Origin of the sequence: Streptomyces sp. NPDC015346 (assembly GCF_043078785.1) — a bacterium.
Taxonomy (GTDB): domain Bacteria; phylum Actinomycetota; class Actinomycetes; order Streptomycetales; family Streptomycetaceae; genus Streptomyces.
The window spans coordinates 1-54,909 of sequence record NZ_JBIBTW010000011.1 but is presented as its reverse complement, the minus strand read 5'-3'; the positions used below and the strand labels follow the sequence as shown (position 1 = coordinate 54,909).

At 73.5% G+C, this 54,909-nt stretch carries 54 protein-coding genes (1 of these 54 only partly in view); 16 read left to right on the top strand and 38 right to left on the bottom strand.

The genetic code is table 11. From position 1 onward, the window contains the following. The 6 genes from ACF06X_RS31360 to ACF06X_RS31335 form a co-directional block, all read right to left on the bottom strand. A protein-coding gene (locus ACF06X_RS31360; RefSeq protein ID WP_392290793.1) for an ABC transporter permease crosses the window boundary here: on the bottom strand, positions 1–526 show its 5' portion. The gene continues 440 nt to the left of window position 1, outside the view; the window shows 526 of its 966 coding nt (coding positions 1–526); its start codon is at positions 524–526; its stop codon lies off the left edge, out of view. A 23-nt stretch (positions 527–549) separates the two neighbouring features. Then, a complete protein-coding gene (locus ACF06X_RS31355; RefSeq protein WP_392290689.1) occupies positions 550–2,157 on the bottom strand; it encodes an ABC transporter substrate-binding protein in 1,608 nt (535 codons plus the stop codon). Positions 2,158–2,253: 96 nt separating this feature from the next. Then, positions 2,254–3,336, bottom strand: a complete 1,083-nt coding sequence (locus ACF06X_RS31350; protein WP_392290688.1) for an acyl-CoA dehydrogenase family protein — start codon at positions 3,334–3,336, stop codon at positions 2,254–2,256. Further along, positions 3,333–4,514 (bottom strand): acyl-CoA dehydrogenase family protein, encoded by a 1,182-nt coding sequence (locus ACF06X_RS31345; protein ID WP_392290687.1) that lies wholly within the window; start codon positions 4,512–4,514, stop codon positions 3,333–3,335. Before ACF06X_RS31345 ends, ACF06X_RS31350 begins: the two co-directional genes overlap by 4 nt. Next, complete coding sequence (locus tag ACF06X_RS31340; RefSeq protein WP_392290686.1) at positions 4,511–5,479, bottom strand: NADPH:quinone oxidoreductase family protein; 969 nt, start codon at positions 5,477–5,479, stop codon at positions 4,511–4,513. The genes ACF06X_RS31345 and ACF06X_RS31340 overlap by 4 nt, the downstream gene beginning before the upstream one ends. 105 nt (positions 5,480–5,584) lie before the next feature. Then, the gene (locus ACF06X_RS31335; RefSeq protein ID WP_392290685.1) at positions 5,585–6,169 is read right to left on the bottom strand and encodes a helix-turn-helix domain-containing protein; all 585 of its coding nucleotides are present in this window, start codon (positions 6,167–6,169) and stop codon (positions 5,585–5,587) included. A 77-nt stretch (positions 6,170–6,246) separates the two neighbouring features. Here ACF06X_RS31335 and ACF06X_RS31330 point away from each other — a divergent pair, with 77 nt between their 5' ends. Together ACF06X_RS31330 and ACF06X_RS31325 are read left to right on the top strand one after the other, a co-directional pair. Next, positions 6,247–7,200: an NAD(P)/FAD-dependent oxidoreductase gene (locus ACF06X_RS31330; RefSeq protein WP_392290684.1), complete on the top strand. Its 954-nt coding sequence runs from the start codon at positions 6,247–6,249 to the stop codon at positions 7,198–7,200. Positions 7,201–7,311: 111 nt separating this feature from the next. After that, complete coding sequence (locus tag ACF06X_RS31325) at positions 7,312–8,091, top strand: VOC family protein (RefSeq protein ID WP_392290683.1); 780 nt, start codon at positions 7,312–7,314, stop codon at positions 8,089–8,091. A 30-nt stretch (positions 8,092–8,121) separates the two neighbouring features. On the opposite strand, the gene ACF06X_RS31320 is transcribed toward ACF06X_RS31325, so the two are convergent. The 4 genes from ACF06X_RS31320 to ACF06X_RS31305 form a co-directional block, all read right to left on the bottom strand. Continuing rightward, a complete protein-coding gene (locus tag ACF06X_RS31320) occupies positions 8,122–8,880 on the bottom strand; it encodes a PIG-L deacetylase family protein (protein ID WP_392290682.1) in 759 nt (252 codons plus the stop codon). Between the two features lie 17 nt (positions 8,881–8,897). Then, a complete protein-coding gene (locus tag ACF06X_RS31315) occupies positions 8,898–9,797 on the bottom strand; it encodes an SIS domain-containing protein (RefSeq protein WP_392290681.1) in 900 nt (299 codons plus the stop codon). 113 nt (positions 9,798–9,910) lie between these two features. Further along, positions 9,911–11,218, bottom strand: coding sequence for an alpha/beta fold hydrolase (locus ACF06X_RS31310; protein ID WP_392290680.1), 1,308 nt, complete (start codon positions 11,216–11,218; stop codon positions 9,911–9,913). A 101-nt stretch (positions 11,219–11,319) separates the two neighbouring features. Then, positions 11,320–12,390 carry a glycoside hydrolase family 5 protein gene (locus ACF06X_RS31305; protein WP_392290679.1) on the bottom strand — a complete coding sequence of 357 codons (1,071 nt, stop codon included), beginning with the start codon at positions 12,388–12,390 and terminating at the stop codon, positions 11,320–11,322. 195 nt (positions 12,391–12,585) lie between these two features. On the opposite strand from ACF06X_RS31305, the gene ACF06X_RS31300 reads away from it, so the two are divergent. Further along, positions 12,586–13,749, top strand: coding sequence for an ABC transporter ATP-binding protein (locus tag ACF06X_RS31300; protein WP_392290678.1), 1,164 nt, complete (start codon positions 12,586–12,588; stop codon positions 13,747–13,749). A gap of 27 nt (positions 13,750–13,776) precedes the next feature. On the opposite strand, the gene ACF06X_RS31295 is transcribed toward ACF06X_RS31300, so the two are convergent. From ACF06X_RS31295 to ACF06X_RS31220, 16 genes are all read right to left on the bottom strand, one after another. Next, the gene (locus ACF06X_RS31295) at positions 13,777–14,745 is read right to left on the bottom strand and encodes an ABC transporter substrate-binding protein (protein ID WP_392290677.1); all 969 of its coding nucleotides are present in this window, start codon (positions 14,743–14,745) and stop codon (positions 13,777–13,779) included. After that, positions 14,742–15,416 carry an ABC transporter permease gene (locus ACF06X_RS31290; protein ID WP_392290676.1) on the bottom strand — a complete coding sequence of 225 codons (675 nt, stop codon included), beginning with the start codon at positions 15,414–15,416 and terminating at the stop codon, positions 14,742–14,744. The genes ACF06X_RS31295 and ACF06X_RS31290 overlap by 4 nt, the downstream gene beginning before the upstream one ends. After that, positions 15,413–16,111: an ABC transporter permease gene (locus ACF06X_RS31285; protein ID WP_392290675.1), complete on the bottom strand. Its 699-nt coding sequence runs from the start codon at positions 16,109–16,111 to the stop codon at positions 15,413–15,415. Before ACF06X_RS31285 ends, ACF06X_RS31290 begins: the two co-directional genes overlap by 4 nt. A gap of 78 nt (positions 16,112–16,189) precedes the next feature. Next, positions 16,190–17,440 carry a cytochrome P450 gene (locus tag ACF06X_RS31280; protein WP_392290674.1) on the bottom strand — a complete coding sequence of 417 codons (1,251 nt, stop codon included), beginning with the start codon at positions 17,438–17,440 and terminating at the stop codon, positions 16,190–16,192. Between the two features lie 109 nt (positions 17,441–17,549). Continuing rightward, on the bottom strand, positions 17,550–18,206 hold the full coding sequence (locus ACF06X_RS31275) for a UdgX family uracil-DNA binding protein (protein WP_392290673.1): 657 nt from the start codon (positions 18,204–18,206) through the stop codon (positions 17,550–17,552). A 64-nt stretch (positions 18,207–18,270) separates the two neighbouring features. Then, on the bottom strand, positions 18,271–18,501 hold the full coding sequence (locus ACF06X_RS31270; RefSeq protein WP_392290672.1) for a DUF6381 family protein: 231 nt from the start codon (positions 18,499–18,501) through the stop codon (positions 18,271–18,273). Positions 18,502–18,583: 82 nt separating this feature from the next. After that, positions 18,584–18,982: a VOC family protein gene (locus ACF06X_RS31265; RefSeq protein ID WP_392290671.1), complete on the bottom strand. Its 399-nt coding sequence runs from the start codon at positions 18,980–18,982 to the stop codon at positions 18,584–18,586. Between the two features lie 111 nt (positions 18,983–19,093). After that, positions 19,094–19,924, bottom strand: coding sequence for an ammonia-dependent NAD(+) synthetase (nadE, locus tag ACF06X_RS31260; RefSeq protein WP_392290670.1), 831 nt, complete (start codon positions 19,922–19,924; stop codon positions 19,094–19,096). Between the two features lie 152 nt (positions 19,925–20,076). After that, entirely contained in the window at positions 20,077–20,442 is a 366-nt protein-coding gene (locus tag ACF06X_RS31255) for an STAS domain-containing protein (RefSeq protein ID WP_392290669.1), read from the bottom strand. Between the two features lie 201 nt (positions 20,443–20,643). Then, positions 20,644–22,746 (bottom strand): ATP-binding protein, encoded by a 2,103-nt coding sequence (locus tag ACF06X_RS31250; protein ID WP_392290668.1) that lies wholly within the window; start codon positions 22,744–22,746, stop codon positions 20,644–20,646. Between the two features lie 121 nt (positions 22,747–22,867). Further along, the gene (locus ACF06X_RS31245) at positions 22,868–24,241 is read right to left on the bottom strand and encodes a cryptochrome/photolyase family protein (RefSeq protein ID WP_392290667.1); all 1,374 of its coding nucleotides are present in this window, start codon (positions 24,239–24,241) and stop codon (positions 22,868–22,870) included. Further along, on the bottom strand, positions 24,238–25,881 hold the full coding sequence (locus ACF06X_RS31240) for an SDR family oxidoreductase (RefSeq protein ID WP_392290666.1): 1,644 nt from the start codon (positions 25,879–25,881) through the stop codon (positions 24,238–24,240). The genes ACF06X_RS31245 and ACF06X_RS31240 overlap by 4 nt, the downstream gene beginning before the upstream one ends. Positions 25,882–25,942: 61 nt before the next feature. Beyond that, the gene (locus ACF06X_RS31235) at positions 25,943–26,857 is read right to left on the bottom strand and encodes an amino acid ABC transporter permease (RefSeq protein ID WP_392290665.1); all 915 of its coding nucleotides are present in this window, start codon (positions 26,855–26,857) and stop codon (positions 25,943–25,945) included. Continuing rightward, a complete protein-coding gene (locus ACF06X_RS31230) occupies positions 26,854–27,519 on the bottom strand; it encodes an amino acid ABC transporter permease (protein WP_392290664.1) in 666 nt (221 codons plus the stop codon). Before ACF06X_RS31230 ends, ACF06X_RS31235 begins: the two co-directional genes overlap by 4 nt. A 10-nt stretch (positions 27,520–27,529) precedes the next feature. Continuing rightward, positions 27,530–28,375, bottom strand: coding sequence for a glutamate ABC transporter substrate-binding protein (locus ACF06X_RS31225; protein WP_392290663.1), 846 nt, complete (start codon positions 28,373–28,375; stop codon positions 27,530–27,532). A 41-nt stretch (positions 28,376–28,416) separates the two neighbouring features. Further along, positions 28,417–29,244 carry an amino acid ABC transporter ATP-binding protein gene (locus ACF06X_RS31220; protein WP_392290662.1) on the bottom strand — a complete coding sequence of 276 codons (828 nt, stop codon included), beginning with the start codon at positions 29,242–29,244 and terminating at the stop codon, positions 28,417–28,419. 185 nt (positions 29,245–29,429) lie between these two features. Here ACF06X_RS31220 and ACF06X_RS31215 point away from each other — a divergent pair, with 185 nt between their 5' ends. The 5 genes from ACF06X_RS31215 to ACF06X_RS31195 are packed head-to-tail and all read left to right on the top strand — an operon-like array spanning position 29,430 to position 35,523. Further along, positions 29,430–30,941 (top strand): ABC transporter substrate-binding protein, encoded by a 1,512-nt coding sequence (locus ACF06X_RS31215; RefSeq protein WP_392290661.1) that lies wholly within the window; start codon positions 29,430–29,432, stop codon positions 30,939–30,941. After that, entirely contained in the window at positions 30,938–32,662 is a 1,725-nt protein-coding gene (locus ACF06X_RS31210) for an ABC transporter permease subunit (RefSeq protein WP_392290660.1), read from the top strand. Before ACF06X_RS31215 ends, ACF06X_RS31210 begins: the two co-directional genes overlap by 4 nt. Beyond that, complete coding sequence (locus tag ACF06X_RS31205; protein WP_392290659.1) at positions 32,649–33,590, top strand: ABC transporter ATP-binding protein; 942 nt, start codon at positions 32,649–32,651, stop codon at positions 33,588–33,590. Before ACF06X_RS31210 ends, ACF06X_RS31205 begins: the two co-directional genes overlap by 14 nt. Then, the gene (locus tag ACF06X_RS31200; protein WP_392290658.1) at positions 33,587–34,261 is read left to right on the top strand and encodes an ATP-binding cassette domain-containing protein; all 675 of its coding nucleotides are present in this window, start codon (positions 33,587–33,589) and stop codon (positions 34,259–34,261) included. The genes ACF06X_RS31205 and ACF06X_RS31200 overlap by 4 nt, the downstream gene beginning before the upstream one ends. Continuing rightward, positions 34,258–35,523: an MFS transporter gene (locus ACF06X_RS31195; protein WP_392290657.1), complete on the top strand. Its 1,266-nt coding sequence runs from the start codon at positions 34,258–34,260 to the stop codon at positions 35,521–35,523. Before ACF06X_RS31200 ends, ACF06X_RS31195 begins: the two co-directional genes overlap by 4 nt. Before the next feature lie 46 nt (positions 35,524–35,569). On the opposite strand, the gene pcaD is transcribed toward ACF06X_RS31195, so the two are convergent. The 6 genes from pcaD to ACF06X_RS31165 are packed head-to-tail and all read right to left on the bottom strand — an operon-like array spanning position 35,570 to position 40,970. Next, entirely contained in the window at positions 35,570–36,730 is a 1,161-nt protein-coding gene (gene pcaD, locus ACF06X_RS31190) for a 3-oxoadipate enol-lactonase (RefSeq protein WP_392290656.1), read from the bottom strand. Next, entirely contained in the window at positions 36,727–38,094 is a 1,368-nt protein-coding gene (gene pcaB, locus ACF06X_RS31185) for a 3-carboxy-cis,cis-muconate cycloisomerase (protein ID WP_392290655.1), read from the bottom strand. Before pcaB ends, pcaD begins: the two co-directional genes overlap by 4 nt. Beyond that, positions 38,091–38,699, bottom strand: a complete 609-nt coding sequence (gene pcaG / locus ACF06X_RS31180) for a protocatechuate 3,4-dioxygenase subunit alpha (protein WP_392290792.1) — start codon at positions 38,697–38,699, stop codon at positions 38,091–38,093. Before pcaG ends, pcaB begins: the two co-directional genes overlap by 4 nt. Positions 38,700–38,741: 42 nt before the next feature. Continuing rightward, positions 38,742–39,512, bottom strand: a complete 771-nt coding sequence (pcaH, locus tag ACF06X_RS31175) for a protocatechuate 3,4-dioxygenase subunit beta (protein ID WP_392290654.1) — start codon at positions 39,510–39,512, stop codon at positions 38,742–38,744. Between the two features lie 40 nt (positions 39,513–39,552). After that, complete coding sequence (locus ACF06X_RS31170) at positions 39,553–40,194, bottom strand: CoA transferase subunit B (protein ID WP_392290653.1); 642 nt, start codon at positions 40,192–40,194, stop codon at positions 39,553–39,555. Beyond that, positions 40,191–40,970 carry a CoA transferase subunit A gene (locus ACF06X_RS31165; protein WP_392290652.1) on the bottom strand — a complete coding sequence of 260 codons (780 nt, stop codon included), beginning with the start codon at positions 40,968–40,970 and terminating at the stop codon, positions 40,191–40,193. The genes ACF06X_RS31170 and ACF06X_RS31165 overlap by 4 nt, the downstream gene beginning before the upstream one ends. Before the next feature lie 196 nt (positions 40,971–41,166). Between ACF06X_RS31165 and ACF06X_RS31160 the strand changes: the two genes are divergently transcribed. Beyond that, positions 41,167–41,631 (top strand): MarR family winged helix-turn-helix transcriptional regulator, encoded by a 465-nt coding sequence (locus ACF06X_RS31160; protein WP_392290651.1) that lies wholly within the window; start codon positions 41,167–41,169, stop codon positions 41,629–41,631. Between the two features lie 106 nt (positions 41,632–41,737). On the opposite strand, the gene ACF06X_RS31155 is transcribed toward ACF06X_RS31160, so the two are convergent. Beyond that, the gene (locus ACF06X_RS31155) at positions 41,738–43,423 is read right to left on the bottom strand and encodes an IclR family transcriptional regulator C-terminal domain-containing protein (RefSeq protein ID WP_392290650.1); all 1,686 of its coding nucleotides are present in this window, start codon (positions 43,421–43,423) and stop codon (positions 41,738–41,740) included. A 162-nt stretch (positions 43,424–43,585) separates the two neighbouring features. On the opposite strand from ACF06X_RS31155, the gene ACF06X_RS31150 reads away from it, so the two are divergent. Beyond that, positions 43,586–44,779, top strand: a complete 1,194-nt coding sequence (locus ACF06X_RS31150) for a 4-hydroxybenzoate 3-monooxygenase (RefSeq protein WP_392290649.1) — start codon at positions 43,586–43,588, stop codon at positions 44,777–44,779. Between the two features lie 7 nt (positions 44,780–44,786). On the opposite strand, the gene ACF06X_RS31145 is transcribed toward ACF06X_RS31150, so the two are convergent. Then, complete coding sequence (locus ACF06X_RS31145) at positions 44,787–45,542, bottom strand: IclR family transcriptional regulator (protein ID WP_392290648.1); 756 nt, start codon at positions 45,540–45,542, stop codon at positions 44,787–44,789. 140 nt (positions 45,543–45,682) lie between these two features. On the opposite strand from ACF06X_RS31145, the gene ACF06X_RS31140 reads away from it, so the two are divergent. Continuing rightward, a complete protein-coding gene (locus ACF06X_RS31140; protein WP_392290647.1) occupies positions 45,683–46,114 on the top strand; it encodes a protein-tyrosine phosphatase family protein in 432 nt (143 codons plus the stop codon). A gap of 18 nt (positions 46,115–46,132) precedes the next feature. Here the strand turns inward: ACF06X_RS31140 and opcA are convergent, their stop codons facing one another. Beyond that, a complete protein-coding gene (gene opcA, locus ACF06X_RS31135) occupies positions 46,133–47,188 on the bottom strand; it encodes a glucose-6-phosphate dehydrogenase assembly protein OpcA (RefSeq protein WP_392290646.1) in 1,056 nt (351 codons plus the stop codon). A 258-nt stretch (positions 47,189–47,446) separates the two neighbouring features. Here opcA and ACF06X_RS31130 point away from each other — a divergent pair, with 258 nt between their 5' ends. The 3 genes from ACF06X_RS31130 to ACF06X_RS31120 all read left to right on the top strand — a co-directional run bounded on the left by ACF06X_RS31130 (position 47,447) and on the right by ACF06X_RS31120 (position 50,490). Further along, positions 47,447–48,238, top strand: a complete 792-nt coding sequence (locus ACF06X_RS31130; RefSeq protein WP_392290645.1) for a hypothetical protein — start codon at positions 47,447–47,449, stop codon at positions 48,236–48,238. Between the two features lie 266 nt (positions 48,239–48,504). Further along, positions 48,505–48,999 (top strand): DUF6098 family protein, encoded by a 495-nt coding sequence (locus ACF06X_RS31125; RefSeq protein ID WP_392290644.1) that lies wholly within the window; start codon positions 48,505–48,507, stop codon positions 48,997–48,999. 78 nt (positions 49,000–49,077) lie between these two features. Continuing rightward, positions 49,078–50,490: a UDP-glucose dehydrogenase family protein gene (locus ACF06X_RS31120; protein ID WP_392290643.1), complete on the top strand. Its 1,413-nt coding sequence runs from the start codon at positions 49,078–49,080 to the stop codon at positions 50,488–50,490. A 37-nt stretch (positions 50,491–50,527) separates the two neighbouring features. Here ACF06X_RS31120 and ACF06X_RS31115 read toward each other — a convergent pair whose 3' ends face one another. The 3 genes from ACF06X_RS31115 to ACF06X_RS31105 all read right to left on the bottom strand — a co-directional run bounded on the left by ACF06X_RS31115 (position 50,528) and on the right by ACF06X_RS31105 (position 53,292). Next, positions 50,528–50,728 (bottom strand): DUF5988 family protein, encoded by a 201-nt coding sequence (locus ACF06X_RS31115; protein ID WP_392290642.1) that lies wholly within the window; start codon positions 50,726–50,728, stop codon positions 50,528–50,530. 73 nt (positions 50,729–50,801) lie between these two features. Next, the gene (locus tag ACF06X_RS31110) at positions 50,802–51,086 is read right to left on the bottom strand and encodes an isoamylase early set domain-containing protein (protein WP_392290641.1); all 285 of its coding nucleotides are present in this window, start codon (positions 51,084–51,086) and stop codon (positions 50,802–50,804) included. Between the two features lie 133 nt (positions 51,087–51,219). After that, positions 51,220–53,292 (bottom strand): prolyl oligopeptidase family protein, encoded by a 2,073-nt coding sequence (locus ACF06X_RS31105; RefSeq protein ID WP_392290640.1) that lies wholly within the window; start codon positions 53,290–53,292, stop codon positions 51,220–51,222. A 139-nt stretch (positions 53,293–53,431) separates the two neighbouring features. Here ACF06X_RS31105 and ACF06X_RS31100 point away from each other — a divergent pair, with 139 nt between their 5' ends. Both ACF06X_RS31100 and ACF06X_RS31095 read left to right on the top strand, forming a co-directional pair. Continuing rightward, on the top strand, positions 53,432–53,803 hold the full coding sequence (locus tag ACF06X_RS31100; protein WP_392290639.1) for an STAS domain-containing protein: 372 nt from the start codon (positions 53,432–53,434) through the stop codon (positions 53,801–53,803). Further along, positions 53,803–54,909: Hsp70 family protein (locus tag ACF06X_RS31095; protein ID WP_392290638.1), on the top strand; the 1,107-nt coding region annotated here is incomplete at its 3' end. The genes ACF06X_RS31100 and ACF06X_RS31095, both read left to right, overlap by 1 nt.

Sequence of the window (54,909 nt, the reverse complement as noted above, 5' to 3'; positions counted from 1 at the left end):
CGCTGGCCGTGTCGGTGAGTCCGCCGGCCGGCAGGGCGCCGAGCTTCAGGGCGAAGAACCAGATGGCGAGCAGGCCGAGCCAGAAGGCCGGGGCGGCTTCCAGGGTGTACGCGACGGAGCTGACGGTCCGGTCGAGCGGGCCGCCGCGGCGGCGGCCGGCGAGGACGCCGAGCGCGGTGCCGAGCAGGATGGCGACGAGGAAGGCAGTGGTGGCGAGAAGCGCGGACCACCCGATGCGTTCGGTGATGACGTCGGCGACGGGCTGGCGCATGACGCTGGAGTCGCCGAGGTCGCCGTGGAGGGCCGCGGTGAGCCACTCCCACCAGCGGGTGACGAGCGGCCGGTCCACGCCGAGGTTGGCGCGGAGCTGGTCGAGGTTCTCCTGCGAGGCGGTGAGTCCGGCGGTGCCGGCGTAGGCCTTGACGGGGTCGAAGGGGGAGGCGGCGGCGACGGCGAAGACCGCGAAGGTGACGGCGAGGAGGACGGGGACGGCGGCCAGGGCCCGCCGTCCCGTCATCCGGGCCATGGCCCCCCAGGGGAGGCGGCGGCTCACTTCTTCGCGTCCTTGGGGGTCCAGCGCTCGACGTTCCACCAGGGTCCTGCGGCGAGGCCGTGGTCGTGCGGTTCGGTCTGGGTGGACAGGCCGTCCCAGCGGTCGTTCACGACGTACAGGTGGTCGATGTGGGTGAGGAAGGTGTAGCCGGGGTTCTTCACCAGCTCGCGCTGCACGGTGTCGTACGCGGCCCGCCGCTTGACGGGGTCGTTCGTGCGGCGGCCGTCCTCCAGGGCCTTGTCGACGGTCTTGTTGTCGTACCAGGCCATGTTGTTGAAGCCGTCGCCGCCGAGGCTCGACTTCAGGAGGAGGTACTGGTCGAAGTCGGGGTCGCCGGGCGAGCCGCCGCCGGCGAGGACGGCGTCGGTCTTCATCCGCGGCTCGATGACCTCCCAGGTGCCGCCCTGGGTCTTGACGGCGACGCCGGCCTTCTTGGCGTCGGAGGCGTACGCGAGGGCGTGGTCCTGGCGCAGCTTGTCGCCGGAGAGGTACCAGAGCGGGAACTCGGCCCGTACGCCGTTCTTCACGCGGACGCCGTCGGGGCCGGGCTTCCAGCCGGCCTCGTCGAGGATCTTCCGCGCGCCGGCGAGGTCGTGGCGGCGCTCGGTGCCCTTGGCGAACCACGGGCTGTCGGTGGGCACGGGTCCGTAGGCGGGCTTGCCGGCGCCTTCGAGGATCTGGTCGACCATGGTCCGCCGGTCGACGGCGATGTCGAGGGCGCGGCGGACGGCGGTGTCCCCGGTGACCCGGTGGTGGGTGGGGAGGGTGACGGTCCGGTAGTCGTACGTCGTGGCCGCGTACGTCTTCTTCGCCGGGTCGTTCTTGAATCCGGCGGCCAGGTTGGGCGGCAGGATGGCGCCGTCGAGGTCGCCCGAGCGCAGGCGGGTGGCGCGGACGTCGTCGTCCTTGATGATCGCCATGGTGAACTTCTTCACCTTGGGCGCGCCGCCCCAGTAGGTGGGATTGGCCTTGAAGCTGAGCTTCTCGCCCTTGGACCAGTCGGTGAGGATGTACGGTCCGGTGCCGACGGGGCGGGTGGTGAACGCGCCGGTGTTGACGTCCTGCTTCGCCGCGATGTGCTCGGGGGCGATGGCGAGGACGGTTCGCTCGGCGAAGGGCGCGTAGGGGTACTTGAGGGTGAAGACGACCGTGTCCTCGCCGACGGCCCTGACGTCCTTCAGGGCGTCGAGCTCGGTCCGGGACGGGTTGTTGGTCTTCGGGTCGAGCACCGTCTTGTACGTGAAGACGACGTCCTTGGCGGAGAAGGGCTTGCCGTCGCTGAACGTCACGCCCTTGCGCAGCTTGTAGGTGTAGGTCATGCCGTCGGCGCTGACCTGGGGAAGGGCCGTGGCGAGGGCGGGCCGGAGCTTCATCGAGCCGTCGAAGGCGAGCAGCCCGTCGAAGATCTTGGAGTTGCCGTCCTTGCCGTAGCCGAGGAGGGGGCTGAGGCTGTCGGGCTCGTAGGCGATGCCGACGACCGCGGAATCCCCGCGCCCGTCGGAGCCCGCGGCGGACCCGCCCGGGTTCGAGCAGGCCGCCGCGGTCAGGGCCAGCGCTCCGGCCAGGGTCGCGGCGGCCACGCCGCGTATGGATCGGGCGGTCATCGTGCCCACACCCCTCTTGAAGATCAACCGTTGTTGCGAACAGCTCGCAATTAAACAGTATGTAAAGGGGTGCGGCCACATGGGCCCCTTACTTCGTTACGGCGCCGGTGCCGGGAGGCCGACCAGGGCGGCGATCGCGTCCTGGTGCCGTCCCGCCGATCCCAGGGCGATCTGATCGGACTTCGCCCGCTTGAGCGCGAGGTGGGCCGGGTGCTCCCACGTCATGCCGATGCCGCCGTGCAGCTGGACGCACTCCTCGGCCGCGTGGACGGCGACCTTCGAGCAGTACGCCTGGGTGACGGCCACGGTCAGCGCCGCCTCGGGGCTGCCGGTGGCCAGCGCGTCGGCCGCCGCGCGCGCCGCCGCCCGGGCGTTCACGATCTCCAGCCAGAGCTGCGCCATCCGGTGCTTGAGCGCCTGGAAGGAGCCGACCGGCCGGTTGAACTGATAGCGCTCGCGGGTGTGGCGGACGGTCTCCTCCAGGCACCACTCGGCGAGCCCGAGCTGCTCGGAGGCGAGCAGTCCCGCGCCGGAGAGCAGGCCCCGCCGGATCGCCGCCGCGGCCGTCTCCGCGTCGGCGAGCGGGGTGCCGGGCGCGCCGTCCGTGGTGACGGCGGCGAGCGGCCGGGTCAGGTCGAGCGGAGTCTGCGGTACGACGACGGCGTCGGCCGCCGGGACCGCGTACAGCCCGTCCGCGCGCGGCACCAGGAAGACGTCGGCGGCGACGGCGTCGGCGACACCCGTCACCGGACCCGCGGTCGGGACCGGCTCGGTGTCCGGGGCCGTCGACAGCGGCAGGGCGAGGACCGCCACCGTACGGCCGCTCGCGAGGCCCGCGAGCAGCTCGGCCACGGGCCCGCTCTCCGTGTCCAGCGCGAGCAGGGTCTCGGTCGCCACCACGGCGCTGGTCAGGTACGGGACGGGGGTCACCGCGCGGCCCAGCTCCTCCAGGACCACGGCCGCCTCTCGGTGGCTCGCGCCCTGGCCGCCGAGCTTCTCGGGGACGAGCAGTCCGGCCGCGCCCATGTCGGCGGCGAGGGACTTCCAGAGGCCGGGGACGTACGGGGCGCCGGTCTCGATCCGGCCGAGCAGGGTCTGGGCGTCGGCCCGGTCGGCGAGCAGGGCGCGGACCGCCGCCCGCAGGTCGTCCTCGGTCTCGGAGTAGAGCAGATCCGTCATCGCGCGAGGTCCTTCCAGGCGACGTCCTTGTCGTTGCGGGGCTCGGGGGGCAGGCCGAGGACGCGTTCGGCGACGATGTTGAGCAGCACCTCGGTCGTACCGCCCTCGATGGAGTTGCCCTTCGAGCGCAGATAGCGGTAGCCGGCGTCGCGGCCGGTGAAGTCGACGAGCTCGGGGCGGCGCATGGTCCAGTCGCCGTACAACAGCCCTTCCTCGCCGAGGAGTTCGACCTCCAGGCCGCTGATGGCCTGGTTGAGCCGGGCGAAGCCCAGCTTCATCGCGCTGCCCTCGGGACCCGGCTGTCCGGCGACGAGCTGCTGGCGCAGCCGTTCGCCGGTGAGGCGGGCGACCTCGGAGTCGACCCAGAGGTCGAGCAGGCGCCGGTGCAGGTCGTGGGTGCGCAGCTCGGGGCGCTCGCGCCAGGTCTTCGCGACCGGGCCGATCATGCCGCCCTCGCGGGGGATGCGGGCGCCGCCGATGGAGACGCGCTCGTTCATCAGGGTCGTCTGGGCCACCCGCCAGCCGTCGCCGACCTCGCCGAGGCGGTGGGCGTCGGGGATGCGGACGTCGGTCAGGAAGACCTCGTTGAACTCGGCCTCGCCGGTGATCTGGCGCAGCGGTCGCACCTCGACACCCGGGTCGGTCATGTCGCAGACGAAGTAGGTGATGCCCCGGTGCTTGGGGAGGTCCGGGTCGGTGCGGGCGATGAGGATGGCCCAGCGGGCGACATGTGCGCTGGAGGTCCACACCTTCTGGCCGTTGACCACCCAGGTGTCGCCGTCGCGCACGGCGCGGGTGGCGAGCGCGGCGAGGTCGGAGCCGGCGCCGGGCTCGCTGAAGAGCTGGCACCACACCTCCTCACCGACCCAGAGCGGCTTGAGGAACCGCTGCTTGACGTCCTCGGAGCCGTACGCGAGGAGGGTCGGGGCGGCCATGCCGAGGCCGATCCCGATCCGGCGCGGGTCGTTGTCGGGGGCGCCGGCGGCGGTCAGTTCGGCGTCGACGACGGCCTGGAGGGAGCGCGGGGCGGCGAGCCCGCCGAGCCCGACGGGGTAGTGGATCCAGGCGAGTCCGGCGTCGAAGCGGGCCCGGAGGAAGTCCTCGCGGGCAGTGCCGGCGGGCGGGTGCTCGGCGAGCAACCGCTGCGTACGGGAGCGCAGTTCGGCGGCGTCCGTCATGCGTGGGCTCCTTCCGGGAGGACCACGAGGCGGCCGGTGGTGACGCCTTCGGCGACCCGCTGCACGGCGTCCGCCGCGTCGGCGAAGGGCACCCGCTCGGTGACCAGGGGCTTGATCAGCCCCTTGGCCGCGTAGTCGGTGAGGGTCTCGTGGCAGCGCAGGATCGCGGCCGGGTCCTTGAGGTTGTAGAGACCCCAGTGGAGCCCGAGGATCGAGTAGTTCTTGACGAGGGCGTGGTTGAGGGCGGGCGAGGGGATCTCGCCGCTGGCGAAGCCGACGACGACGATCCGGCCCTCGAAGGCGACGAGCTTGGCGGACTGGGCGTAGGCCGCGCCGCCGACCGGGTCGTAGATCACGTCGGCGCCCCGGCCGCCGGTGGCCTCCTTGACCGCGGCGACGACGTCCTCGGAGTTCCGGTCGACGACCACGTCGCAGCCCAGTTCGCGGGCGACCCCGACCTTGTCGGGTCCGCCGACGACGCCGACGACCGTGGCGCCGGCCGCCTTGCCGAGCTGGACGGCGGCGCTGCCGACGCCGCCCGCGGCGGCGTGGACGAGGAGGGTCTCGCCCTCCTTGAGGGCGGCCCTGCGGTGCAGGCCGAACCAGCCGGTCTGGTAGCCGATGTGGAGGGCGGCGGCCTCGGCGTCGTCCAGGGCGTCGGGGGCGGGGAGCAGGGCGGCCGCGTCCGCCACCGCGTAGTCGGCGAGACCGCCGTGCGGAAGGACGGGGGTGGCGATGACGCGGCGCCCGTCCTCGGTCTCGCCGCAGATCTCGACCCCGGGGGTGAAGGGCAGCGGGGGCCGCACCTGGTACTGGCCCCGGCAGAGCAGCGCGTCGGGGAAGTTGATGTTCGCGGCGCGGACCTTGAGCAGGATCTGCCCCTCACCGGGGACGGGCAGGTCCACCTCGTCGCGCTGCATCACCTCGCCCGGCTCACCGTTGTCGTGCACTCGCCATGCCTGCATCGGGTCCTCCACCAGCCGTCGTCCGTACTGCGCGGTCGGTACTGCGCGGTTCGGTCGCATACTAAGCGGTCGCTTGCCCTCGCGGAACCGTATCCCGAGGACTTCTCAGGACTTCTTCGGCCGCGCCCGTACATGCATCCGCTCCCCCTGCGGCCCGAACAGGCTCAGGAACTCCACCGGCCCGTCGGGCGTCGGCCCGAACCAGTGCGGCACCCGCGTGTCGAACTCCGCCGCCTCCCCCGCCCCGAGCACGACGTCGTGCTCGCCGAGGACGAGCCGCAGCTTCCCCGAGAGCACATAGAGCCACTCGTACCCCTCGTGGACGCGCGGGTCGGGGGCTTCGTGCGGCTTCTCCTGCACCACCTTGTACGCCTGCAGCCCGCCGGGCTGGCGGGTCAGCGGGTACATCGTGCGGCCGTGCCGCACGATCGGCTTCGCCCGCACCCGGGGATCGCCCACCTGCGGCGCGCCGACGAGTTCGTCGAGCGGCACCTGGTGGGCCCGGGCGATCGGGAGCAGCAGCTCCAGGCTGGGCCTGCGCTGCCCGGACTCCAGGCGGGAGAGCGTGGACACGGAGATGCCGGTGGAGGCGGAGAGATCGCCCAGGGTCGCCCCGCGCTCGCGCCGGATGCGGCGCAGTCGCGGGCCGACGTCGTTCAGCACCTCGTCGATGCGTTCGTCCTCAGTCATGGCTCCATGGTCGGGGATGGCTTGCCGAAACAGCAAGAATGTTTGTCGATCCGTCGAGGTCGCGCGAAGGTCGAGGCATGGACGCATTCGAGAGCACAAGCGAGCGGGAGCGGTACGAGGTCGTGGTCGTCGGCGGCGGCGCGGCGGGACTCAGCGCGGCCCTGATCCTCGGCCGGTCCCGGCGCCGGACCCTGGTGGTCGACGCCGGCGAGCCGCGCAACGCCCCGGCCGCCCACATGCAGGGGTTCCTCTCCCGGGACGGGATGAGCCCGGCCGAGTTCCTGAAGACGGGACGGCGCGAGATCGCGGCGTACGGAGTGGAGTGGCGGGCCGGCCGGGTGACGGAGGCGGTCCCCGACGGGGCGGACGGCTTCGTCGTCACGGTCGAAGGCGAGCACACCGTACGGGCCCGGCGGCTGATCGTCACCACCGGCCTGGTGGACGAACTCCCCGCGATCGACGGCGTCGCCGAGCGGTGGGGACGGGACGTGCTGCACTGTCCGTACTGCCATGGCTGGGAGGTCCGCGACCAGGCGTTCGGGGTGGTCGCGCACCCGGTGATGGGCGCGCACCAGGCCCTGATGGTCTCCCAGTGGTCCGACGACGTGATCCTCTTCGCGCACACGGCCGCGCCGCTGACCGAGGAGGACCGCGGCCGGGTGGCGGCGGCCGGCATCACCGTGGTGACGGGCGAGGTGGCGGGCCTGGTCGTCGAGGAGGACCGGATGACCGGCGTACGGATGGCGGACGGGCGGATCGTCGAACGCTCCGTGCTCTTCGTCGGCACCCGCATGACGCCCCGGGACGAGCTCCTGACGGGGCTGGGCGCCGCGACGCACGACACTCCCCTCGGCGCCTTCGTGACGGTGGACGCGACGGGCCGGACCAGCGTGCCCGGGGTGTGGGCGGCCGGGAACGCGATCGGCCCGGCGGAGCAGGTGATCAACGCGGCGAGCGGGGGGTACCGGGCGGGCGTGGCGGTCAACGCCGAGCTGATCCTCACGGACCTGGACGCTCGTCCACGCGGATGAACCCCGCCGCGTAGGGCTGCGGGGGCCGGGTGGAGCGGCGAGGATCGGCGATGGTGGCCGGAGGCCTCCGGAAGCGGAGAGACCGCCAAGCGCACAGACAGGACAGACCACATGCTCGGTACGGACTTCACCAAGGGCTCCCCCAGCTGGCTCGACCTGGGCAGTCCCGACACGACGGCCGCCGCCGCGTTCTACCGCGGCGTCTTCGGCTGGGATTTCGCGTCGGCGGGGCCGGACGCCGGGGGCTACGGCTTCTTCCAGCAGGACGGCCGGACGGTCGCCGCGCTGGGGCCGCTGACCGAGGAGGGGGCCGACTCGGCCTGGACGGTCTACTTCCAGACGCCCGACGTCGACGCGACGGCGAAGGCGGCCGAGGAGAGCGGCGGCACCGTCCGCACCCAGCCCTTCGACGTCATGGACGCCGGGCGGATGGCCCAGCTGACCGACCCGGGCGGCGCCGACTTCGCCGTGTGGCAGCCGGCCTCGGTCAAGGGCCTGGAGAAGGCCTCCGAGAACAACACCCTGTGCTGGGTCGAGCTCCATGTCGCCGACCCCGCGGAGGCGCTGGAGTTCTACGGGAAGCTGTTCGGCTGGCGCTCGCAGGAGATGGAGGCGCCCGGGATGACGTACCGCGTCCTGTCCACCGCCGAGGGCGACCAGCAGGACGCCTCCTTCGGCGGCGTCGCCGAGCTCCAGGAGGGCGGCGAGAAGGCGCGCTGGATCCCGTACTTCGGTGTCGAGGACGCGGACGAGATCGTCGCCCGCACCCAGGGGAACGGCGGGTCGGTCCTCATGCCGGCGGCGGACGTCCCGGACGTGGGCAGGATCGCGTGGCTCGCCGACCCCTTCGGAGCCCCGTTCGCCGTGCTGAAGCCCGCGCCGCAGATGTAGCCGTGAGCCCGGTGGTGCTCCCGGTGGTGGTCAGCGGGGGAACACCTCGAAGGCCACCGCCGGGCGGCCTCCGTAACGGGCCGCGAAGCGCTCGTTGTTGCCGGCGAGGAAGGTGCGGACGTACGTCTCCGGGTCCTCGTCCGTGAGGGCCTCGATGTAGGCGCGGTGGGCGAGGAGGGAGTGGACGGAGCGTTCGAGGCCGGGGGTGGCGTCGACGGCGTGCGTCGGGGTGGTCGACCCTGCGACCGCGACCCAGCGCACTCCGTCCCACGGCTCCAGGCCGCGTTCGATCAGTTCGGGGAAGATCCAGCGGTTGCCCGCGTCGCCCGCCGCGTCCAGGGTGGCCCGGCCGACCGCGACATGGTCCGGCGTGTTCCAGGCCCCGCCGACCGCCGGGCCCCAGGTGTCCCGGTGGTTGAGGGTGATGACCAGTTCGGGGCGGTGGCGTCGGATGGCCGCCGCGATGTCGCGGCGCAGCCCGAGCCCGTACTCGATCACACCGTCGCGGTGGTCCAGGAACTCCACCGTCGACACCCCCACGACCTCCGCGCTCGCCCGCTGCTCCCGCTCCCGCAGCGGCCCGCAGGTGGCGGGGTCGAGGGAGTCGATCCCGGCCTCGCCGCGCGTGGCGAGGACGTACGTGACCTCCTTGCCGGCGTCCGTCCAGCCGGCGATGGCCGCGGCGCAGCCGTACTCGAGGTCGTCGGGGTGGGCGACCACCGCGAGGGCGCGCTGCCAGTCGCCGGGCATGTCTTCGAGCTGCGGGGCCTGTTCGTTCGACTCGATCATGGGCGCAGGATACGGGCTCAGGCCGGGATCGCTCCGGAAAGGATCACCGAGCGGGACGCATGGCGGGGGCGGTCCGGGTCGAGGCCGCGCCGCGCCGCGAGCGTGACGGCGAGGCGCTGGGCGCGGACCAGGGCGGCCACCGGGTCGATGGCGTCGGCGGCGAACAGCGCGCCGGTGGCCTCCACTTCGTCCCGGAGGCCGGTCGGCTCGGGGCCCAGGCAGCACACGAGACTGGAGCGGTCGCTGATGACGATCGGTCCGTGCCGGTACTCCATCGCCGCGTACGACTCCGTCCACGCCCGCGCCACACCGCGGAGCTTGTGCGCGGCCTCGTCGGCGAGCCCGACCGTCCAGCCGGTGCCGAGGAAGGTGAACTGGGCGCGCTGCTCCCAGGCCGCCGGCAGCGGTTCGTACAGGGCCAGTTCGGCGTCGGCGATCGAAGCGGTCAGGTCCACCCCGAGGCCCGCGCGCAGCAGTTGGAGGGCGGTGGTGGCGAACCGGGTCTGGACGACGGAGCGTTCGCCGGCGTAGCCGAGGCCGATCACCCGGTCCGCGTGGTGCGCGGCGCGGCTCTGAGGGGCGCTGGTCAGGACGAGGGTGGGGAGGCGGCCGGCGGCCCGGGCGAGCAGCGTCGCCACCTCGGTCGTCGCACCGGAGCGGGTGAGGGCGACGATCCGGTCGTAGCCGCGGCCGAGCGGGGTCTCGTCGGAGGCGGGGAAGGCGTCGGTCTCGCCCGCGCCGAGGGATTCGCGCAGGGCGGCGTAGGCCCGGGCCATGAAGTACGAGGTGCCGCAGCCGACGACCGCGATCCGCTCACCGCGCCGGGGCAGCAGGGCTGCGTGGTCGGCGGCCGTGTCGGCGGCGCGGCGCCAGCAGTCGGGCTGGGTGGCGATCTCGGCACTGACGTGGGTGGTCATGTCCGGTCCTCTTCTCATGGGTGGCCGGACCGAGTTCTATCCGCTCCCGCGCGGGCGCGCCATGAGCAATCAGTAGGCACCGCTTGGACTTTTGCGCCCCCGCCGCGCGAAGGTCAGAGCTCACCCCGGGCGAGGGCGAGCAGCCGGTCCAGGACGCGCGGGCCGCCCGCCCGTACGCCGTCGTGCTCGAACTCGTCGGTCACCCAGGTGCGCAGGCCCCTGATCGCGCGGGCCGTCTGAAGGGAGTGGGCGGTGTCCACGTACAGGTCGTCGTGGTAGACGGCGGCGGCCACCGGCACCTCGTTGGCGGCCAGCCGCGCCGGGTCGTAGAGCGGGGTCCAGTCGGTCCGCTCGGCGAGGAGGTGGGCGGTCTCGCGCAGCGGGCGCAGGGCCGGGTCGGTCTCGAAGTGCCAGGGGTGCACGGTCTCGCCGGTGAAGAGGAGCGGTCCGTCGCCGGCCAGGGTCTTCTCGGCGTCGAACGCGGGGAATTCGGCGCGGACGCGTTCGGCGGCCCAGGCGGTGGGGCCGTGGCCCTGGGCGTAGATCGCCTCGTGGAGCACGGCGTACAGCGGGTGTCCGGCGTACGAGAGGACGGCCTGGACGTTCTCCAGGAAGGCGTCCGAGAGCGCGGGGCCACCGGGCGTCGGGACGAAGGCGTCCTCCAGGAGGAGGTGGAGCTGGTGGGTGCCGTCGCCGCCGCCGAGGAGGATGCCGAGGGACTGGAAGGCCTGGGGCGTGAGCCGGCCGCCGTTCGGCAGGGTGACCTCGTGGTCGAGCAGGTGGGCGGCGATCCGGCGGGCGCGGTCGACGTCCTGCGGGTAGCGGGCGTAGTGGGCCTCGGACTTGCGCCGGATACGGGGATAGGCGGCCCGGTAGACGTCGTCGGCGTCCGCGTGCAGGGACGGCAGGCCGCCGGTGATGAGGACGGTCTTCAGCCCCTCGGGCGCGGTCGAGAGGTAGTGGGTGGCGCAGAAGCCTCCGAAGCTCTGGCCGAGGACGGTCCAGCGGGCGCCGCCGGTGAGGCGCTTACGGATGAGCTCGCAGTCCTTGACGATCGAGTCGGCCCGGAAGTGGGCGAGGTAGTCGGCCTGCTGGGCGGGGGCGCCGCGCAGCGGGAGCGTCTGGCGAGTGGCGGGCGTGGAGTTGCCGGTGCCGCGCTGGTCGAGGAGGAGGACGCGGAACTCGCGTACGGCCCGGCCGAGCCAGGCCTGCGGGCCGATGAAGCGGCGGGCCCCGAAGCCGGGCCCGCCCTCCAGGTACACCAGCCACGGCAGGTCCGTCGCGTCGGTCCCGGCCTTGTCGCTCGCGACGACCTCACGGCCGTAGACCTCGATCTGCTCGCCCTCGGGGTGGGCGTGGTCGAGCGGGACGGTGAAGCGGCGGTCGGTGAGGACGAGGCCGGGCTGGCGGTAGCTGGTCAATGCTGCTCCTGTTCGATGCGCCCCCGCCCGCCCAGTGCATCACAGGGCGCCCGGCGGGGGCGCGTCGAGGTGGCGCCGGGACGGACCGCCCGGGGGGGACGTCAGGAGGTCGGGAAGTTGTCGGCCGTCCTGATCCGGTCGCGGATCCACACGCCGGCGGGCTTGAGCGCGCCCGTACCGGCCCACGGTCCGTTGTTCGCGCAGGTGCCGGTCTTGAAGACGGCGCCGCTGCGGTGGTCGTCGGAGAAGTTCCAGTTGACCCAGCTGATCTTCTTGGCGGCCATGAGGTCGATGAACCGCTGGCTCATGGCGAAGTCGTTGGCGCCCTCTCCGGCGTAGTTCTGGGTGCCGAACTCGGTGACGAAGACAGGCAGCTTGTCGGCGGCGCGGGAGAGCGTCTTCAGGTACGCGTCGCGGTGCGAGTACGCGTAGAAGTGGAAGGTGTACATGATGTTGGAGGCGTTCACCGGGTTGGCGACGACCTCGGACTCGTCGGCCCCCTCGGAGACGCCGAGCGAGGACCACGCGCGCGTGCCGACGAGGATGGGGGTCTCGGCGTCCTTGGCGCGGACGACCGGGATGAGCTGCTCGGCGTAGCTCTTGATGCGGGACCAGGCGACGCCGCTGGGCTCGTTGGCGATCTCGTAGAGCAGGTTGGTCTTGGCGCCGTGGCGCTGGGCGATCTCGGAGAAGAAGGTCTTGGCGCGGGCCAGGTTGTGGTGGGGGTCGCCCGGGTCGAGCATGTGCCAGTCGACGATCACGTACATGCCTCGTGCGGTGGCCCGCTCGATGAGCGAGTGGGCCAGGTCGGTGTACTTGCGCGGGTCGGTCTCGTACCCCTCCTCCTGGACGTAGGTGGAGACGCGCAGGACGTCGGCCTTCCAGTCCTTGGCGAGTGCGTCGAGCGAGCCGCCGGTGAGGCACTGGCTGTACCACTGGGTGCCGTGGCTGGACATGCCGCGCAGTTGGATCGGCTTGCCGTGCCGGTTGCAGAGCTTGGTGCCGCAGACCTTCAGCTGTCCGTTGACCGCGGCCGGGGTGGTGTCGGCGGCGACGGCGGTCGGTGGCGCGGCGGCGAGGCCGAGGAGCAGGGCGGCCACGGCGGCGCCTGCGGCGGCCAGTGAACGCGGACGGGGACGGGGACGGGGACGTACCGATCGTGCCGATGTCATGGGGGTCTCCCGGAACGATGGATTGAAAGGAAACTTTCCTAACGGATGGATAGCAGGACGGGGGACGGACTCGCAAGGGTCATGACAAGAGACAGTGTTCAGCGGGCTGTCGGCGGCCCGGGCCCGGAGACCTCGGCGCCCTCGGACGGTCGCGGCCCCCGTGCGGCGCGCCCGGCCGCCTCCTAGCGTGGATCCATGATCCGGTTCGAGCAGGTCGGCAAGGTGTACGCGGACGGCACCACCGCCGTCGACGGCCTCTCCTTCGAGGTCGCCGAGGGCGAACTGGTCACCCTGGTCGGCCCGTCCGGCTGCGGCAAGACGACCACGATGATGATGGTCAACCGGCTGATCGAGCCGACGTCCGGCCGGATCCTGGTCGCCGGCGAGGACATCGCGACGGTCGACCCGGTACGCCTGCGCCGGAAGATCGGCTACGTGATCCAGCAGGTCGGCCTCTTCCCGCACCGCACGGTCCTCGACAACACCGCGACCGTCCCCTCGCTGATCGGCTGGAAGAAGTCCCGGGCCCGCGCCCGCGCCGCCGAACTCCTCGACCTCGTCGGCCTCGACCCGAAGACCTACGGCGCCCGCTACCCCGCACAGCTCTCCGGCGGCCAGCGCCAGCGCGTCGGCGTGGCCCGCGCCCTCGCCGCCGACCCGCCCGTCCTGCTGATGGACGAACCCTTCGGCGCCGTCGACCCCGTGGTGCGCGAGCGGCTGCAGAACGAGTTCCTGAACCTGCAGGCCACCGTCCGCAAGACGGTCCTCCTCGTCACCCACGACATCGAGGAGGCGGTCCGGATGGGCGACCGCATCGCCGTCTACGGACAGGGGCGCATCGAGCAGTTCGACACGCCCGCGGCCGTCCTCGGCGCCCCCGCCACCCCCTATGTCGCCCGGTTCGTCGGCGCCGACCGGGGCCTCAAGCGGCTCTCGGTCACCGCGATCGAGGCCGACGACCTCGAACAGCCGCCGGTCGCCCGGCTCCAGGAACCCGCGGCGGCCGCCGCGGCCCGGCTGCGCGCGGACGGGGCCCGCTGGGCGGTGGTCCTCGGCGGCGACGGCGACCTGCACGGCTGGGTCGCGGCCGACGCGCTGGCCCTGGCCGGCGCGGCGGGGACCGTCGGGGACCTGGCCCGCCGCATGGAGGCGTGGGTGCCGGTCGGCGCGCCGCTGAAGCAGGCGTTCAGCGAGATGCTCCAGCACGACGCCGGCTGGGTCGCCGTCCTCGACGGCGCCCGCTTCCTCGGCGTCCTCACCCCCGCCAAGCTGCACGAGGCGCTGCGGCGCTCGGTGGACGCCGACGCGCGAGGTGTGGCGCGGGGCGAGGTCGCGTTCGACTCGATCGCGGACGCCTGAGCGGGGTCGTGCGGCGGACGAGCCGGTCTACGACGGCGAGCCCCGCAGCAGTCCCTTCTCCCGGAGGTAGTTCTTCGCGACGTCCTGCGGGAGGCGGCGCCAGCTGTCGACCTGCTCGTTCATCCGCGCGAGATCGGCCGTGGTCAGGACCGTGTTGAGGCGGCCGAGGGCGCCGGTGACGCCTGGTCCGCCCGCCCGGGCGCGGTTCACGACCGGCACGATGTGATCGGCGTTCTGCAGCCGCTTGTCGTCGGCGAGCAGGACCAGACCGAAGTCGTCGAGCGTGGCGTCGGTGGTCGTCGTCAGGACCATCTGGTCCTGACCGCTCCGCACGGCCTGTTTGGCCTGGGTGGTGCCGACGCCCTTCGGGTCGACGCCCGTGATGACGATGCCGTACGTCTTCGTCAGCCCGGGCGCGCAGTACGGCCGCTGGACGCATTCGTCGCCGGCCGCCAGCCGCACGGGCAGCTTCGCCGCGCCCAGGTCGCTCAGCGTCCTGAGCCGGTGCTCGGCGGCGTACGCGGCGCTCACCGCGAAGGCGTTCTGGTCGACGGCCCTCCCGGCGTCGAGGACGGTCAGGCCACGCGGCGCCGCGAGCCGGCGGAGCGCGGCCATGGTGGCCGCCAGGTCGGGTGAGCCGACGGTCGGCGCGTCGGGCCCGTTGACCTTGGCGTTGAGCCAGTCCGCGAACGTGGCCGCGTACTCCGGTACGACGTCGATGCGGCCGCTCTCCAGGGCCGGTTCGTAGAGCTCCCGGTTGGTGACGGAGAGGATCTCGGTGCGGTAGCCGGCCTGTTCGAGCAGGAGCGCGTACATCTGCGCCAGCAGATCGCTCTCCGTGAACCCGGCGGAGCCGATGGTCAGATGGCGGCTGTCGCCGGGCGGGCCGGTGACCTCGCCCCGCCTCTCCAGGGAGGGACCGGTGGAGCAGCCCACGAGGATGGCGAGGGCGGTGAGCGCCGGCACCGCCGCGACCCCCGGGCGCCGTCCGCTCATCCCCCGCTCCCCCGCGCCCAGGCCGGTCCGAGCCGCTGTGCCCCCTCGAAGAGGGCCTCCACGACGAGGGCGAAGAGGGCGACCAGCACGGCGCCGGCGACGACCTGGGGTGTGGAGGCGAGGTTGAAGCCGGCGGTGATGATCCGGCCGAGGCCGCCGCCGCCCGCGAGGGCCGCGACGGTGGCGGTGGCCACGAGCTGCACGGCGGCGACGCGGACGCCGGTGAGGAGCAGCGGCAGGGCGAGCGGCAGCTCGACCCGGAAGAGCGTCTGCCGGCCGGTCATGCCCATCCCGCGCGCGGCCCGCACCACGTCCGCGTCGACGCCGCGCATCCCGACGTACGCGTTGGTCAGCAGCGGCGGTACGGCGAACAGCACCAGGGCGATGACCGTCGGCCACGGTCCGTACGGACCGAGCGGGCTGAGCAGCAGCAGGACGAGGACGGCGAAGGTGGGCACGGCGCGACCGATGTTGGAGAGGTTGACGGCCAGGGCGCCGCCCTTGCCGAGGTGGCCGAGGACCAGGGCGACGGGGAGCGCGATCGCGCAGCTCAGCAGGAGACAGACGACGGTCAGGAAGAGATGCTCGCCGAGCCGGTTCCAGATCCCGTCCTCGCCGGACCAGTGGGCGGCGCTGGTGAGCCACTGCCAGGTGGCGGTCAGGGTGTTCACCGGGCCCGCCCGCGGCTCGGTGCCGTCGCCGCCGTCCAAGGGGTGAGCAGCCGCTGGAGGGCGAGGAGGAGCAGGTCGGCGACGACGGCGATGATCACGCAGAGGACGGACGCGGTGAGCACCTGTGCCTTGAAGTAGGTGTTCATGCCGGAGTAGATGAGGTTGCCGAGGCCGCCGTGTCCCACGATCGCCCCGATGGTGACGAGCGAGACGGCGGAGACGGTGGCGATGCGCAGGCCCGCCATCGCGGCGGGCAGCGCCAGGGGGAGTTCGACGGCGAGCAGCAGCCGGACGGGCCCGTACCCCATGCCGCGCGCGGCCTGGCGGGTGTCCTCGGGCACGGCGCGGAGCCCGGCCAGGATGTTCCGTACGAGCAGGGTGAGGGAGTAGAGCACGAGCCCGGCGACGACGAGCGAGGCGGACAGCCCGTAGAGGGGCAGGAGCAGGGAGAACATCGCGAGGGACGGGATCGTGTAGAGGACGGTGGTGATCCCGAGGACGGGCCCGGCGGCCAGGCGCCAGCGGCGGGCGGCGACGGCCAGGGGCACGGCGATCAGCAGCCCGAGGGCGACGGAGACCAGGGTCAGCCGCAGATGCTGCAGGACGGCGTCCCCGAGGATCTCGGCCCGCGAGGACAGGTAGGCGCCGCAGATCCACTCGTTGCGCGCGAGGCAGTCGTCGGGAGGCGCGGTCACCCCACCATTCCAGACGGGCGGCCCCTCCGGCGCACGCGGGAGGGGCCGTTCGAGCGCGGTCGGGCCACCGGGGGCGTGTCAGACGGGGTGGGGGACGAGGCGGAAGCCGCTGCGGGGACGGGTGGGGACGCGGTGGAGCGGAATCCTCAGGTCCTGTTCGGGCACGGTGTAGTCCATCCGGGACAGCTCGGTGGAGAGGGCGGCGAGGACGGTGACGGTGATGTCCTCCCCGGGGCAGCGGTGGCCGCTCTTGGCGTCGCCACCGCCCTGCGGGATCAACTCGTCGGGCCGCGGCGCCCGGCGCATGAACCGCTCGGGATCGAAGCGGTAGGGGTCGTGCCACAGCTCGGGGTCGTGGTTCTGGCCGTACACGTCGAGCAGGACCAGGGTCCCGGCGGAGATGTCCTCGCCGTCCCGGCGCAGGTCGGTGGCGGCGAGGCCGCCGACGAACGGCGCGAAGGGGTAGAAGCGACGGACCTCGTGGGCGAAGGGTTCGGCGTACGTCTCGGTGTACGGCTCCGCGTACGAGCCGTCGTCCTCGCGCAGCAGGTGACGCTGCCCGGGCCACCGGTCCATGGCGTGGGCGGCGAAGGCGACGAACCAGGCGATGGCGACGGTGGGGCGCACGATGTTGAGGAGTTCGACGGCCGCGGTCCGGGCGTCCAGTTCCTCGCCGTCGGCGTCGCGATGGCGCACGACCGCGTCGAACGGGGTCGCCGGGGCGCGCGCCGCCCCGCCGCGCGCCTCCTCGACCAGCCGGGCGAGAAGCCGCTCCTGGCGGGTCCGGGCGCGCCTCGCCCGCAGCTGGCGCGGGCCCGCGGTGGCGAAGCCGTCGACCATGGCGACGCAGTCCTCGGCCATGCGCTCGGTCTGCTCCGGGGTGAGCGGCAGGCCGGCCCACGCGCAGACAGCCCGGGCCAGCACGTGCGCGGCCTCGTCGAACAGCACCACCTCACGGCCGTGCGGCGGGGCGAAGGTGCGCCGCCACTCGGCCCGGACCCGGTCCACGAGTTCGGCGACCCCGGCGGGGTCGGTGAGTTCGCCGACGAACAGCGCCTTGCGTACGCGGTGTTCCTCGGCGTCCAGGGTGTGTACGGCGCCGCGGCCGAAGAGGGTGTCCAGGACGGGCCCGGGAAGGGCGTCGTGGCGCCGGACGTGGTTCTCGTCGTAGAAGAACGGGACGGCGTCCGGGCCGTGCAGGGCGACCGTCGGGTGGCCCAGGAGCCGGGTCCGCACCAGGCCTCCGTCGCTGCGGCGGCGCAGGTCGGGGAGCCAGGCATATCCCTTGATGAGCAGGGCGGCGGTACTGTCGAGTGTCATGGGGGCCATGTCCGCCCCGTGCCCGGACCTCGCCCGAACACTCCCGGGCGCCGGGGATTTCACCCGGGTGCCGCCGCGGTCCGCCCGCCCGGTCCCGCCGTGGTCCGCCCGCCCGGTCTCACCGGGCGGCGGCCGCGACGCGCAGGTCGGCGACGAGACCGGCGTAGGCGCTCTCGCGGTCGTCGGCGCGCAGGACGGCGGAGGGGTGGAGGGTCGCCACGACGTGGGGGCCGCCGTCCGCGCCGGGCAGCGTGAGCACCGCGCCGCGGTCGGCGCCGACGCGGAAGGTGCGGCCGAGGACGGCCTTGCCCGCGGTCGCGCCGAGCACCACCACCACACTCGGGTCGACGAGCCGTAGCTCGGCCTCCAGCCACGGCCGGCAGGCGGTCATCTCGCGCAGGCTGGGCGCCTTGTGGATGCGGCGCTTGCCCGGTCCCGACTGGGTGAACTTGAAGTGCTTGACGGCATTGGTGAGGTAGACGTCCTCCTCGTCGATGCCCGCCTCGCGCAGCGCCTTCGACAGCAGCCGGCCCGCGGGCCCGACGAAGGCCTGACCCTTGCGGTCCTCCTGGTCGCCGGGCTGCTCGCCGACGAGCATGAAGGGGGCGGCGGGGTCGCCCCGGCCGAACACCGTCGTCGTGGCCTCGGCGAAGAGGGGGCAGCCCTGACAGTCCGCGGCGGCCCGGCGGTAGGCCTCGATGCCGCCGTCGCGCGGCAGGTACGGCGTGGCGTCGTACCCTTCACCGGGCCGGTCCGGGGTGTCCTTTCCGGTCATCGCGGGTCTCCGTTCGTCGAGACGTCCCCGCCTGGCCGTACCTGTGCCCGTACCCCCTCACGGGTCAGCCGGGGTACTCCTCGTGCAGGTCGCCGGGCCGGGGCTCGTGCTCCTCGGCCAGGGCCCGCTCGCTGCGTTCCTTGAGCCGCTCCCCCTGCTCGCGCAGGCGGGCGGCCTCCTCCGGGTCGGTGCTCCGACGCGCGCGTTGGAGGAGATGTTCCGCCTTGTCGCGCTGGTACTGGGCGTGGGCGTGCGCGCCCTCGCTCTCCCGCCTGCTCTCCTCGTGCCGCGTCACGGTGCGCCTCCTCGGCCGTCGCCCGGCTGTCTCCTCAGGGCAGCGGCTTCCCGGGCCGGCCCGTGGAAAACCACCGTGGCGCTCAGCTCTCCTGGAGGACGGAGAGGATGTTCCCGGCCGGGTCGGTGAACCAGGCGATGGCCGCCGGGCCCTCGTCGCCGCCACCCAGCCGGACGACGCCCTTCTCATCCGCGTCGAAGTCCGGGTACCGCTCCAGGCGCACCCCGCGCCTGCCGAGCTCGTCGACCGCCGCGTCGATGTCGTCGACCGGGAAGTTGAGGATCGTGAACGTCGCCGGGGTGTGGTTCTCCTTGGGGTAGACGAACACCTGGGCGCCTCCGCCGAGGGTGATGCCGAGCATCCTCATGTCTCCGGAGCCGCTCTCCTCGACCCGGAGCCCAAGCGTGTCGCCGTAGAACCGCTTGGCCTTCTCGAGGTCGTCCACCGAGAAACCGCTGAACGCCTTCGCCTGTCCGAACATGGCCGTCTTCCCTCCGCCTGTGTGCCCATCGGGGCTCCAGGGCACACCACGGCGGGGGCGGGACCCGGCCGCGCCACGCGGAGGCGTCCGGATGGGTCCCGCCCGTCACTCTCAGGGAGCGATCGGCAGCCGCCGCTTGTGGTCGGTGAGCTCGTAGCGGCGGACGATCGAGGCGAAGGCGGCCTCGCTCACCGGCTTGCCCTCCAGGAAGTCGTCGATGTCGTCGTACGTCACACCGAGCGCGTCCTCGTCGGGCTTGCCCGGGTCGAGCGTCTCCAGGTCGGCCGTGGGGGTCTTCCACACCAGCTCCGAGGGAGCGCCCAGGGCCTCCGCGACGGCGCGGACGCGGCGCTTGGTCAGGCCCGTCAGGGGCACGACGTCGGCCGCGCCGTCGCCGTACTTCGTGAAGAACCCGGAGACGGCCTCCGCCGCGTGGTCGGTGCCGACGACGAGGCCGTTGTGGGCGCCCGCCACGGCGTACTGGGCGATCATCCGCTGCCGCGCCTTGATGTTGCCCTGGACGAAGTCCTGGTGGTGGGCGTCGCGGAAGGTCACTCCCCCGGCCAGGCAGGCGGCGAGCGCCGCGTCGCTCGCCGGCTTGACGTCCACGGTCAGGACGTGGTCGGCGGCGATGAAGCCCAGGGCGAGCTGGGCGTCCTTCTCGTCGGCCTGGACGCCGTACGGCAGCCGCATCGCGTAGAAGGCGGCCTCGTGGCCGGCGGCCCTGGCCCGTTCCACGGCGAGCTGGCAGAGCCGCCCGGCCGTCGTGGAGTCCACACCGCCGCTGATGCCGAGCACGAGGCAGCGCAGGCCCGTGGAGGTGAGGCGCTCGGCGAGGAAGGCCACCCGGCGTTCGATCTCGACGAGAGGGTCGAAGGTCTCGGAAACCTCGAGTTCCCGGGCGATCTGCTGCTGCAGGGCGGTGGACGCCGGGTCGGTCACGGAGTGCTCCTCGGGAGGTGTCGGTGGTACGGAAGGGGCGCGCGTACACGGTACGCGGCGAGGCGTCGGGCTCCGAGGCCGGGGACGTGACCGGGCGACGGCCCCGGTGGCCGGCGGTCCCACGGCATGGCGGGCCGCCGGCCACCGGCGCGTCAGGGGGTCGCCGCGACTCTCAGCAGCCTGAGGACGACGTCCGAGGGCGCGTCGATGCGGTAGCCGCGGCCGGTCCTCGACCACTGGGCGAGGACCCCGAGGAGGCCGGCGTCGCAGAAGGTGACCCGCGAGGCGTCCAGGATCAGGTGGGTGAAACCCTCGGCGGCGGCGGAGGTGAGCATCGCCCGCAGCGGCGCGGCGCTGAAGTGGTCGATCTCGCCCCGCAGCCGGATCAGCAGGGTCGTGGCGCCGACGCTCGTACAGGAGTGGACGACCAGGTCGCGGGGCGTGTCGCGCGCGTGCCGGTCGCGCGGGTCGGGGTGGGGGATGCCGGTCAGTATCGGTGCGGTGCTCGTGGTACTCACGCACCCATCAAGGCCGCTCGGACCCTCGACGCGAACCCGGCGCGCCGCCCCGTCACCCCGGCGAGCACCGGTGATCCACTTCCGGGGGACATCGACCACCCACACGCGTCACGCCCCGTGTCCCCGGCGGCCTTCCGCTTCGGGGTCCGGCGGTTGTCCGGCGGCTGGACAGGCGCTGTCCGGCGGCGGTTCAGCGGCGGTTCAGCGGCGCGGGGAACCGCGCAGGGCGCGGTCGAGGCCCTCCTGCGGGTGGCCGGAGAGCGCGCGCAGGAAGATCTCCTCGTAGGTCGGCGCGCCGATCGTCTCGCGCGCCCGGTGCGCGTACTTCTCGCGCAGGGCCCGCAGTTCGGGCATGCCGCGCTGGGCGTGGCCGGTGGAGCGCCAGTACGCCTCCCCCGTGCCGGAGACGTCGGCGGCGAGCTCCCCGTCCCCGCTCGCGGCGAGCGCGGCCGCGAGGACGTCGAGGCCCAGGGCGACGCCGAAGCCGTCGCCCAGCCGCCGTTTGCCTTCGAGCATGGCCCGGGCGTGGTCGGCGGCGGTCGCGGGCTGTCCTTCGAGCAGCCCCATGAGAGCGAGCTGGTAGTCGAGGGAGGCGCGCGTCCAGTGCTCGCCGAGGTCCGTACAGACCTGCCGGAGCGCGAGCGCCTCGTGCCGGGCCTCCTCGATCCTGCCGAGACCGGTCAGGCCGGAGACGCGGACGAGAAGGCAGCGCAGGCGGGCGGCGGAGTCGGCCGGGCCGCCCGGAACGGCGTCCAGCACATGGCCGACGACGACGAGCGCGGCCATCGGACGGCCGGTCAGCAGGGCGAGGAGCCCCGCGAGGTAGGCGGCGTCCAGGGTCCTCTCCCCCGGGCCGACGAAGCCCCCGGCGTCGGAGGCGGCGCCGGCGTCGTACTCGGCGTGCCGGGCCTCGCGGGCGCACCGCTCGCTCACCTCCTGAGCGGCGGTGAACTCGCCCTGGAGCGTCAGTGCCAGGCCCAGGGCCCACAGGGCGCGGGCCCGGTCGGAGCCGCGGGCGTCGCTCAGCAGAAGCGCCTGTTCGAGGTGGTCCCGGGCCTCCCCGAGCCGTCCGCGGCACGTCCAGAAGAAGCCCACCGCGCCGACGAGCGCGAGCGCGCCGTCGGGGTCGGTGCGCAGCAGCCGTTGCAGGGCGGTCCGCAGATCGGTGTGGAGCTCGGCGATCACCGTGTACCAAGGCAGCTGGTCGGGGCCGAGCCATCCGGCGTCGGCCTGGCGGGCGAGGCGCAGACAGTGGGCGGCGTGCCGGTCGGCGACGGCCTCGGTCTCGCCGAGCCGCTCCAGCCACTCCGCGCCGTACTCGCGCACGGTGTCGAGGAGCCGGTAGCGGCCGCTGCCCCGGCCGCCCTCCTTGCCGACGACCGACTTCAGGACCAGCGCTTCGAGGACCTCGGGAACGGTCTCGGGGGTCAGCGGGCCGCCCGCGCACACGAACGCGGCGGAGGAGGCGTCGAAGGGGCCGCGGAAGACGGTGAGCCGTGCCCACAGGAGCCGTTCGAGCGGGTCGCACAGCTCGTGGCTCCAGCCGATCGCGGCGCGGAGCGTCTGGTGGCGCCGCGGCCACACCCGCTCGTCGTGGACGAGGAGGTCGAAGCGGGAGCCGAGCTGGGCGCGCACGGCGTCCATGCCCTGGATACGGATCTGGGCGGCGGCGAGCTCGAGGGCGAGGGGGATGCCTTCCAGGCGGGCGCAGATCTCGGCGGCGGGCCCGGTCCGCCACCGGCCGGGGACGCGCGGGGCGACGCCCCGCGCGTCGCGTCGGCGGAGCAGATCGAGGGCGTCGCGCCCGGTCGGCGGCAGCGGTTCGAGGGCCATCACCCGTTCTTCGTCCGCTCCGAGGGGGCGGCGGCCGGTCGCGAGGACGGTGAGGTCGGGGGCGGCGGCGAGGAGTTCGGTGACGAGCCGGGCGCAGGGCTCGGCGAGGTGGTCGCAGGAGTCGAGGACGAGCAGGAGCCGCCGGGCGGCGAGCCACCGGCCCAGCGCGGCGACGGGCATGCCGGGGGTGTGGTCGCTCAGGTCGACGGCGTCGGCCACGGTGGCGACGAGCAGCCGGTCCCCCTGGAGCGGGGTGAGGTCGGCCCACCACACGCCGTCGGGGAACCGGGCGGCGATCCGCCGGGCGGTGTGCAGGGCGAGGCGCGACTTGCCGACTCCGCCGACCCCGGTGACGGTGACCAGGCGGTGCCCGGCCAACTCGGCTTCGAGGCGGGCGGTTTCGGTGCGCCGTCCCACGAAGTCGCCGTTCTCGTCCGGTAGATGTCCACGCACGGGAGCAGTGTCCCCCATGCCGGGCACCGACGGCCCCCGGGATCGGGTCATTCGCCGACGGCACCGGCCGTCGCGACGCCCGCCCGCGGGAGGCGGCGGCGCTCCCGCGCCGGCTGTGCGCCGGCACGGTGGGCGCCGCTCAGGTCCGACCGCGCGCGTGCCGGAAGCGGGCGAGGCCTTCGGCCAGCTCGACGATCGGGTCGGGATAGGCGTGGCGGGCCCGTTCGGGACCGGGCAGCTTCCACGGCTCGTGGACCCTGGCCCCCTCGATCCCGGCGAGCTCGGGCACCCAGCGCCGTACGTACACCCCCTCGGGGTCGTACCGAAGCCCCTGGAGCACCGGGTTGAGGACCCGGTTGGGGCGGCTGTCGGTACCGGTGCCCGCCATCCACTGCCAGTTGAGCTGGTTGTCGGCCACGTCGCCGTCCGCGAGGAGGTCGAGGAAGTGCCGGGCGCCGGCCCGCCAGTCGAGGTAGAGCGTCTTGGTGAGGAAGGAGGCGGCGATCAGTCGCCCCCGGCCGTGCGCCCAGCCTTCGTACGCCATCTGCCGCATGACGGCGTCCACGACGGGATAGCCGGTGCGCCCCTCCCGCCATGCCCGCAGGTCGGCCTCCGCCGCACGGCCCGCGCGCCACCGGTCGCCGCGCGGCCGGTAGTCCTCGACGGCCGCCCTGGGGCGGGCGGCGAGCACCTGGTGGTGGAAGTCGCGCCAGCAGAGCTGCCGTACGAACGCCTCGGCGCCCGGCCCGCCCTGGGACCGGGCACGGTGTACGACCTCCGCCGGGGAGAGCGCGCCGAAGTGGAGGTACGGCGAGAGGCGCGAGGTGGTGTCGGCCGCGAGGTCGCCGTTCTGCTCGGCGTAGGTGTCGAGGTGCCCGGTCAGCCAGGCCGTGAGCCGTTGCCTGGCCTCCCGCTCGCCGCCGGTGGCGAGGCCCGGGGAGACGGAGGCGACGGCCGCACGGGCCGGCACCTCCTCCGTACGGATCCCTTCGGGCACCCGTACCCGCCGGGGAGCCGCCAGCGGCTCGCGCAGCCGCTCCCGGCTCCAGCGTCTGAAGTACGGGGTGAACACGGCGAAGTGGTCGGACCCCTGCGGGGTGACGGCGCAGGCCGGGAGGGCGGTCTCCACGCCGTCGTGGACGTACAGCCGTCGGCCCGCCGCCTCGAGGGCGGACCTCAGCCGGTCCTCGCGGCGGCGGGCGAACGCGCTGCACCCGGCCGCCATGTGCACCTCCTCCGCCTCGGCCTCCCGCGCCACGCGGCAGACTTCCTCGACGGTGTCGCCGGAGCGCACCACGAGCCGGCCGCCCCTCTCCCGCAGGCCCGCGTCCAGGTCGCCGAGGCAGTCGGCGAGGAAGGCGAGCCTGTTCGGCGCGGCGAAGCCGGCCCGGTCCACCGCCGGGTCCCGTACGAAGAGGGGGACGGTCTCGTCGCCCGGGCCCAGCGCGGCGCGCAGCGGCGGATGGTCGTGGAGCCGGAGGTCCGAGGTGAACAGGACGACCGAGACGGTCATGGGGCTTCTCCCGGTGGGGCGGAGGCGGTGGACGACGAGGTGGCGACGGGGGCGGGCGGCGCCGTGCCGGGGTCTTCGCCCGCTGCGTCGCTCGCCTCCGCCGTGCGCGCGATGGAGCGGGCCATGCCCCCGAAGACGACGGCGTGGAAGGGGGCGACGCTCCACCAGTACGCCTGGCCCGCGAGGCCGTGCGGATGGAACAGGGCTCGCTGCCGGTAGCGGGTGCGCCCCTCCTCGTCCCGTTCGGCGTACATCTCCAGCCAGGCGAGTCCGGGGAGCCGCATCTCGGCGCGCAGTCGCAGCAGACGGCCGCGCTCGATCTCCTCGACCCGCCAGAAGTCCAGCGAGTCGCCGACGCGCAGGCGTGCGGCGTCGCGGCGGCCCCGGCGCAGTCCGACGCCGCCGACGAGGCGGTCGAGCCGGCCCCGTACCGCCCAGGCGAGGGGGAAGGAGTACCAGCCGTTCTCGCCGCCGATGCTCTCGATGACCCGCCACAGCGCCTCGGGCCGGGCCTCCACCGTGCGTTCCCGCGTGTCGCTGTAGAGGCTTCCGCCGGCCCAGTCGGGGTCGGTGGGAAGCGGGTCGCTGGGGGCTCCGGGCACGGAGGCGGAGGACCAGCGCGTGGTGACGTCGGCCTCGCGGACCCGCTGGAGGGCGAGGGTGAGGGCCGTGTCGAAGGGCAGCGGGGCGCCCGGCGGGTCGGGAACCAGGGAGGCGACGTCGTGCTCGTGGCAGACCACCTCGTACCGGAGGGATTCCGCGAGCGGACGGGCGAGGGAGCTCGGCACGGGGGTGACCAGACCGACCCAGAGGCTGGAGAGGCGTGGGGTGAGGACCGGCACGGGGAGGATCAGCCGCCGGGGCAGGCCGGCGACGGCGGCGTACCGGCGCATCATGTCGAGGTAGGTGAGGACGTCGGGACCGCCGATGTCGAAGGTTCGGCTGACGTCGTCGGGCATGCGGGCGCTGCCGACGAGGTAGCGCAGGACGTCCCGTACGGCGATGGGCTGGATGCGGGTGCGCACCCAGCTCGGGGTGACCATCACGGGCAGGCGCTCGGTCAGATAGCGGAGCATCTCGAAGGAGGCGGACCCGGAACCGATGATCACGGCGGCGCGCAGCACCGTGGTGGGGACACCGGAGTCCAGCAGGATGCGGCCGACCTCGGCGCGGGAGCGCAGATGGGGTGAGAGGTCCTCGTCGGGGACGTCGCGGGGGCTGAGGCCGCCGAGGTAGACGACGCGGCGCACTCCGGCGGCGCGGGCCTGCTCGGCGAAGGTGCGGGCGGCGTCGCGGTCCGTACGCTCGAAGTCGCGGCCGCCGCCGAGGCCGTGCACCAGGTAGTAGGCGACGTCGATGTCCCGCAGGGCGGGTGCCAGGCTCGCGGCGTCGGTGACGTCGCCGCGGACGATGTCGGTCCGCGCGGCCCAGGGGTGGTCGCGCAGCTTCGCGGGGGTGCGGGCGAGGCAGCGGACCTGGTGACCGGCAGCGAGCAGCTCGGGGACGAGCCGTCCGCCGATGTACCCGCTGGCACCGGTGACGAGGCACCGCCGGCCCGGTGCGGGGTGGGGCTCCGGGCCGCCGTTGCCGTCGCTGTTGCCGTTGCCGTTGCCGTTGCCGTGCGGGGCTGTGTCGGTCATGGAGGTGTGTGCTCCGTTCGCAGGTGCTTCGTCCTTCTCTGCCGAGTGAACGGCCGGCGCGTCATTTCCGCCCGTCGGCGGGGCCGACGTGCTCGCCTGGTGTGGCCAGTTCCTCGACCGCGTCGGCGCCGACGACCGCGCCCGTCGACTTCTTCGCGCGCCGCAGCCGGCGTTCGAGCCAGGCGGCGAAGGTGGTGAGCGCGAAGTTCAGGAGGACGAAGATCACGGCGACGACGGTGAAGCTGGCGATGGTGTTGGCGCCGTAGTTGGCGCTCATCGGCCGGACGGAGGCGAGGAGTTCGGAGAAGCCGAGCATCGCGCCGCCGAGCGCGGTGTCCTTGACGATGACGACGAGCTGGCTGACAAGCGCCGGGAGCATCGCGGTGACCGACTGCGGCAGCAGGACGTACGCCATGGTCTGGCCCTTGCGCATGCCGATGGCCTTGGCCGCGTCGGTCTGACCGGTCGGCAGGGAGAGGATGCCGGCCCGTACCACCTCGGCGAGGACGGAGGCGTTGTAGAGCACGAGGCCGGTGACGACCGCGTACAGCGGGCGGGTCTCCGGGCTGATGTCGGTGAACTCCGAGTAGGCGGCGTTGGCGAAGAGCATGAGGATCAGGACGGGGATGGCGCGGAAGAACTCCACGACCGTCCCGGCCGCCGCCCGCACCCAGAGGTGGTCGGAGAGCCGGGCGATGCCGAAGAGCGCGCCGAGGGGCAGGGCGATGACCATGGCGAGCGCCGCCCCGATGAGGGTGTTCTCCAGGCCGGGCAGGATGTACGTCGTCCAGGCGCGGGAGTCGGTGAAGAACGGCGACCACTTGGACCATTCGAGCTGGTTCTTCTGCTCCAGGCTCACCACCACCCACCAGATCAGCGCGGCGAGGGCGAGCAGGAAGAGCACGGTGTAGAGCACGTTGCGCCGCCGGGCGCGGGGGCCGGGGACGTCGTACAGGACGGTGGGCCGTTCCTTCATCGCTTCACCGCCACCTTCTTGCTCAGCCAGCCGAGGACGAGACCGGTCGGGAGGGTGAGGCAGATGAAGCCGACGGCGAAGATCACCGAGATGAGGATGAGCTGGGCCTCGTTCTCGATCATCTCGCGCATCAGCAGGGCGGCTTCGCCGACGCCGATCGCGGCGGCGACCGTGGTGTTCTTGGTGAGGGCGATGAGGACGTTGGCGAGAGGGCCGACGACCGAGCGGAAGGCCTGGGGCAGCACGATCAGGCGCAGCACCTGGGGGAAGTCGAGCCCGATGGCGCGGGCCGCCTCGACCTGGCCGACGGGCACGGTGTTGATGCCGGACCTCACCGCCTCGCAGACGAAGGCCGCGGTGTAGGCGATCAGTCCGAGCACGGCGAGCCGGAAGTTGATGGTGGTGAAGTCCTTGGCGCCCATGCTGACGCCGAGCGTCTGGAAGAGGCCGAGCGAGGTGAAGACGATGATGACCGTGAGGGGGATGTTGCGGACGATGTTCACGTAGGCGGTGCCGAAGCCCCGCATCAGGGGGACGGGGCTGACGCGCATGGCGGCCAGCAACGTCCCCCAGATCAGGGAACCGATCGCGGAGTAGACGGTGAGCTGCACCGTCACCCAGAAGGCTCCCAGCAGGTCGTACCCTTCGAGGAAGTCGAACACGTCGGCCTGCTCACTTCACGATCTCGCCGATCTTCGGCGGAGGTTCGTTCTTGTAGCCGGCCGGGCCGAAGTTCTTCTGCACGGCCTGCTGCCAGGAGCCGTCGGCGACCATCTTCTCGAGCGCGGTGTTGATCTGTGCCTTCAGTTCGCTGCCCTTCTGTACGCCGATGCCGTAGTTCTCGTTGCTCAGCTTGAAGCCGGCGAGCTTGAACTTGCCCTTGAACTCGTCCTGCGCGGCGTAGCCGGCGAGGATCGAGTCGTCGGTGGTCAGCGCGTCGATCACGCCGTTCTCCAGGCCGGTGAGGCACTCCGAGTACCCTCCGTACTCCTGGAGCTGCGCCTGCGGTGCGATGCGCGCCTTGATGTTCTGCGCGGACGTGGAGCCGGTGACCGAGCAGAGTTTCTTGTTGTTGAGGTCCGAGGGCTTGGTGATGGAGGTGTCGTCCGCGCGGATCAGGACGTCCTGGTGCGCCAGGAGGTACGGACCGGCGAAGTCGACCTTCTGCGCCCGCTCGTCGTTGATCGAGTACGAGGCCGCGATGAAGTCGACGTCGCCTCGCTGGAGCATCGTCTCGCGGTCGGCGCTCTTCGCCTCCTTCCACTCGATGTCGCCGGGATCGTGGCCGAGTTCCCTGGCGACGTAGGTGGCCACGTCGACGTCGAATCCGGTGTACGTTCCGTCGGGCGTCTTGAGTCCGATACCGGGCTGGTCGAACTTGATGCCGACGGTGATCCTCTCGTCGCCACCGCCGGCGCCGCCGCCGCCGTTGTCGTCTCCGCAGCCGGCCGCGGAGAAGGACAGGGCGAGGGCCGCGGCCGCGGCCACACCGGCCTTGGTGAGCTTGCGCGGGTTCATGTGATCACCCCTGGAGGCTGCTGTGCACGCGGAGCCGCGGTTCAGTGGTGCAGGATCTTGGACAGGAAGTCCTTGGCGCGGTCGCTGCTCGGGTTGCTGAAGAACTGGTCGGGTGTCGTCTGCTCCACGATCCGGCCGTCGGCCATGAACACCACGCGGTTGGCGGCGGAGCGGGCGAAGCCCATCTCGTGGGTGACGACGACCATCGTCATGCCGTCGCGGGCGAGCTGCTGCATGACTTCGAGGACTTCGTTGATCATCTCGGGGTCGAGCGCGGAGGTCGGCTCGTCGAAGAGCATCACCTTGGGATCCATGGCCAGGGCCCGGGCGATCGCCACGCGCTGCTGCTGACCGCCGGAGAGCTGCGCCGGGTACTTGTCGGCCTGGGAGGCGACCCCCACCCGGTCGAGCAGTTGCCGGGCCCGCCCTTCGGCGGTCTTCTTGTCCTTCTTGCGGACCTTGACCTGCCCGAGGGTGACGTTCTCGAGCACGGTCTTGTGCGCGAACAGGTTGAACGACTGGAAGACCATGCCGACGTCGGCGCGCAGGGCGGCGAGTTCCCGGCCCTCGGCGGGCAGGGGCCTGCCGTCGATGACGATCTCGCCGGAGTCGATGGTCTCCAGCCGGTTGATGGCCCGGCAGAGCGTCGACTTCCCGCCGCCGGACGGGCCGATCACGACCACGACCTCGCCCCGGCCCACGGTGAGGTTGATGGACTGGAGGACATGGAGCGCACCGAAGTGCTTGTCGACGTCACGCAGGACGACGAGCGCGTCGCCGTCGCCGTGGCCGCCGTCGCCGCTCCTGGCGAGGCGCCTCCTGCCGTGGTCGCCGCCGCTGCCGCTGCCGCTGCCGTCCCGGACGGGCATGGCACCCTCCTGGGTCACCGCCCCCGCTCTTGTGCTGTCTCCCCACGTTCATGCTCCGCCCTCCGCCGGGCGCGCGCACGCCGGACGGCGGAGCCACAGTGTGCCCGGTAAGGCTGATGAAAACGATTGTCATGATGCTAGAGTCGTTGCCTCGTCAACCTTCGCACCTCCCCTTGGGGCCTTCCTTGCGCCTGCCCGAAAACCCCTCGATACCCCGCCGCGCGCTGCTCGCGACCTTCGCCGCCGGCACCGCCGCGACCCTGCTCACCGGCTGCTTCTCCGCCTCCGGCACCTCCTCGGAGGGTCCCGGCGACGGGCGGCTGCGCCTCGCGATGATGCAGCCGCCCCGCTCGGGCCTCTCGCCGCTGTCGGACGACGCCTTCAAGCTGTCGCGCTGGTCCACCGCCGAGACGCTCGTCCGGCTCGACCGCGACGGCAACGCCGTCCCCGCGCTCGCCACCGCCTGGCAGCGGACCGACCGGACCTGGACGTTCACGCTGCGCCGCGGTGTCACCTTCCACGACGGCACGGCCCTCACCGTCCAGTCCGTCGTGACCTCGCTGACGGCCGCCACCGGCGCCTCCCCCAAGCCGCGCATCCTCGACGGCGTCGACCTCACCGTCCGGGCCACCGGCCCGCACACGGTCACCGTCACCACGGGCGCCGCGGACCCCCTCGTACCGCAGCGGCTCAGCTCGCCGCAGCTCTCCATCCTCGCCGCCAAGGCGTACCGCGGCAGGACCGTCGACCCGGTCGGCGCCGGCACCGGCCCCTTCGAACTCGTGAAGGTGTCCGGCACCGCGTCCGCGACGCTCAACCGCTACGACGGGTACTGGGGCGGCAAGGCGAAGGCCTCCGGCATCGACGTGAAGTTCGTGCCCGACGGCACCGCGCGGGCGGCCGCCCTGCGCAGCGGCGAGGCCGACATCGTCGAGGCCGTCCCCGTGTCGCAGGCCGCGCTCCTCGACCCGAAGCTGATCACCGAGGTGCCGATGCCGCGCACCAACACCCTCTACCTCAACACCAGGTCCGGCCCGTTCAAGGACGCGGGGCTGCGCGCCGCCGCCCGCGAGGCGATCGACGCCGAACAGATCGTCAAGGGCGTGTACGAAGGGAGGGCCGACGTCGCCGAAGGCCTGCTCGGCCCCGCGCTGCCCTGGGCGGCGAAGCTGCGCGGGAAGGTCGCGCACGCACCGGCCGGCGACCCCGAGGGCGCCAGGATCACCATCGGCACCTTCACCGACCGGGCCGAGCTGCCCGAGGTGGCGCAGGTCCTGCAGCAGCAGCTGCGGGCGGCCGGCTTCCAGGTGACGCTGGAGGTCCGCGAGTACGCCAACATCGAGGCGGACGCCCTGGCGGGGAAGTTCGACGCCTTCATCCTCTCCCGGGCCACCGTCCTGGACTCCGGCGACCCGGCCGCGTACCTGTTCAGCGACTTCGCGGGCAGCGGTTCCTTCAACATCTCCCAGCTCTCCGACCCCGCCGTCGACCGGGCGCTGGCCACCGCGTCGGGCGCCGCGACGGGCGACGCCCGGCGCCGGGACATCATGCGCGCGGAGGCCGCCGTGCTCGCCACCGACGCCGCCGTGCCCATGCTGCACGAGCGGGTGATCCAGGGCGACGCGGCGAACGTGAGCGGCGCCGCGCACGACCCGCGCGAGCGGGAGCTGGTCACGCTCGACACCTTCGTCAAGTGAGAGCGACCCTCGCCCGCACGGCCGGTCTGGCCGCCGTCCTGACGACGGCCGGGCTGCTGCCGTGGCTGTCCGGCAAGGATCCCGCCCTCAGCCTGCTGCGGGCCAGGTCCGCCGAGCAGGAGCCGACGCCGGAGGCCCTGGCCGCCATCCGCGCGGACCTTGGGCTCGACGCGGGCCCGCTGGGCCTGCTCGGGCGGTGGGCGGGCGGTCTGCTCCGCGGCGAACTGGGGATCTCCTGGGTGTCGGGCACGGACGTCCTGCCGTCGGTGACGGCCGGCCTGCGGGTCTCGCTGTCGCTCATGGGCGCGGCGCTCGTCGTCGCGCTGCTCGTGGGAGCCGCCCTCGCCGCGCCGGTTCTCCTGCGGGGGCGGGGTGGCGCCGGCACGGTCGGCGCGGTGCTCGCCGCCGTCCCCGAGTTCCTTCTCTCGCTGGGCCTGTTGCTCGTGGCCGGGGTCGGGCTCGGCTGGTTCCCGACCTCCGGCTGGGCCGGGCCCAGACACCTCGTCCTTCCCGCGCTCGCCCTCGGTGTTCCGGCGGGCGCGCTGCTCGGCCGGCTGGTCGCGGACGCGCTGCCCTCGGTCCTTCAGGAGCGCTGGGTGGAGCTGTGGCGCGGGGCGGGTGTCGGACGCGCCCAGGTCGCGGCTGCCGCCGTCCGTCGTGTCCTGCCGCCGCTGGTGCCGCAGTTCGGGATGGTGGTGGTCGGTCTGACCGGTGGCGCGGTCGCCGTCGAGACGGTGTTCGCGATTCCGGGTCTGGGCCGTACGGCTCTGGGCGCGGCCAAGTCCCAGGACCTGCCGCTGCTCCAGGGGACGGTGCTCGCGCTGCTCGGGCTCGGGCTGCTGGTGGGCGGGGTCTGCGCCGCCGTGCGCCGCAGGCTGCTGGGCCCGGCGCTGCGCGACGCGGGCCTCATCCTGCCCGCCGCCCGTCCGGTGCAGGTCCCCGCGGCCGTTCCCCTCGCGCTCGGCGCGGTCCTGGTCGTGGTGATCGGCTGGGGCCTGCTGCGCGAGCCGTTCGCCGTCGACACGGCGCTGCGGCTCTCCGCCCCCTCGGCGGAGCATCCGCTCGGCACCGACGCGCTCGGGCGGGACGTCCTCGCCCGGCTGGGGCACGGTGCGGCCTCGACGGTCGGCACGGCCACGGCCGTGTGCCTGCTCGGGTATCTGATCGCGCTCGCGCTCGGCTTCCTGCCGAACGTGGCCTCCGGCCTCTCCGACATCGCCAACGCCGTCCCGCCGGTCGTCGCCGGGATCCTCGTCGCCGCCGCGACGGGCCCCGGCACCGGCGCGGCGGCCCTCGCCGTCGCCCTGGTCTCGTGGCCGCCGCTCGCCTCCCACGCCGCCGCCCTGGCCCAGGAGGTCCGGGCCTCCGGTTTCCTCATGGCGCAGCGCGCGATGGGCGCGAGTCCGCTGTGGATCCTGGGCCGGCACGTCCTGCCGTCGGTGGCCGCCCCGGTCGCCCGGCACGCCGTCCTGCGGCTGCCCGGCATCGCGCTCGCGCTGGCCTCGCTGGGCTTCCTCGGGCTCGGCGCGCAGCCGCCGTCCCCCGAGTGGGGCCTGCTCCTCGACGAGTCCGCCGACTACGTCGAGCGGGCCCCGGTGGCCGCCCTCGCGCCGGCGGTCGCCCTGGCGCTCCTCGCGGCGCTCGCCGTCTCCCTCTCGGGTGCGCCGGCGCGCCGCCGTACCGTTCCCCTGCGACGAAGGGCGACCCGTGTCACGGTCTGACGCTCTCCTCTCGGTCCGCGCACTGCGCGTCGGCTTCGACGGCGTGGACGTCGTCCGGGGCCTCTCCTTCGACGTGCTGCCCGGTGAGGTCCTGGCCCTGGTGGGCGAGTCGGGGGCGGGGAAGTCGCTGACCGCCCGCGCGCTCCTCGGCACGGTGCCGCGCGGGGCGACGGTCGGTGGCAGTGTGCTCCTGCACGGCTCCCCGGTCACGCCCGCCGACTGGGGGCGCCGTATCGCGCTGGTCCCGCAGGACGCGCTCTCCGCGCTCTCCCCTGTCCACCCGGTCGGTGACCAACTCGCGCTCGCGCTCAGGTCGGTTCAGCGCCTGTCGAGGAGGGACGCCCGGCTCGGGGCCCGGGAGGCCCTGGTCGAGGTCGGGATACCGGCCGCCAAGTCCGGTGCCTTTCCACACGAGTTCTCCGGCGGCATGCGGCAACGGGCCGTCCTGGCCATGGCGTTGGTGAACCGTCCGGACCTGGTGGTCGCCGACGAGCCGACCACCGCCCTCGACCCGGCGACGCAGGACATGGTCCTCACCCTGCTCCGCGAGCGGTGCTCCGCCACGGGCGCCTCCCTGGTCCTGGTGACCCACGCGCTGGACGTCGTACGGGCGCACGCGGACCGCATGGCGGTCGTGTACGCGGGCGCCCTGGCCGAGTACGGGCCGGTGGACCGGGTCCTCGCCCGGCCCCTCGCGCCGTACACGGCGGGTCTGCTCGCCTCCCTGCCCAGCGGCGACGGCCCGCCGAAGACCCGGCTGCCCGTCCTTCCCGGCCGCCCGCCGGCCCCGGGCGAGCCGGCGACGGGGTGCGCCTTCGCGCCCCGCTGCGCCCACGTCACCGATCGCTGCCGCGCCGAGCGGCCCGAGCCCCGGCCGCTCGACGGGCGTACGGTCGCCTGCCACCACGCCGTCCTGGAGACCGTATGACCCCGCTGCTCGACGTCCGTGACCTGGTCGTACGCTACGGCGCGGCCACCGCCGTGGACGGCGTCTCCTTCCAGGTGCGCAGGGGCGAGACGGTGGGGCTCGTCGGGCCTTCCGGCTGCGGGAAGTCGTCCACCGCCGGCGCCGTCCTGCAGCTGCGCAGGCCGCACGCCGGCGAGGTCCGGTTCGACGGTCTGGAGCTGACGGCGCTCGGCGAGCGCCGGCTGCGCGCGGTCCGGCCGCGTCTCCAGCCCGTGTTCCAGGATCCCTACGGCTCGCTCAGCCCGCGCAGGCGCGTCCGGGACCAGGTCGCCGAGCCCCTGCGGGTCCAGGGGCGCTGGTCGCGGCCGGCCGGCCCCGAGCGGGTCGCCGAACTCCTCGACATGGTCGGCCTGGACCCCGCTCTCGGGGAGCGGCTCCCCCACGAGCTGTCCGGCGGCCAGTGCCAGCGCGCCGGGATCGCCCGCGCGCTCGCGAGCACGCCCGAGCTGCTCGTCCTGGACGAGCCCGTCTCCGCCCTGGACCCGTCCCTGCGCGCGGGCGTCCTCAACCTCCTCCTGGACCTTCAGGACCGGCTCGGCCTCGGCTATCTCTTCATCTCCCACGACATGGCCGCGGTCCGGCACCTGAGCGACCGCGTGCTCACCATGCGCGACGGAAAGATCGTCACATGACCCCGCTCGCCAGACTGCTGATTGCGAGTCAGTTCGCCTTCAACGTCGGCTTCTTCGCCGTACTGCCCTATCTCGCCGACCACTTGGGCGGCACGCTCGGTCTCGGCGGCTGGCTGGTCGGACTCGTCCTGGGTCTGCGCACCTTCAGCCAGCAGGGCATGTTCGTCGTCGGCGGGGCGCTGACCGACCGCTACGACGCCCGGCCGGTCGTCCTCACCGGTTGCGCGCTGCGCGTGACGGGCTTCGTCTGGCTGGCCTTCGCCACCTCCACGGGCGCGGTCGTCGGCGCCGTCGTCCTGGTCGGTTTCGCCGCGGCCCTCTTCTCGCCCGCCGTGGAGACCGAGATAGCGCGCGAGGCGGTACGCGTCGAGGGCGACGGCGGCCCGCCGCGCACGCGCGTCCTCGCCCTCTTCTCGGCCGGCGGGCAGGCCGGCGCGCTGCTGGGCCCCGTCCTGGGCGCGCTGCTGCTGTACGGGACGGGCGACGGGGCCTCGGGAGGGCACTTCCGGGCCGCGTGTCTGGCCGGGGCGGTCGTCTTCGTCCTGGTCCTCGCCGGGCACGCGCTCCTGATGCCGCGCGCGGAGCCGACCGGGCGGCGCCGGCCCACCGCGTGGGGGCCGCTGGTGCGCGACCGCCGGTTCCTGGGCCTCGCGCTCGCGTACTCCGGTTACCTGCTGGCGTACAACCAGCTATATCTCGCGCTGCCCGCCGAACTGGACCGGGCCACCGGGTCGCAGCGGGCGCTCGGCTGGCTCTTCGCGCTGTCCTCGGCGCTGGTGGTGGTCGGTCAGGTGCCGCTGGAGCGGTGGGTGGCGACGCGGCTGTCCTGGCCGGCGACGATCCGCTGCGGTCTCGTGGTGATCGCCGTCGCGTTCACGGTGACCGGCGCCCTGCTCCCGGTGGGGGGCCTGTGGCCCGCGCTCGCGTTCACGGTGCTGCTCACCGGCGGGCAGATGCTCGTGGTCCCGGCGGCGCGGGCGTGCGTTCCCGAGCTGGCGGGCGCCGAGCGCCTGGGGCTGTTCACCGGGGCGCTCTCCTCCGTGTCGGGTCTTGTCGTCCTCGCGGGCGCCGCCCCCGCCGGCGCCCTCCTGGAACGACCGGGGCCCGTCCCCTGGCTGCTCCTGGCCGTGGTGCCGCTCCTTGGCGTGCTGCTGGTCCCCCGAGGGGTGATCGGCGGCGGCCGGCCCGCCGGGAGCGAGGGCAAGGACAGGACCGGGGGCAGCGGCGGCGGCACGCCGGCGACGGCGGACAGCGCGAACTGATCGCCCGCACGCGGCCGGGAGGCGGAGGCGCCCGTGGCGGCCGCCGTCACCCCGCCCGCGTGTCGTCGTCCTCGGCGAGGGCGCGCTGGGCCACGGCGAAGGCCGCGTTGGCGGCCGGAACTCCGCAGTAGACGGCCGCCTGCAGCAGGACCGCGCCGATCTCCTCGGGGCTCAGTCCGCCCCGCCGCGCCGCGCGGACGTGCAGGGCCAGCTCGTCGAGGTGGCCGTGGGCCACCAGCGCGGTGAGGGTGACCAGGCTCCGTTCGCGGCGCGAGAGGGTGGTGTCCGTCCAGATCTCGCCCCAGGCGTAGCGCGCGATGAAGTCCTGGAAGCGGGCGGTGAACGCCGTCTGGCGCGCCTGCGCGCGGTCGACGTGCGCGTCGCCGAGGACCTGCCGGCGCACCGCCATGCCCCGCTTCGCGCCGCCGTCGGTGAAGTGGGCGCGCAGGGCGGCCAGTACGGCCTCGGGCTGTTCGGCCGGTGCGAGGTGGGAGGCGCCCGGAATCTCGGTCAGCGTGGAGCCGGGAACCGCGTCCGCGATCTCGCGCAGGTGGGCGGGCGGGGTCGCCGGGTCCTCGCGGCCGGCGAGGAGCAGCGTCGGCGCGCTGATCGACGCGAGCCGGTCGCGCAGGTCGAAGGCGGCGAGCGCGTCGCAGCACGCGGCGTAGGCCTCGGGGTCGGCCCGGCGGTGGTCGTCGACCAGGGCGGGCACGGTGAAGCCGGGCGTGAACCAGCGGGCGTCGGCGGTGTCGGCGAGCGCGGCAAGCCCCTCGCGGCCCGCGCTCCGCACGGTCGCGGCGCGCTCCTCCCAGCGGGCGGCGGACCCGAAGTGGGCGGAGGAGCAGAGGACGGCGAGGCGCTCCACCCGCTCGGGGTGATGGGCGGCGAGGTGCAGGCCGACGGCTCCGCCGAGGGAGACCCCGGCGTACGAGAAGCGGTCGACGCCCAGCGTGTCGGCGAGGTCCAGGACGAGAGCGGCGAGGTCGGCCACCGTCGCCCCCGGTCCGATGAGGGAGGCCGGGGAGCCGCCGTGGCCGGGCAGGTCCCAGCGGACGACGCGGTGGGTGGCCGACAGTTCGGGCGCGACCGCGTCCCAGAGGGCGGTGGACGTGCCCAGCGAGGGACCGAGGAACAGGGCGGGCGCGGTGGCCGGGCCCTCGGCGCGGTGGTGCGCAAGCGCCCCGCCCGGCTGGTGGGTGGCGGTCACGGTCGCTCCAGGGCGCGGTCGGTCAGGGCTCCGGCGGAGCCGGTGCAGCGGGCGGGGTCGGTGAGCTCGGCGAGCTCGACCCCCTTCAACTCGTCCGTCTCCCGCAGGAGTTCGGTGAACGTCCGGCCCTCCTCCCGGGCGCGGCGGGCGAGGGTGGTGAGCAGTTCCCGCGCCCGGGCCCGCCCGAGCAGGGGGGTGAGGGCGGCGGAGAGACGCTCCGAGAGGATCGACCCGCCGGTCAGGTCGAGGTGTTCGCGCATGGTGTCCGCGTGGACGCGGAGCCCGCCGGTCAGCTCGGCGGCGTCGCGCGCGGCGCCGCCGACGAGACGGAGCAGGTCGCGCAGGGGCTCCCACTCGGCGTGCCAGGCGCCGGCCGGGCGCTCGTCCTCGGCGGCCATGGAGGCGTAGAGGCCGGCGGCGAGGTGCGGGGCGCGGCGGGCGGCCGCGGCGACGAGCGTGGCGCGGACCGGGTTCGCCTTGTGCGGCATGGCCGAGGATCCCCCACCCGTCCCCTCCGTCACCTCGGCGATCTCGGTGCGGGAGAGGGTGAGGACGTCGACGGCGGTCTTGCCGAGGGCCCCGGCGGTGAAGGCGAGGGCGCCGGCGAGGTCGGCGATCGGGGTGCGCAGGGTGTGCCAGGGCAGCAGGGGTACGGCCAGGCCGGTCTCGTGGGCGTAGGCGGCGACGAGACGCTCGGCCAAGCCCACGGGACGGGCCTGCCCGTCGCCGCGCCCCTCTCCGTACGCCTCGAAGGCGGCCAAGGTGCCCGCCGCGCCGCCGAGTTGGGCGGGGAGCGAGTCCCGTACGGTACGCAGCCGGTCACGCGCGTCGAGGATCAGCGAGCGCCAGCCGGCCGCCTTGAGGCCGAAGGTGGTGGGCACGGCGTGCTGGGTGAGGGTACGGCCGGGCATGGCGGTGTCGCGGTGGGCGGCGGCGAGCGCGGCCAGCGCCCGCTGCGTACGGTCGAGGTCGCCCAGGATCAGGTCGAGCGCGCGGCGCGCGACCAGCATCGTGGCGGTGTCCATGATGTCCTGGCTGGTCGCGCCCCGGTGGACGTAGGCCCCCCACTCCGCCGGGACGGCGGCCGTGAGGTCCGCGACCAGCGGGATGACGGGATTGCCGCCGGCGCGGGCGCGCAGTGCCAGGTCGCGCGCGTCGAAGGCGGTGACCGCGACGCCGGCGGCCCGGCCGATCGCGTCGGCGGCCTCGGCCGGTGCGAGGCCGACGGCCGCCTGGGCGCGGGTGAGCGCCGCCTCGGCGTCGAGCAGCGCGCGCAGGAAGGCGGCGTCGCCGGTCGCTGCCTCGGCCGGGGAGCCTGCCCGCCCGGGGGCGAGCAGGCCGGTGTCGGTGACGGCGGATGTCATGTGAACTCCAGGAAGACCGTTTCGTCGTCGCCCTGCAGGCGGATGTCGAAGCGGTACGTGCGGTGCGCGCGGTACGGGCCGTTCTCGTCGGGCCGTGCGACCAGCGTGGCCCGTCGTCCGGCGGGCAGCGAGTCGAGCAGCGGATCGGCGCCGTCCCGCAGATAGGCCCGGGTGAAGAGGTGGTGCAGCAGTCCGCGGGCGAAGACGCAGACACTGAGGTACGGAAGTCCCGCGTTGCCGGGCGGCAGCGTGTGGAGCGCGTAATGGCCGTCGGCGTCGGTGGCGACACGGCCGAAGCCGGTGAAGTCGGTGCCGTTGCGGCCGAGATGGCCGCCGGTGACGGGATCGCGGCGCATCGACCCGGGCGCGCCCGTCAGGGAGCCGTCGGGGGCCGCCTGCCAGAACTCGAGGACCGCGTCCGGGACGGGGGCGCCCGCGCCGTCGTAGACGTGACCGTGCAGGGTGATCCGCTCCGGATGCCCCTTCGGCGCTATCCACTCCCCGTCGGGGAAGGGCAGGGCGTAGCCGTAGAAGGGCCCGACGGTGTGGGACGGCGTGGGCGGGAGCGTCTCACTCGTGTCGCCCATCTCACTCGTCTCGCCCATCTCACTCGTCTCGCTCTTCTCACTCGTCCGAGTCATCGCGCGCTAACGTCCTTCCTCGATCCAGGTGGCGGAGGGGCCGTCGAGGACGATGTCCCACTCGTACCCGAGCGAGAACTCGGGCTGTGACAGCTCATGTCGGTAGGTGGCGACGAGTCGCTCGCGGGCGGCCCGGTCGGTGACCGAGCGCAGGATCGGGTCGTAGGCGAAGAGCGGGTCGCCGGGGAAGTACATCTGCGTCACGAGCCGCTGGGTGAACGCGGTGCCGAAGAGGGAGAAGTGGATGTGGGCGGGGCGCCAGGCGTTGGTGTGGTTGCGCCACGGGTAGGCGCCCGGCTTGATCGTCGTGAAGGTGTAGCGCCCCTCGGCGTCGGTGAGGGTGCGTCCGACGCCGGTGAAGTTGGGGTCGAGCGGGGCCGGGTGCTGGTCGCGCAGATGGGCGTACCGGCCGGAGGCGTTGGCCTGCCACAGCTCGATGAGCTGGCCGCGCACCGGGCGGCCGGTGCGGTCGAGGAGGCGTCCCGAGACGGTGATCCGCTCGCCGAGGGGTTCGCCCGGGTGCTGCCGCGTGAGGTCGTTGTCGATCTCGGTGACGTCGGTCGGGCCGAAGACGGGGCCGGAGAGTTCCACCGTCTCCGGGTCGCCGCCGTCGACGGCCACGAGCGGTTGCCGGGGATGGCGGAGGAGGGAGCTGCGGTACGGGGCGTAGTCCCGGGCCGGGTGACTGCGGGCCGCGGCGCCCTGGGCCCGTTCCTTGTCGTAGGCGTTCTGGAGGTCGTCCATCTCGGAGTCGATGTCCGACTGGGTGAGGGCCATGGGATTCCCTGGGTCGGTGCCGGTGCGGGGCGAGGGGTGGTCAGAGGCCGGGGTCGAGGCGGACCTTCGCGGCGGTCCTGGCGAGGAGCTCGTCGGCGCCGACGCCGGGCGCCGTCTCGGTGAGGACGAGGCCGTCCTCCGTGACGTCGAGGACGCCGAGGTCGGTGATGACCCGGTCGACACAGCCGCGGCCGGTCAGCGGGAGGGCGCACTCCTCGACGATCTTCGGGGTGCCGTCCTTGGCGGTGTGGGTCATCACGACGATGACCGTCCTGGCGCCGTGGACGAGGTCCATCGCTCCGCCGATGCCGGTGATCATCTTTCCGGGGACGGCCCAGTTGGCGAGGTCGCCGCGGGCGGAGACCTGCATGGCGCCGAGGACGGCGACGTCGATGTGACCGCCCCGGATCATCCCGAAGGAGAGAGCGGAGTCGAAGTAGGAGGCGCCGGGCAGGACCGTGACGGTCTCCTTGCCGGCGTTGATCAGGTCCGGGTCGACCTCGTCCTCCGTCGGAAACGGGCCGGTGCCCAGGATCCCGTTCTCGGACTCCAGGACGACCTCCACGCCGTGCGGCAGGTGGTTGGGGATGAGCGTCGGCAGGCCGATGCCGAGGTTGACGTACTGGCCGTCCGCCAGCTCGCGCGCGGCCCGGGCGGCCATCTCCTCGCGGGTCCAGCTCATCGCGTGCTCCCTTGTGCCGGCGGCGCCGAGACCGTGCGCCGTTCGATCCGCTTGTCCGCCGCCTGCTCGGGGGTGAGGGCCACCACCCGCTGGACGAAGATCCCGGGCAGATGCACCTCGTCGGGGTCGATGCCGCCAGGCTCGACCAGCTCCTCGACCTCGGCGACCGTGATCCGGCCGGCCATGGCGGCGAGCGGGTTGAAGTTCCGCGCGGACTTGGCGAAGACGAGGTTTCCGTGCCGGTCGCCCTTGGCGGCGCGGACCAGGGCGAAGTCCGTACGGATCCCGCGCTCCAGGACGTACGCGGCGCCGTCGAACTCCCGTACCTCCTTCGCCGGCGAGGCGAGGGCGACGCCGCCCTGCCCGTCGTAGCGCCAGGGCAGTCCGCCGTCCGCGACCTGGGTGCCGACCCCGGCGGGCGTGTAGAAGGCGGGGATGCCGCAGCCACCGGCGCGCAGCCGCTCGGCGAGCGTGCCCTGCGGGATCAGCTCGACCTCCAGCTCGCCCGCGAGGTACTGCCGGGCGAACTCCTTGTTGGCGCCGATGTACGAGCCGGTGACGCGGGCGATCCGCCCGGCGGACAGCAGCACCGCGAGACCGGAGTCCATGGCCCCGCAGTTGTTCGACACGACGTCCAGGCCCGTGACGCCGCGACCGTACACCGCCTCGATCAGTACGTTCGGCACGCCGCTGAGGCCGAAGCCGCCCACGGCGAGCGACGCTCCGTCCCCGACGTCGGCCACCGCCTCGGCGGCGGTGGCGACCACCTTGTCCATGCGAGAAGCCTCCGAATTCGTCAGCGCGATCCGTGCGCTAATTAGTCAGTGCACTGAGCATCTTGCGCGGTGGCGTCATGCTGGCAGTCGGGATCCCCGGCGTCAAGAGGCTCCCGAGGGCGTCCGAAGAGCCCGGCATCGGGCGCGTATCGTTCCGTGCACCGACGAACGCACCTACGGCAGCGGGAGGCACTCCATGGCCGCGGTGGATCTGACCACCCATCCCGGGCACCTGGCCCGGCGGCTCCAGCAGGCCCACCACCTGCTGTGGAACACGATGGTCTCGGAGGAGATCACCTCACCGCAGTTCGGCGTGCTCAACGCCCTGACGGCCGAGCCGGGGCTCGATCAGCGGACCGTGGGCGAGCGGGTGGGCCTCGACCGCTCGACCATCGCCGAGGTCGTCAGCAGGCTCACCCGCCGCGGCCTCCTCGACAAGGTGCGCGACCCGGAGGACGGACGCCGCTTCCTCCTGCGGCTGACCGAGGAGGGCGAACGGACGCACCGCAGGCTGACGGTGCGTACGGCGCGGATGAACCAGGTCTTCCTTGCGCCGCTCTCCGCCGAGGAGCAGGCCCAGTTCATGAGCCTGCTGCTGCGCGTCGCGGACGCGGCGGAGCAACTGCGCACCCCGTCGGAGCACCTCGCACCCACGCCCTGAACGGACCCGCGCCCGCCCAGGCCACGCGGGCGGCGGCGGACGTCGGCCACGCGCGCTCACCGCACCTCGGCCACGCGGGCCGGGGCGCCTTCGGTCGCAGGGGTCCTCAGACCTCCGGTACGCGGGCGAACCGCCCCGCCGTGCGCAGGTCGTCCTCGATGCGCGCGACGGCGGTGCGCAGCTCCGGCAGCACCTCGCCGACGCACTCCTCGACGCTGCGGCGACTGCTGTGCATGGCCACGTTGACCGCCGCCACGACGACGCCCGCGCGGTCGCGCACGGGTACGGCGATGGACCGCAGCCCCTGCTCCAGCTCCTCGTCCACCAGGGCGTATCCCTGCTCCCTCACCCGCTCCAGGAGGGCGGCGAGCTCTTCGCGGGCGGTGACCGTGTGCGGGGTGAGCGCCCGGGGTTCGATGCCCGCGAGCCACGCGGCGCGCTCCTTCGGTGGGAGGCCGGCGAGCATGACCCGGCCCAGGGAGGTGACGTGGGCGGGGAAGCGGGTTCCGACGGTGATGTGGACGCTCATGATCCTGCGGGTGGCGACCCGGGCCGTGTAGCGGACGTCCGCGCCGGCCAGCACGGCGAGGGACGCCGAGTCGTGCACGCGCCGGGACAGCTCGGCGAGGTGGGGTGCCGCGATCTGCGGCAGCGGCATCCGGGAGAGGTGGGGGAAGCCGAGGGAGAGCACGCGGGGGGTGAGCCGGAACAGGCGCCCCTCGGTGGTGACGTACCCGAGGTGCTCCAGGGTGATCAGGGCGCGGCGGGCGGTGGCGCGGGCGAGCCCGGTGGCCTCGGCGACGGCGGTGAGGGGGAGGGCGGCGCGGTCCTCGCCGAAGGCGGTGAGGACCGTGAGGCCGCGTGCGAGCGACTCGACGAAGCCGCGGCCGAGCTCCTGCTTAGAGCGTTGGGTCCAGGCGGCGAGGCCCGCCGGCGGCGCCTCTTCGGGCCGGGGAGCGGGGGGCGTCCGCCGGAGCAGTTCCTCCCACTCCGCCACGGCCTCGCGCAGCCGGGGCAGCATCGCCTCGCGCAGGGAGGCGGCGGTGTGGCGGCTGGTGTGGCTCACCACGCTGGCCACGCAGGCCACGGCGCCGGCCGGGTCGCGTACGGGGATGGCCAGGGCGATCAGTCCCGGCTCGATGAGCTGGTCGTCCACCGCCCAGCCGTGCTCCCCCGCCCGGGCGGCTCGCGCCGCGAACTCCTCGCTGTCCGGTCCGATCCTGGGCGGTACGGCCGGAAAGCCGGAGCCGCGGGGGTCGGCGGCCCGGCGGGCGCGCCAGCGCTCCCACTCCGCCTCGGTCCAGTCGGCGGCGAACAGGGCGCCGGGGGCGGTGCGTTCGGCGGGCAGCAGGTCGCCGATGCGGAAGCTGAGGGACATCGCGCGCCGACGGGTGGCCTGGTGGACGAAGCGGACGCCGTCGCCGTCGGCGACCGCGAGCGAGACCGACTCGTCGAGCGCGTCGGCGAGCGCGTCGACGGGGCCGCCGAGGAGGCCGGGGAGGCGGAGCGCGGCCAGATAGGCGTTGCCCAGTTCCATGAGGCGGGGGGCGAGGAAGACGTCGCGGCCGTCGAGGCGCACGTATCCCATGCGGGCGAGCGTGCCGGTCACCCGGTCGACGGTGGAGCGGGCCAGGCCGGTGCCGCGTTCGAGCTCACTGAGGCTGAGGGTCCCGTCGGCGTCGGTGAGCCGGCGCAGCACGGTGAGGCCGCGCATCAGCGGGGTGACGGCTTCCGGTGGCACGTCCGCCGACGCCCCGGCCCCCGGGGCCGTCGTGGTTTCGGTCGGTGGCATGGACTCTCCCTGACGGATCTTGGGGACACCGTAATGAACGACGGGCGTACGAGCCCAGTGCGGCCGTGCCGTTGACAGGTGGTGCCGACGGGCGCAGACTCGGCGCGAACTTCGTGAACTTTCCTTCACTACGCGAACAAGTGTACCGACGAGGAGACCCGTATGCACACCACCGTCGGGATCATCGGCGGCGGCCCGTCCGGCCTGCTGCTCGCCCGCCTGCTCCACAACGCCGGCATCGACTCCGTGGTCCTGGAGCGCCGCGACCGCGCCTACGTCGAACAGCGCCAGCGCGCCGGCATCCTCGAACAGGCGACGGTCGACGCCCTGCGCGCCGCCGGGGCCGGGGCCCGGCTCGACGCCGAGGGCCTGGTCCACGACGGCATAGAGCTGCGCTTCGACGGACGCGCGCACCGGGTGGACTTCCCCTCGCTCGCCGACGGCCGCCGGGTGTGGGTCTACGCGCAGACGGAGGTGGTCAAGGACCTGATCGCCCTCCAACTCGCCGAGGGCGGCCCTCTGTTCTTCGACGCCGAGGTGCGGTCCGTGGCGGGCGTGGACGGCGACCGCCCGCTGATCCGCTACACCCACGAAGGCCGCGAGCAGACACTGACCTGCGACTACGTGGTCGGCTGCGACGGCTTCCACGGGGTCTCGCGGGCCGCCGTCCCGGACCACGAGCGTACGACGTACGAGCGCGCCTACCCGTACTCCTGGCTCGGCATCCTCGCCGAAGCGCCGCCCGTGTACGAGGAGTTGGTGTACGCGCACTCCGAGCGGGGCTTCGCGCTCGCCAGCATGCGCTCCCCGTCCGTGAGCCGGCTCTACCTCCAGGTCGAGAACGGCACCGATCCGGCCGACTGGTCCGACGACCGGATCTGGGACGAACTCGACGCCCGTCTCGCGCTCTCCGCCCGGCCCGAGTGGCGGCTGAAGCGGGGGCCGGTCACCCAGAAGTCGGTGCTGCCGATGCGCAGTTCGGTGACGGAGCCGATGCGCTACGGGCGACTGCTCCTCGCCGGGGACGCGGCGCACATCGTGCCCCCGACCGGCGCGAAGGGGCTCAACCTCGCCGCGGCCGACGTGATCGTGCTGGCGCGTGCGCTCGCCCACTGGTCCTCGACCGGTTCGACCGCGCTCCTCGACACCTACTCCGACACCTGCCTGCGGCGCGTCTGGCGCGCCGAGCACTTCTCGTACTTCATGACGACGACCCTCCACACCGATCCCGGCCAGTCGGCGTTCGACACCCGGCTCCAGCTGTCCCAGCTCCACCGGATCGCGGACGCGCCCCACACCGCCGCCACCGAACTCGCGGAGAACTACGTCGGACTGCCGCTCGACCCACGAGGCTGACCTCGGTTCAGGCGGAGCCCAGTTCCGTGCTCAGGTGGTGGGCGCCGTTCGCCGCGAGGGTCGCCCATTCGGGCTCCGGGCGCTGCTTCCAGCGCATGTCGGGGACGGAGATGCTCAGCGCCGCCACCACCGTGCCCGTGTGGTCGCGCACCGGGGCCGCCACGCACGACACATCCGGGTTGGACTCCCCGTACTCGAAGGCGAGTCCGGACGTCCGGACCTCCTTCAACTGGCGGGCGAGCGCGTCCGGTTCGGTGACGCTGTTCGGCGTCAGGCGGGCCAGGCCGCCCGCCAGCAGCCGCTCGAGCTCGTCCTGCGGCAGATGGGCGAGGAGCGCCTTGCCGACCGCCGTGCAGTGGGCCGGCACACGCCCGCCGGCCCGGGAGACCATGCGTACCGACTGGGTGCTGTCCACCTTGCAGACGTAGACGACGTCGGCGCCGTCCAGGATCGCGACGTGGACCGTCTCGTCGCAACGCTGCGAGACCGCGCGGGCCACGCCCAGTCCCACGGCGTGCAGATCGAGCCGCTCGGCGAAGGCGTTCCCGAGCCGGAAGACGCTCAGGCCGAGGTGGTACGTGGCCGTGGCCTCGTCGCGCTTCAGGTACGCGCGGGCCGCCAGCGTCGTGAGGATCTCGTGCACGGTCGTCCTGGGCAGTCCGGTGCGGCGCGCGACCTCGGGGGCGGTCAGCCCCTCGCGCGCGTCCAGGAACAGCTCCAGGATGTCGAGGCTCCGCACGACGGCGGGCGTGAGTCGCGGCACCCGTACCACCTTCCACCTTCAACCTCGGTCCGTCCGCGGCTGCCCCCGCGGCGACGCCACCCTATCCCCGGGAGCGCCCACCGGTGTTCGAGATTTCGCACACAGCCACGGCGGATCGACCCCGCCAGTACGGTGATCGGATGACGGACTTCTGGAAAGCGAGCGACCCGGGCGTCCTGCGGCTCCCGTCCGGGCGCCTGGTGCGCGGGCGCGGGCTGCGGCACCCCCTCCCGCCGGGGCCGACGCCGGACTTCGCCGTCCATCTGCTCGGCAGGCGCCCGCCGGAGGTGCCCTGGGAGGCACGGTGGCTGCGCTGGCCCGACTTCCGGCTTCCCGCCGAACCCGACCGGGCCCGGGCCCTCTTCGAGGAGGCGTGGGACCGGGCGGCCGAGCGGCGCGTGGAGCTGGCCTGCGGCGGCGGCATCGGGCGGACCGGTACGGCCCTGGCCTGCCTCGCCGTGCTGGACGGCGTGCCGCCGGACCGGGCGGTGGAGTTCGTACGCCGGAACTACCACCCGCGGGCCGTCGAGACGCCCTGGCAGAAGCGGTACGTCCGCCGCTTCACCGCCTGAGGGCGGCCGCTGCCGCCGTCAGGCACCGCTCGGGGCGGGAGCCCCGGGCGGTGAGGGCGGCGGTCCGGCGGGCGCCTCGGCGGTCTCCTGTGCCTCGTGCGCCCCCTGTGTCTCATGCGCCTCGGGGTGGTCGGGCGGGACCCGCAGGTCGGCGGGCGGGGACACGACCTTCGCCCGTAGCGCGGCGGCGTAGATCTCGTCGGGGTCGAGCCTGCGCAGCTCCTCCGCGATCAGTTCGGCGGTCGTCCGCACCTTCAGCGCGAGCACCCGGCTGGGCTGGCCCGGGATGGTCAGCCGGGCCACCGGCCCCTCGGGCCGGTCGATCCGGATCTCGCCCTCGGGCGTGCCGAGGCGTACGGCCGTCACCACCGGCCCGCCGGTGACCACCCGCTCGACCGGCACCCGCAGCCGGTCCGCGAACCAGCGGGCGAGGAGCTCGGCGCTGGGGTTGTCGGGCTCGCTCTCCACCGCCGCGGAGACGACCGTCGTACGCGCCTGGTCCAGAGCGGCGGCGAGCATCGAGCGCCACGGGGTGAGCCGGGTCCAGGCCAGGTCCGTGTCGCCCGGCGCGTAGGACGCCGCGCGGGCGTCGAGCGCCGCCAGCGGGTCCTCGACGGCGTAGGCGTCGGTGATACGGCGCTGGGCGAGCGCGCCGAGCGGGTCCTCGGAGGGGACGTCCGGGGCGTCGACCGGCCACCAGACGACGACGGGCGCGTCCGGCAGCAGCAGCGGCAGGACCACGGAGTCGGCCCGCGCGCCGAGTTCGCCGTGCAGGCGCAGGACGACGGTCTCGCCGGAGCCGGCGTCGCTGCCCACGCGGACCTCCGCGTCGAGGCGGGCCTCGTGCCGCCCGCGCGGCGAACGGGCATGGCGCTTGATGACGACCAGGGTGCGGGAGGGGTGCTCGCGGGAGGCGTCACCGGCGGCCTTCACCGCGTCGTAGGCGTTCTCCTCGTCCGTCACGATGACGAGGGTGAGCACCACGCCCACGGCGGGCGTGCCGACAGCCCGGCGGCCGGCGAGGATCGCCTTGTTGATCTTGCCGGAGGTGGTGTCGGTGAGATCGATCTTCATGTCCGGCGCCTGTCCCTTCCGTCGCGTACCTCTTTTCCGGTAAGCGCTCGATGGGTCGAGGATCTTCCACCTGGCGGCTTTCCACCCGTCGAACGGCATCCCGTGGCCGAATCCCGTCGCCGAATCCCGTCGCCGGGCAGAGGGCGGGGTGACGTTCTCGGCCGCGCGTGCGCTGAAAGGATCATGAGCACACGTGATCCGATGCCCCCGGCCGGCGGCCGCCGCCACGAGCCCGTACCGGTTCCGGGGCGTGCCTGAATGTTCCGCTTGTCGCCGCGCTCCTGGTTCATCCTCTCGGTGCCCGCCGTCGCCTTCCTCGTACTGATCGCGCTCCTCACCTTCCCGTCATCGCCGTTGTCCGACGGAGCCGCCGTCGGGGGCGGGCGCGCGCCCGCCCGGCCTCCGGTTCTCGCCGAACCGTTGCGGGACGCGCCGCTCCCCGGCGGCGGCACGGCCCGGCTCTCCAAGTGCCAGGTGGACGAGTGGCCGCGGCCGGTCGCCCGGGGCGACGGCGAGCGGGGTAGGGATCCCCTGCTGGCGCTGGGCGGCTGGGGCTTCTTCGACCCCGGCTCCAAGACGCCGGGCCGGGCCCGCTTCACCGTCAGCGCGGCCGTACACGTCACCGACCGGCCTCTGCCGCTGGACGCGCCGGTCTCCCGGGGCCGCGTCACCGTCGACATCCACGGCCCGCACGGCGAGGGGCTCCGGGCCTCGGCGCATGGGCTCACCGCGACCGTCATGGACGAGGCGCGGCCGGACGAGCCGGTGAAGATCCCGGCCTCCGGCACCTTCCGCGCCGCGCCCGGCAAGCCCCTGTACCTGGACGTCGACCTCCCGGCCGGCGCGCTCTGCCCGGGATACACCCTCGCCAACGTGGGCGAATGCTCGCCCCCGGGCACCAACGACGCCACGGAGTGCCCGGTGGTGACCCTCACCGTCTCCGACCCGGCGGTCCGCGACCATCGCGCCGCGGTGACGGGCCGGAGCCCGGCCGGGCTCAGCGAGCGCCTGGTCGCGATCTCGCTGGAGCCGGAGATCTCGCGGGCGTGAGCCGTACGTCAGCGCGAGGGCAGCGGAGGGCGGGCGCCGACGACCGGCTCCCGCACGCCCGAACCGCGCGACGGAGGCGACGAGTTACGCATCGCCGAGCCGGCTCCCGGACGCACGGCTAAGCCCGCGACCACCCCCGCCGGGGCCTCCCGCGTAGGGCGCCGACGCGGTCAGGGGGGCGTGCCCGTCGCCGGTGATCGCGACCACGGCACCGACGCGCACGCACCCGCAGGCGTACGCCCGGCAGGCTCGGGTAGCCGCCGCGCATGAACACCCCCGACGACCTCCGCACCCTCCAGGACATGCCCGTCATCGAGTCGCTGGACGAGCTCGCGGGTCTGCTCGCCGCCCGCGGCGGGCTCTATCTGCGCTGGTCGAGGGGGCCCGGCTTCGACCTGGCCGAGCACACCAGTCGCGACGGCCTGACGGGCATCGAACTGCCCGGCCTCTCGGCCAACCCGCTGGACGCCGAGCCCTGGTGGGAGGACCGGTCGCTCCGCGTCTGGGCGGCGCGCCGCCTCCACGACTACTCGCACCTGCCCCGCATCCGGGGGCCGGGCGTCCGGCCGTGGCTCCTGCGGGGCACGGAAGCGGGGCGCGGGCCGGACAACGAACCCCTGGTGCGCGACGTGGCGCCGATGGGCTGGGTGGCCGACGCGGTGATCAAGGAGGCCGAGTCGGTCGTCGCCGGCCAGAACGGCGAGTGGGGCCCGATGAGCCGCGAGGCCGCTCCCGAGGAGGATCGCCGGAGGGAAACCTAGGGTGACCACAAGAGGCGATCCGGTCACTCCTTGTGCTTCTGTGGTGGGGACGGCACGGGCGACCTCGGAGGAGCGACGATGCGGGCAGCGGTGGTGGGTCAGGGGTACGTCGGTCTGACCGGGGCGGTCGCCTTGGCGCAGCAGGGACACCGCGTCGTGGGGGTGGAGCAGGACCGGGAGCGGCTCGCGTGCCTGCGGGCCGGGGAGCCGCCCGTCCTGGAGCCGGGGCTGATGCAGCAGATGACCGCGGTGCTGCGCACCGGCCGGCTCGAGTTCGTCGAGGACCTCGCCGACGCGATGGTGGCCGACCCGCTGGATGTGGTGATGATCTGTGTCGGGACACCGCCCGCCGCCGACGGCAGGGCGAATCTCTCACAGGTCCTGACGGCGATCGAGGAGGCCGCCGAACTGGCCGGTGCCCCGCTCGTGGTGCTGAAGTCGACCGTGCCGCCGGGGACCAGCGACATGCTGCTCGCGGAGTATCCCGAACTGCGGCAGCGCTTCGTCTGCAATCCGGAGTTCCTGAACCAGGGCAGCGCCCTCGACGACTGGCAGGCCCCGGCGCGGATCGTCGCCGGGGCGCACCACCCGGCGGCCGTCGCCGGGCTGCGTGACCTGTACCGGTCGGTGAGCTGCCCGTGGGTGACGTCCACGCCGGCCACGGCGGAGATGATCAAGTACGCGAGCAACGCCTTCCTCGCCACCAAGATCAGCTTTGCGAACGAGCTGGCCCGTATGTGCGCGGGGCCGGAGCTCAACATCGACCATGTCATCCAGGGCGTCGGGCTCGATCCGCGCATCGGTCACGCGCTGCTCCGGCCGGGCGCCGGATTCGGCGACTCCTGTCTCCCCAAGGACACCGCCGCGCTCTCCCACTGGGCGATGGAGCAGGGCATTCCGACGCCCCTCCTCGACGCCACCGTACGGACGGACGCCCAGCAGCCCGCCGCCGTCCTCGGCCTTCTCAGGGAGAGCCTGGGCGGGCAGCTGCTCGGCCGTGAGGTGGCGGTCCTGGGTGTACGTCACGAGCCGTGGAGCGACGACCTCAGGTCCGCTCCGAGCCGCGTACTCCTGCCGCTGCTCCAGGAGCAGGGGGCCGCCGTCCGGGTCTGGGACCCGGGCCTCACCCCGGACGAGCTGCGGCACCTCGCCCCCTCGGCCACCCCACACACCGCCCTGCTCACGGCGGTGGCGGGCGCGCACGCCGTACTGGTCCTGACGGAGTGGCCGCAGGCCGTCGAGGCGGACTGGGCCGACCTCGCCACCCGTATGCGTGAGCCGCGGGTGGTGGTCGACGCGAAGAACTGCCTGCCGCCGGCTCTGCTGCACCGCGTGCCGGTCGTCTACCGCGGCATCGGCAACCGTCGCCCCACACCGGAACCGGCGGCGGAGCCGTACGCCACTGAGCCGTTCGCCACTGAGCCGGTCGTGACCGAGCCGGTCGTGACCGAGCCGGTCGTGACCGAGCCGGTGGCGCCCCGGACCGCCTGACGCCGTCGGCGCCGTGCGGCGCCCGGTGCCGGAGGGGTCATTCGGCGATCTCGGTCCGCTCCCACCACTCGTAGACCGGGAGCCGGCCTTCCGGGCCGTCCTGGTGGCGCGAGGTGGCCTTGAAGTGCTCGTATCCGCCGCGGTGGGGAATCTTCAGGTCGTCGTCCGACGTGGTGACGGGCACGATCCGCTCGTGCAGATCGGCCGGTCCGCCCTCAAGCAGTGCCTTGTTCGCCATGTTTTCAGTCTTGCCACCCGCCGCGTCCCGCGCACCTCGGAGGCGCGCGGTAGCGGGGGTGGCGGGACCGGTCTCAGGTACGCACGAGGCTGTTGGGGCCTTCGAGGGCGTCGGCCGCCTCGTCGTTGAACCAGTAGTCACCCGCGGCCAGATAGCGGAAGGCGTGCGTGCTCGCACCGGGCAGGGCGACGGTGACCGCGCGGCTGCCGTCCTTGCGGGGGCGCAGCTCGTGCGTGCCGGGCTGCCAGTCGTTGAAGTCGCCGACCACGCTGACCGGTCCGGGCGGGGTGTCCGCCGGCAGGACGAAGGTGACCTCCGTGTGGTTCTTGCCGCCCTTGCGGCGCTTGCGTTCGAGCATGAAAGGGCCTCCTGCCAGGTCGGAAACTGCGGGCCACATCCTGATGCCGGGGCGGTCGCCCCGGGTGCCGACACGGCGGACGGGACACCCGGGCGGCGGAGCGCGCGGTGAGCCAGCGGTGATTGACGGGCCATCAGAGGGCGGCGGCGAGGTGCCGCCACAGGAAGGTGTGCACCAAGGCGTTGTTGTGGGCGGCCTGTTCGTTGTCGCCGGCCCCCGCGTGGCCACCGCCGGTGTTCTCGTACAACAGGACCTCGTGGCCCAGTTCGCGCAGCCGGGCGGCCGCCTTCCGGGCGTGGCCGGGGTGGACGCGGTCGTCGCGCGTGGAGGTCATCAGCAGGACGGGCGGGTAGGCCTGGTCCGCGGACAGGCGGTGGTAGGGAGAGATGTCGCGGAGGTGGGGGCGGTCGGCTTCGACGTCGGGGTTGCCGTACTCGGCGGTCCAGGAGGCGCCGGCCAGGAGCTTGTGGAAGCGGAGCATGTCGAGCAGCGGCACCTGGGCGACGATCGCGCCGAACAGCTCCGGGTAGCGGGTGAGCATCGCGCCCATGAGCAGGCCGCCGTTGCTGCCGCCCGCGGCGCCGAGCATGGCCGGGGTGGTGATGCCCCGGGCGACGAGATCGGCGGCGACGGCCGCGAAGTCCTCGAACGCGCGGGGCCGGTCCGCGCCGAGCGCCGCCTGGTGCCACTCGGGGCCGTACTCTCCGCCGCCCCGGATGTTCGCGATCACGTAGGTGCCGCCGCGCTCCAGCCACGCCCTGCCCTTCACCGCACCGTAGAAGGGCGTGAGGGACACCTCGAAGCCGCCGTAGCCGTACAGCAGGGCGGGGCCGGGACGGCCGGGGGCGGAGCCGGCGCCGGAGCCGCCGGAGTCGACGGAGCTGCCGAGGGAACGGTCGGGGCCGATGACGAAGTACGGCACGCGCGTGCCGTCCGGGCTGGTCGCGAAGAACTGGTCCACCGCCAGGCCGGCGGCGTCGAAGCGGGCGGGGGCCTGCTTGAGGATCTCCGTCTCGGCGCCGATCCGGCCGCGGTAGAGGGTGGACGGCTGCAGGAACCCCGACACGTCGAGGAAGAACTCGTCGGAGAGGTCGGGGGTCGTGTCCACGACGGAGACCGCGGAGAGCGCCGGGACGTCCGTGAGCGGCGTACGCGCCCACGGCCCGGCGGGGGCGGGGGTGAGCACCTCGATGCGGGTGCTGACGTCCCGCATGGTCTCCAGGAGCAGATGGTGCCGGGTCCACGAGTGTCCGGCCAGAGCCGTCCGCTCGTCCGGGGCGAACAGCACCTCGGCGGTGCGGTCGCCCGCCAGGAAGGCATCGAAGCCGAACGCCAGCAGGGAGCCGGCCCGGTGTCCGAGCCAGTCGGACTTCAGGGTGACGATCAGGTACTGGCGGTGGGCGTAGGCGAGGGCGTCCTCGGGGACGTCGATCCGTACGAGCGTGGCGTCGGGAGTCAGGAGGTGGAGCTCGCTCCGGAAGAAGTCCAGGGCGCGGCCGACGAACTCCCGCTCGTAACCGGGTGTGGTGTCGCGCCATCCCCAGGCCGACACGTCACCCGGCTCCGCCTCGAAGACCAGGCCGGCCTCCTCCAGCGGTGTGCCGCGCCGCCACCTGCGGACCGTACGCGGATAGCCGGCGTCGGTCAGCGAACCGGGGCCGAGGTCCGTGCCGACGAAGACGGTGTCGGCGTCGATCCACCCGATTCTGGTCTTCGCCTCCCCCACCTGGAATCCGTCCTCGACGAAACTCCGGGTCGCGAGGTCGAACTCGCGGACCACGACGGCGTCGCCGCCGTCGCGCGACAGCCGCACCAGAGCCCGGTCGTGGTCGGGATGCCGTACCCGCGCCCCGTCCCACACCCACTTCTCGCCCTCCGCCGCGGCGAGCGCGTCGACGTCGAGGAGGACCTCCCAGTCGGGGGCGTCCTTGCGGTACTGCTCCAGCGTCGTACGCCGCCACACGCCGCGCGGCCGCCCGGCGTCCCGCCAGAAGTTGTAGAGGAACTCGCCGCGGCGGGTGACGTACGGGATGCGGTCCGAGGCGTCCAGCGCCTCCCGCAGCCGCTCCTTGAGGGCGGCGAACGCGCCGTCGGCGGCCAGCACGGCCTCCGTCTCCGCGTTCCGCTCGGCCACCCACGCGAGCGCGGCCTCGTCCGTCACGTCTTCCAGCCACAGGTACGGGTCGTCGTCGATCACACAGGGCATTGTGCAGGTCGGCGGTGGATGGCGACGAGCCCGCCCGCAAGCCCTTCGCAAGCTGAGCTGCTCCTTGTCAAGTTTCTTGCCGAGAGTTATATAGATGGTGTCGCCATCGGCTCCCGAGGACGCGAGCGAGGGAGGCGCCATGGAGGAAACGGTGGGGCTCGAGACCGTCGTCGAGCACGGGACCCGGGGGCGTGTTCGCGTGGCGGTGTCGGGCGAGATCGACTTCGTGAGCGCACCGCGGCTGCGCGCGGCGCTCGACGCCGCGCTGTCCGACGGAGCCCGGCGGGTGGTGGTCGACTTCGGCGAGGTCCAGTTCTGTGACTGCTACGGGCTGAGCGTCCTGCTCCGGGCCCGCCGCCGGGCCCGGGAACGGGGGATGGACCTGCGCCTGGTCAACGTCGATGCGCCGCCGGTACGGCGTCTGCTGGAACTGACGGAAACGGCCGCCGCCCTGCTCGGCCCGCCCGCGACGGAGGTCGAGACGGAGACCGATTCGGAGAGGAGTGGGTGATGACACGGGCAGTAGGCATCGACCTGGGTACGACGAACTCCGTCGTCGCCGTCCTGGAAGGCGGCGAGCCCACCGTCATCACGAATACGGAGGGAGCCCGCACCACACCGTCGGTGGTCGGCTTCGCGAAGAAGGGTGAGGTGCTGGTCGGCGAGGTCGCCAAGCGTCAGGCGGTGACGAACGTCGAGCGCACGGCGAGGTCGGTGAAGCGGCATATGGGAGAGGCGCAGTGGCGCTTCCCGGACACCGGCGACATCGACGGCAAGCGGTACACGGCTCAGGAGATCTCGGCGCGGGTGCTGCAGAAGCTGAAGCGCGACGCCGAGGCGTACCTCGGTGAGGACGTGACGGACGCGGTGATCACCGTGCCCGCGTACTTCAACGACAGCCAGCGCACCGCCACCAAGGAGGCCGGAGAGATCGCGGGTCTGAAGGTGCTGCGGATCGTCAACGAGCCGACCGCCGCCGCCCTGGCGTACGGCCTGGACAAGGAGAGCGACCAGACGATCCTCGTCTTCGACCTCGGTGGCGGCACCTTCGACGTGTCCCTCCTGGAGATCGGCGAGGGCGTCGTCGAGGTGAAGTCCACCAACGGCGACACGCACCTGGGCGGTGACGACTGGGACCAGCGGATCGTCGACCACCTGACGACGCGGTTCAAGAACGCCTACGGGGTCGACCTGGCCAAGGACAAGCTGGCCACCCAGCGGCTCAGGGAGGCCGCCGAGAAGGCCAAGATCGAGCTGTCGTCCGCGACCGAGACGACGGTCAACCTGCCGTACGTCACGGCCTCCGCCGAGGGCCCGCTGCACCTGGAGGAGAAGCTCACCCGGGCCCAGTTCGAGAACCTGACCCGGGATCTGCTGGACCGCTGCAAGGGACCGTTCCACAACGCGATCAAGGACGCGGGGATCGATGTCTCGAAGATCGACCACGTGATCCTGGTGGGTGGTTCGACGCGCATGCCGGCGGTGACCGAGCTGGTCAGGTCGCTGACGGGCAAGGACCCGCACAAGGGTGTGAACCCGGACGAGGTCGTCGCCATCGGCGCCGCCCTGCAGGCCGGTGTCCTCAAGGGTGAGGTCAAGGACGTCCTGCTCCTCGAC

Bases quoted from the DNA above. Each gene is read 5' to 3' on its own strand.
- ACF06X_RS31355 (WP_392290689.1), bottom strand. From the start codon at position 2,157: ATGACCGCCCGATCCATACGCGGCGTGGCCGCCGCGACCCTGGCCGGA.
- ACF06X_RS31350 (WP_392290688.1), bottom strand. From the start codon at position 3,336: ATGACGGATCTGCTCTACTCCGAGACCGAGGACGACCTGCGGGCGGCG.
- ACF06X_RS31345 (WP_392290687.1), bottom strand. From the start codon at position 4,514: ATGACGGACGCCGCCGAACTGCGCTCCCGTACGCAGCGGTTGCTCGCC.
- ACF06X_RS31340 (WP_392290686.1), bottom strand. From the start codon at position 5,479: ATGCAGGCATGGCGAGTGCACGACAACGGTGAGCCGGGCGAGGTGATG.
- ACF06X_RS31335 (WP_392290685.1), bottom strand. From the start codon at position 6,169: ATGACTGAGGACGAACGCATCGACGAGGTGCTGAACGACGTCGGCCCG.
- ACF06X_RS31330 (WP_392290684.1), top strand. From the start codon at position 6,247: ATGGACGCATTCGAGAGCACAAGCGAGCGGGAGCGGTACGAGGTCGTG.
- ACF06X_RS31325 (WP_392290683.1), top strand. From the start codon at position 7,312: ATGCTCGGTACGGACTTCACCAAGGGCTCCCCCAGCTGGCTCGACCTG.
- ACF06X_RS31320 (WP_392290682.1), bottom strand. From the start codon at position 8,880: ATGATCGAGTCGAACGAACAGGCCCCGCAGCTCGAAGACATGCCCGGC.
- ACF06X_RS31315 (WP_392290681.1), bottom strand. From the start codon at position 9,797: ATGACCACCCACGTCAGTGCCGAGATCGCCACCCAGCCCGACTGCTGG.
- ACF06X_RS31305 (WP_392290679.1), bottom strand. From the start codon at position 12,390: ATGACATCGGCACGATCGGTACGTCCCCGTCCCCGTCCCCGTCCGCGT.
- ACF06X_RS31300 (WP_392290678.1), top strand. From the start codon at position 12,586: ATGATCCGGTTCGAGCAGGTCGGCAAGGTGTACGCGGACGGCACCACC.
- ACF06X_RS31295 (WP_392290677.1), bottom strand. From the start codon at position 14,745: ATGAGCGGACGGCGCCCGGGGGTCGCGGCGGTGCCGGCGCTCACCGCC.
- ACF06X_RS31280 (WP_392290674.1), bottom strand. From the start codon at position 17,440: ATGGCCCCCATGACACTCGACAGTACCGCCGCCCTGCTCATCAAGGGA.
- ACF06X_RS31275 (WP_392290673.1), bottom strand. From the start codon at position 18,206: ATGACCGGAAAGGACACCCCGGACCGGCCCGGTGAAGGGTACGACGCC.
- ACF06X_RS31265 (WP_392290671.1), bottom strand. From the start codon at position 18,982: ATGTTCGGACAGGCGAAGGCGTTCAGCGGTTTCTCGGTGGACGACCTC.
- ACF06X_RS31250 (WP_392290668.1), bottom strand. From the start codon at position 22,746: ATGGGGGACACTGCTCCCGTGCGTGGACATCTACCGGACGAGAACGGC.
- ACF06X_RS31245 (WP_392290667.1), bottom strand. From the start codon at position 24,241: ATGACCGTCTCGGTCGTCCTGTTCACCTCGGACCTCCGGCTCCACGAC.
- ACF06X_RS31240 (WP_392290666.1), bottom strand. From the start codon at position 25,881: ATGACCGACACAGCCCCGCACGGCAACGGCAACGGCAACGGCAACAGC.
- ACF06X_RS31235 (WP_392290665.1), bottom strand. From the start codon at position 26,857: ATGAAGGAACGGCCCACCGTCCTGTACGACGTCCCCGGCCCCCGCGCC.
- ACF06X_RS31225 (WP_392290663.1), bottom strand. From the start codon at position 28,375: ATGAACCCGCGCAAGCTCACCAAGGCCGGTGTGGCCGCGGCCGCGGCC.
- ACF06X_RS31220 (WP_392290662.1), bottom strand. From the start codon at position 29,244: ATGCCCGTCCGGGACGGCAGCGGCAGCGGCAGCGGCGGCGACCACGGC.
- ACF06X_RS31200 (WP_392290658.1), top strand. From the start codon at position 33,587: ATGACCCCGCTGCTCGACGTCCGTGACCTGGTCGTACGCTACGGCGCG.
- ACF06X_RS31195 (WP_392290657.1), top strand. From the start codon at position 34,258: ATGACCCCGCTCGCCAGACTGCTGATTGCGAGTCAGTTCGCCTTCAAC.
- pcaB (WP_392290655.1), bottom strand. From the start codon at position 38,094: ATGACATCCGCCGTCACCGACACCGGCCTGCTCGCCCCCGGGCGGGCA.
- pcaG (WP_392290792.1), bottom strand. From the start codon at position 38,699: ATGGGCGAGACGAGTGAGATGGGCGACACGAGTGAGACGCTCCCGCCC.
- pcaH (WP_392290654.1), bottom strand. From the start codon at position 39,512: ATGGCCCTCACCCAGTCGGACATCGACTCCGAGATGGACGACCTCCAG.
- ACF06X_RS31170 (WP_392290653.1), bottom strand. From the start codon at position 40,194: ATGAGCTGGACCCGCGAGGAGATGGCCGCCCGGGCCGCGCGCGAGCTG.
- ACF06X_RS31165 (WP_392290652.1), bottom strand. From the start codon at position 40,970: ATGGACAAGGTGGTCGCCACCGCCGCCGAGGCGGTGGCCGACGTCGGG.
- ACF06X_RS31160 (WP_392290651.1), top strand. From the start codon at position 41,167: ATGGCCGCGGTGGATCTGACCACCCATCCCGGGCACCTGGCCCGGCGG.
- ACF06X_RS31155 (WP_392290650.1), bottom strand. From the start codon at position 43,423: ATGCCACCGACCGAAACCACGACGGCCCCGGGGGCCGGGGCGTCGGCG.
- ACF06X_RS31150 (WP_392290649.1), top strand. From the start codon at position 43,586: ATGCACACCACCGTCGGGATCATCGGCGGCGGCCCGTCCGGCCTGCTG.
- ACF06X_RS31140 (WP_392290647.1), top strand. From the start codon at position 45,683: ATGACGGACTTCTGGAAAGCGAGCGACCCGGGCGTCCTGCGGCTCCCG.
- opcA (WP_392290646.1), bottom strand. From the start codon at position 47,188: ATGAAGATCGATCTCACCGACACCACCTCCGGCAAGATCAACAAGGCG.
- ACF06X_RS31130 (WP_392290645.1), top strand. From the start codon at position 47,447: ATGTTCCGCTTGTCGCCGCGCTCCTGGTTCATCCTCTCGGTGCCCGCC.
- ACF06X_RS31125 (WP_392290644.1), top strand. From the start codon at position 48,505: ATGAACACCCCCGACGACCTCCGCACCCTCCAGGACATGCCCGTCATC.
- ACF06X_RS31120 (WP_392290643.1), top strand. From the start codon at position 49,078: ATGCGGGCAGCGGTGGTGGGTCAGGGGTACGTCGGTCTGACCGGGGCG.
- ACF06X_RS31115 (WP_392290642.1), bottom strand. From the start codon at position 50,728: ATGGCGAACAAGGCACTGCTTGAGGGCGGACCGGCCGATCTGCACGAG.
- ACF06X_RS31110 (WP_392290641.1), bottom strand. From the start codon at position 51,086: ATGCTCGAACGCAAGCGCCGCAAGGGCGGCAAGAACCACACGGAGGTC.
- ACF06X_RS31105 (WP_392290640.1), bottom strand. From the start codon at position 53,292: ATGCCCTGTGTGATCGACGACGACCCGTACCTGTGGCTGGAAGACGTG.
- ACF06X_RS31100 (WP_392290639.1), top strand. From the start codon at position 53,432: ATGGAGGAAACGGTGGGGCTCGAGACCGTCGTCGAGCACGGGACCCGG.